The organism is Halobacillus salinarum, assembly GCF_022919095.1.
GTDB classification, from domain to species: Bacteria; Bacillota; Bacilli; order Bacillales; family Halobacillaceae; genus Halobacillus_B; species Halobacillus_B salinarum.
The window spans coordinates 3052865-3107428 of sequence record NZ_CP095073.1 but is presented as its reverse complement, the minus strand read 5'-3'; the positions used below and the strand labels follow the sequence as shown (position 1 = coordinate 3107428).

General features: G+C 39.5%; 75 protein-coding genes and 1 tRNA gene (2 of these 76 only partly in view). 56 read left to right on the top strand and 20 right to left on the bottom strand.

What is annotated here, in order from left to right; all coding sequences use genetic code 11:
• Positions 1-279, bottom strand: partial view of a bis(5'-nucleosyl)-tetraphosphatase PrpE gene (gene prpE / locus MUN89_RS16040; protein WP_244708777.1) — the start only. It extends 456 nt beyond the left edge of the window; the window shows 279 of its 735 coding nt (coding positions 1-279); it begins with the start codon at positions 277-279; the stop codon falls past the left edge of the window.
• Positions 280-590: 311 nt separating this feature from the next.
• On the opposite strand from prpE, the gene mgtE reads away from it, so the two are divergent.
• The 3 genes from mgtE (at position 591) to fabI (ending at position 4723) form a co-directional block, all read left to right on the top strand.
• Positions 591-1955 (top strand): magnesium transporter, encoded by a 1365-nt coding sequence (gene mgtE, locus MUN89_RS16035; RefSeq protein WP_244708776.1) that lies wholly within the window; start codon positions 591-593, stop codon positions 1953-1955.
• A 16-nt stretch (positions 1956-1971) separates the two neighbouring features.
• Positions 1972-3825: a cation:proton antiporter domain-containing protein gene (locus tag MUN89_RS16030; RefSeq protein ID WP_244708775.1), complete on the top strand. Its 1854-nt coding sequence runs from the start codon at positions 1972-1974 to the stop codon at positions 3823-3825.
• A gap of 121 nt (positions 3826-3946) precedes the next feature.
• Positions 3947-4723, top strand: coding sequence for an enoyl-ACP reductase FabI (fabI, locus tag MUN89_RS16025; protein ID WP_244708774.1), 777 nt, complete (start codon positions 3947-3949; stop codon positions 4721-4723).
• A gap of 18 nt (positions 4724-4741) precedes the next feature.
• On the opposite strand, the gene MUN89_RS16020 is transcribed toward fabI, so the two are convergent.
• Positions 4742-5791 (bottom strand): EAL domain-containing protein, encoded by a 1050-nt coding sequence (locus MUN89_RS16020; protein ID WP_244708773.1) that lies wholly within the window; start codon positions 5789-5791, stop codon positions 4742-4744.
• Positions 5792-5978: 187 nt separating this feature from the next.
• Between MUN89_RS16020 and MUN89_RS16015 the strand changes: the two genes are divergently transcribed.
• Positions 5979-6485, top strand: coding sequence for a CotO family spore coat protein (locus MUN89_RS16015; protein ID WP_244708772.1), 507 nt, complete (start codon positions 5979-5981; stop codon positions 6483-6485).
• 47 nt (positions 6486-6532) lie between these two features.
• Here the strand turns inward: MUN89_RS16015 and MUN89_RS16010 are convergent, their stop codons facing one another.
• Complete coding sequence (locus MUN89_RS16010) at positions 6533-7030, bottom strand: CotY/CotZ family spore coat protein (protein WP_244713869.1); 498 nt, start codon at positions 7028-7030, stop codon at positions 6533-6535.
• Between the two features lie 190 nt (positions 7031-7220).
• Between MUN89_RS16010 and MUN89_RS16005 the strand changes: the two genes are divergently transcribed.
• The 5 genes from MUN89_RS16005 (at position 7221) to MUN89_RS15985 (ending at position 9344) form a co-directional block, all read left to right on the top strand.
• Positions 7221-7448, top strand: coding sequence for a hypothetical protein (locus MUN89_RS16005; protein WP_244708771.1), 228 nt, complete (start codon positions 7221-7223; stop codon positions 7446-7448).
• A gap of 63 nt (positions 7449-7511) precedes the next feature.
• Complete coding sequence (locus MUN89_RS16000) at positions 7512-7844, top strand: DUF1360 domain-containing protein (RefSeq protein ID WP_244708770.1); 333 nt, start codon at positions 7512-7514, stop codon at positions 7842-7844.
• Positions 7841-8050: a hypothetical protein gene (locus MUN89_RS15995; RefSeq protein ID WP_244708769.1), complete on the top strand. Its 210-nt coding sequence runs from the start codon at positions 7841-7843 to the stop codon at positions 8048-8050. The genes MUN89_RS16000 and MUN89_RS15995 overlap by 4 nt, the downstream gene beginning before the upstream one ends.
• A gap of 60 nt (positions 8051-8110) precedes the next feature.
• A complete protein-coding gene (locus MUN89_RS15990) occupies positions 8111-8407 on the top strand; it encodes a hypothetical protein (protein WP_244708768.1) in 297 nt (98 codons plus the stop codon).
• Positions 8408-8432: 25 nt separating this feature from the next.
• A complete protein-coding gene (locus MUN89_RS15985; RefSeq protein ID WP_244708767.1) occupies positions 8433-9344 on the top strand; it encodes an MBL fold metallo-hydrolase in 912 nt (303 codons plus the stop codon).
• Here MUN89_RS15985 and MUN89_RS15980 read toward each other — a convergent pair.
• The 4 genes from MUN89_RS15980 to MUN89_RS15965 form a co-directional block, all read right to left on the bottom strand.
• Positions 9324-9998 carry a DUF421 domain-containing protein gene (locus MUN89_RS15980; protein WP_244708766.1) on the bottom strand — a complete coding sequence of 225 codons (675 nt, stop codon included), beginning with the start codon at positions 9996-9998 and terminating at the stop codon, positions 9324-9326. The genes MUN89_RS15985 and MUN89_RS15980 overlap by 21 nt on opposite strands.
• Before the next feature lie 90 nt (positions 9999-10088).
• Complete coding sequence (locus MUN89_RS15975) at positions 10089-10514, bottom strand: GNAT family N-acetyltransferase (RefSeq protein WP_244708765.1); 426 nt, start codon at positions 10512-10514, stop codon at positions 10089-10091.
• A 1-nt stretch (position 10515) separates the two neighbouring features.
• On the bottom strand, positions 10516-11037 hold the full coding sequence (locus MUN89_RS15970) for a YjcG family protein (RefSeq protein ID WP_244708764.1): 522 nt from the start codon (positions 11035-11037) through the stop codon (positions 10516-10518).
• 42 nt (positions 11038-11079) lie between these two features.
• Positions 11080-11805: an alpha/beta hydrolase gene (locus MUN89_RS15965; RefSeq protein ID WP_244708763.1), complete on the bottom strand. Its 726-nt coding sequence runs from the start codon at positions 11803-11805 to the stop codon at positions 11080-11082.
• A gap of 256 nt (positions 11806-12061) precedes the next feature.
• Here MUN89_RS15965 and MUN89_RS15960 point away from each other — a divergent pair.
• A tRNA-Val gene (locus tag MUN89_RS15960) sits at positions 12062-12134 on the top strand.
• A gap of 97 nt (positions 12135-12231) precedes the next feature.
• On the opposite strand, the gene MUN89_RS15955 is transcribed toward MUN89_RS15960, so the two are convergent.
• Both MUN89_RS15955 and MUN89_RS15950 read right to left on the bottom strand, forming a co-directional pair.
• The gene (locus MUN89_RS15955) at positions 12232-13371 is read right to left on the bottom strand and encodes a tyrosine-type recombinase/integrase (RefSeq protein ID WP_244708762.1); all 1140 of its coding nucleotides are present in this window, start codon (positions 13369-13371) and stop codon (positions 12232-12234) included.
• Positions 13372-13440: 69 nt separating this feature from the next.
• The gene (locus MUN89_RS15950; protein ID WP_244708761.1) at positions 13441-13938 is read right to left on the bottom strand and encodes an ImmA/IrrE family metallo-endopeptidase; all 498 of its coding nucleotides are present in this window, start codon (positions 13936-13938) and stop codon (positions 13441-13443) included.
• Between the two features lie 166 nt (positions 13939-14104).
• On the opposite strand from MUN89_RS15950, the gene MUN89_RS15945 reads away from it, so the two are divergent.
• The 4 genes from MUN89_RS15945 to MUN89_RS15930 all read left to right on the top strand — a co-directional run bounded on the left by MUN89_RS15945 (position 14105) and on the right by MUN89_RS15930 (position 18103).
• Positions 14105-15466: a carboxypeptidase-like regulatory domain-containing protein gene (locus MUN89_RS15945; protein WP_244708760.1), complete on the top strand. Its 1362-nt coding sequence runs from the start codon at positions 14105-14107 to the stop codon at positions 15464-15466.
• A gap of 16 nt (positions 15467-15482) precedes the next feature.
• Positions 15483-16367 carry a hypothetical protein gene (locus MUN89_RS15940; RefSeq protein WP_244708759.1) on the top strand — a complete coding sequence of 295 codons (885 nt, stop codon included), beginning with the start codon at positions 15483-15485 and terminating at the stop codon, positions 16365-16367.
• A 331-nt stretch (positions 16368-16698) separates the two neighbouring features.
• Positions 16699-17751, top strand: coding sequence for a GNAT family N-acetyltransferase (locus MUN89_RS15935; RefSeq protein WP_244708758.1), 1053 nt, complete (start codon positions 16699-16701; stop codon positions 17749-17751).
• A complete protein-coding gene (locus MUN89_RS15930; RefSeq protein ID WP_244708757.1) occupies positions 17729-18103 on the top strand; it encodes an ASCH domain-containing protein in 375 nt (124 codons plus the stop codon). The genes MUN89_RS15935 and MUN89_RS15930 overlap by 23 nt, the downstream gene beginning before the upstream one ends.
• Positions 18104-18122: 19 nt before the next feature.
• Here MUN89_RS15930 and MUN89_RS15925 read toward each other — a convergent pair whose 3' ends face one another.
• Entirely contained in the window at positions 18123-18662 is a 540-nt protein-coding gene (locus MUN89_RS15925; RefSeq protein WP_244708756.1) for an ATP-binding protein, read from the bottom strand.
• A 954-nt stretch (positions 18663-19616) separates the two neighbouring features.
• Between MUN89_RS15925 and MUN89_RS15920 the strand changes: the two genes are divergently transcribed.
• Together MUN89_RS15920 and MUN89_RS15915 are read left to right on the top strand one after the other, a co-directional pair.
• On the top strand, positions 19617-20207 hold the full coding sequence (locus tag MUN89_RS15920) for a restriction endonuclease (RefSeq protein WP_244708755.1): 591 nt from the start codon (positions 19617-19619) through the stop codon (positions 20205-20207).
• Between the two features lie 145 nt (positions 20208-20352).
• Positions 20353-20646 carry a hypothetical protein gene (locus tag MUN89_RS15915; RefSeq protein ID WP_244708754.1) on the top strand — a complete coding sequence of 98 codons (294 nt, stop codon included), beginning with the start codon at positions 20353-20355 and terminating at the stop codon, positions 20644-20646.
• Positions 20647-20992: 346 nt separating this feature from the next.
• Here MUN89_RS15915 and kwaB read toward each other — a convergent pair whose 3' ends face one another.
• The 6 genes from kwaB to MUN89_RS15885 all read right to left on the bottom strand — a co-directional run bounded on the left by kwaB (position 20993) and on the right by MUN89_RS15885 (position 25296).
• Positions 20993-21952 carry an anti-phage protein KwaB gene (gene kwaB, locus MUN89_RS15910; RefSeq protein ID WP_244708753.1) on the bottom strand — a complete coding sequence of 320 codons (960 nt, stop codon included), beginning with the start codon at positions 21950-21952 and terminating at the stop codon, positions 20993-20995.
• On the bottom strand, positions 21945-22601 hold the full coding sequence (gene kwaA / locus MUN89_RS15905; RefSeq protein ID WP_244708752.1) for an anti-phage protein KwaA: 657 nt from the start codon (positions 22599-22601) through the stop codon (positions 21945-21947). Before kwaA ends, kwaB begins: the two co-directional genes overlap by 8 nt.
• An 8-nt stretch (positions 22602-22609) precedes the next feature.
• Positions 22610-23128 carry an HAD family hydrolase gene (locus tag MUN89_RS15900; RefSeq protein ID WP_244708751.1) on the bottom strand — a complete coding sequence of 173 codons (519 nt, stop codon included), beginning with the start codon at positions 23126-23128 and terminating at the stop codon, positions 22610-22612.
• A gap of 17 nt (positions 23129-23145) precedes the next feature.
• Complete coding sequence (locus MUN89_RS15895; protein ID WP_244708750.1) at positions 23146-24255, bottom strand: DNA-processing protein DprA; 1110 nt, start codon at positions 24253-24255, stop codon at positions 23146-23148.
• A 12-nt stretch (positions 24256-24267) separates the two neighbouring features.
• Positions 24268-24804: a ComF family protein gene (locus tag MUN89_RS15890; protein ID WP_244708749.1), complete on the bottom strand. Its 537-nt coding sequence runs from the start codon at positions 24802-24804 to the stop codon at positions 24268-24270.
• Positions 24805-24891: 87 nt separating this feature from the next.
• Complete coding sequence (locus MUN89_RS15885) at positions 24892-25296, bottom strand: helix-turn-helix domain-containing protein (RefSeq protein ID WP_244708748.1); 405 nt, start codon at positions 25294-25296, stop codon at positions 24892-24894.
• Positions 25297-25458: 162 nt separating this feature from the next.
• Here MUN89_RS15885 and MUN89_RS15880 point away from each other — a divergent pair, with 162 nt between their 5' ends.
• The gene (locus MUN89_RS15880; RefSeq protein ID WP_244708747.1) at positions 25459-25713 is read left to right on the top strand and encodes a helix-turn-helix domain-containing protein; all 255 of its coding nucleotides are present in this window, start codon (positions 25459-25461) and stop codon (positions 25711-25713) included.
• A complete protein-coding gene (locus tag MUN89_RS15875) occupies positions 25714-25857 on the top strand; it encodes a hypothetical protein (protein WP_244708746.1) in 144 nt (47 codons plus the stop codon).
• On the opposite strand, the gene MUN89_RS15870 is transcribed toward MUN89_RS15875, so the two are convergent.
• Positions 25841-26110, bottom strand: a complete 270-nt coding sequence (locus MUN89_RS15870; protein WP_244708745.1) for a hypothetical protein — start codon at positions 26108-26110, stop codon at positions 25841-25843. The genes MUN89_RS15875 and MUN89_RS15870 overlap by 17 nt on opposite strands.
• A 69-nt stretch (positions 26111-26179) precedes the next feature.
• On the opposite strand from MUN89_RS15870, the gene MUN89_RS15865 reads away from it, so the two are divergent.
• From MUN89_RS15865 to MUN89_RS15805, 13 genes are all read left to right on the top strand, one after another.
• Positions 26180-26374, top strand: coding sequence for a helix-turn-helix domain-containing protein (locus tag MUN89_RS15865; RefSeq protein WP_244708744.1), 195 nt, complete (start codon positions 26180-26182; stop codon positions 26372-26374).
• Between the two features lie 67 nt (positions 26375-26441).
• Positions 26442-26963 (top strand): XRE family transcriptional regulator, encoded by a 522-nt coding sequence (locus MUN89_RS15860; protein ID WP_396266037.1) that lies wholly within the window; start codon positions 26442-26444, stop codon positions 26961-26963.
• Positions 26960-27262, top strand: a complete 303-nt coding sequence (locus tag MUN89_RS15855; protein WP_244708742.1) for a hypothetical protein — start codon at positions 26960-26962, stop codon at positions 27260-27262. Before MUN89_RS15860 ends, MUN89_RS15855 begins: the two co-directional genes overlap by 4 nt.
• Positions 27263-27355: 93 nt before the next feature.
• Positions 27356-27613, top strand: coding sequence for an AbrB/MazE/SpoVT family DNA-binding domain-containing protein (locus tag MUN89_RS15850; RefSeq protein WP_244708741.1), 258 nt, complete (start codon positions 27356-27358; stop codon positions 27611-27613).
• A gap of 270 nt (positions 27614-27883) precedes the next feature.
• Positions 27884-28096, top strand: a complete 213-nt coding sequence (locus MUN89_RS15845; RefSeq protein ID WP_244708740.1) for a YqaI family protein — start codon at positions 27884-27886, stop codon at positions 28094-28096.
• A gap of 78 nt (positions 28097-28174) precedes the next feature.
• Positions 28175-29128, top strand: a complete 954-nt coding sequence (locus MUN89_RS15840; protein ID WP_244713866.1) for a YqaJ viral recombinase family nuclease — start codon at positions 28175-28177, stop codon at positions 29126-29128.
• The gene (gene recT / locus MUN89_RS15835; RefSeq protein WP_244708739.1) at positions 29128-29979 is read left to right on the top strand and encodes a recombination protein RecT; all 852 of its coding nucleotides are present in this window, start codon (positions 29128-29130) and stop codon (positions 29977-29979) included. The genes MUN89_RS15840 and recT overlap by 1 nt, the downstream gene beginning before the upstream one ends.
• Before the next feature lie 181 nt (positions 29980-30160).
• Positions 30161-31042 carry a helix-turn-helix domain-containing protein gene (locus MUN89_RS15830; RefSeq protein ID WP_244708738.1) on the top strand — a complete coding sequence of 294 codons (882 nt, stop codon included), beginning with the start codon at positions 30161-30163 and terminating at the stop codon, positions 31040-31042.
• Positions 30933-31895: a DnaA ATPase domain-containing protein gene (locus tag MUN89_RS15825; protein WP_318036091.1), complete on the top strand. Its 963-nt coding sequence runs from the start codon at positions 30933-30935 to the stop codon at positions 31893-31895. The genes MUN89_RS15830 and MUN89_RS15825 overlap by 110 nt, the downstream gene beginning before the upstream one ends.
• A gap of 1 nt (position 31896) precedes the next feature.
• Positions 31897-32067 carry a hypothetical protein gene (locus MUN89_RS15820; RefSeq protein ID WP_244708737.1) on the top strand — a complete coding sequence of 57 codons (171 nt, stop codon included), beginning with the start codon at positions 31897-31899 and terminating at the stop codon, positions 32065-32067.
• Positions 32064-32315, top strand: a complete 252-nt coding sequence (locus MUN89_RS15815; RefSeq protein WP_244708736.1) for a hypothetical protein — start codon at positions 32064-32066, stop codon at positions 32313-32315. The genes MUN89_RS15820 and MUN89_RS15815 overlap by 4 nt, the downstream gene beginning before the upstream one ends.
• Positions 32312-32524, top strand: coding sequence for a hypothetical protein (locus MUN89_RS15810; RefSeq protein WP_244708735.1), 213 nt, complete (start codon positions 32312-32314; stop codon positions 32522-32524). The genes MUN89_RS15815 and MUN89_RS15810 overlap by 4 nt, the downstream gene beginning before the upstream one ends.
• Complete coding sequence (locus tag MUN89_RS15805; RefSeq protein ID WP_244708734.1) at positions 32517-32933, top strand: RusA family crossover junction endodeoxyribonuclease; 417 nt, start codon at positions 32517-32519, stop codon at positions 32931-32933. The genes MUN89_RS15810 and MUN89_RS15805 overlap by 8 nt, the downstream gene beginning before the upstream one ends.
• Before the next feature lie 28 nt (positions 32934-32961).
• On the opposite strand, the gene MUN89_RS15800 is transcribed toward MUN89_RS15805, so the two are convergent.
• The gene (locus MUN89_RS15800; protein ID WP_244708733.1) at positions 32962-33192 is read right to left on the bottom strand and encodes a hypothetical protein; all 231 of its coding nucleotides are present in this window, start codon (positions 33190-33192) and stop codon (positions 32962-32964) included.
• Between the two features lie 346 nt (positions 33193-33538).
• Here MUN89_RS15800 and MUN89_RS15795 point away from each other — a divergent pair, with 346 nt between their 5' ends.
• Complete coding sequence (locus MUN89_RS15795) at positions 33539-33772, top strand: hypothetical protein (RefSeq protein WP_244708732.1); 234 nt, start codon at positions 33539-33541, stop codon at positions 33770-33772.
• 314 nt (positions 33773-34086) lie between these two features.
• Here the strand turns inward: MUN89_RS15795 and MUN89_RS15790 are convergent, their stop codons facing one another.
• Positions 34087-34176, bottom strand: coding sequence for a YjcZ family sporulation protein (locus tag MUN89_RS15790; protein WP_244708731.1), 90 nt, complete (start codon positions 34174-34176; stop codon positions 34087-34089).
• A gap of 147 nt (positions 34177-34323) precedes the next feature.
• On the opposite strand from MUN89_RS15790, the gene MUN89_RS15785 reads away from it, so the two are divergent.
• From MUN89_RS15785 to MUN89_RS15730, 12 genes are all read left to right on the top strand, one after another.
• Positions 34324-34530, top strand: a complete 207-nt coding sequence (locus MUN89_RS15785) for an XtrA/YqaO family protein (RefSeq protein WP_244708730.1) — start codon at positions 34324-34326, stop codon at positions 34528-34530.
• Positions 34531-34542: 12 nt separating this feature from the next.
• Positions 34543-35265 carry a hypothetical protein gene (locus MUN89_RS15780; RefSeq protein ID WP_244708729.1) on the top strand — a complete coding sequence of 241 codons (723 nt, stop codon included), beginning with the start codon at positions 34543-34545 and terminating at the stop codon, positions 35263-35265.
• Positions 35266-35353: 88 nt separating this feature from the next.
• Positions 35354-35872 carry a sigma-70 family RNA polymerase sigma factor gene (locus MUN89_RS15775; protein ID WP_244708728.1) on the top strand — a complete coding sequence of 173 codons (519 nt, stop codon included), beginning with the start codon at positions 35354-35356 and terminating at the stop codon, positions 35870-35872.
• A 45-nt stretch (positions 35873-35917) separates the two neighbouring features.
• Positions 35918-36133 carry a hypothetical protein gene (locus MUN89_RS15770; protein WP_244708727.1) on the top strand — a complete coding sequence of 72 codons (216 nt, stop codon included), beginning with the start codon at positions 35918-35920 and terminating at the stop codon, positions 36131-36133.
• Between the two features lie 385 nt (positions 36134-36518).
• Positions 36519-36779 carry a hypothetical protein gene (locus MUN89_RS15765; RefSeq protein ID WP_244708726.1) on the top strand — a complete coding sequence of 87 codons (261 nt, stop codon included), beginning with the start codon at positions 36519-36521 and terminating at the stop codon, positions 36777-36779.
• 113 nt (positions 36780-36892) lie between these two features.
• Positions 36893-37171, top strand: a complete 279-nt coding sequence (locus MUN89_RS15760; protein ID WP_244708725.1) for a hypothetical protein — start codon at positions 36893-36895, stop codon at positions 37169-37171.
• Between the two features lie 73 nt (positions 37172-37244).
• The gene (locus MUN89_RS15755) at positions 37245-38537 is read left to right on the top strand and encodes a site-specific DNA-methyltransferase (protein ID WP_244708724.1); all 1293 of its coding nucleotides are present in this window, start codon (positions 37245-37247) and stop codon (positions 38535-38537) included.
• A 135-nt stretch (positions 38538-38672) separates the two neighbouring features.
• Entirely contained in the window at positions 38673-38915 is a 243-nt protein-coding gene (locus MUN89_RS15750; RefSeq protein ID WP_244713860.1) for a hypothetical protein, read from the top strand.
• A gap of 47 nt (positions 38916-38962) precedes the next feature.
• Positions 38963-39814 (top strand): phage terminase small subunit, encoded by an 852-nt coding sequence (terS, locus tag MUN89_RS15745; protein ID WP_244708723.1) that lies wholly within the window; start codon positions 38963-38965, stop codon positions 39812-39814.
• Positions 39786-41189 (top strand): phage terminase large subunit, encoded by a 1404-nt coding sequence (gene terL / locus MUN89_RS15740; RefSeq protein ID WP_244708722.1) that lies wholly within the window; start codon positions 39786-39788, stop codon positions 41187-41189. The genes terS and terL overlap by 29 nt, the downstream gene beginning before the upstream one ends.
• A 22-nt stretch (positions 41190-41211) precedes the next feature.
• Positions 41212-42648: a phage portal protein gene (locus tag MUN89_RS15735; RefSeq protein WP_244708721.1), complete on the top strand. Its 1437-nt coding sequence runs from the start codon at positions 41212-41214 to the stop codon at positions 42646-42648.
• A 6-nt stretch (positions 42649-42654) separates the two neighbouring features.
• Positions 42655-43527 carry a phage head morphogenesis protein gene (locus tag MUN89_RS15730; protein ID WP_244708720.1) on the top strand — a complete coding sequence of 291 codons (873 nt, stop codon included), beginning with the start codon at positions 42655-42657 and terminating at the stop codon, positions 43525-43527.
• A 36-nt stretch (positions 43528-43563) separates the two neighbouring features.
• Here MUN89_RS15730 and MUN89_RS15725 read toward each other — a convergent pair whose 3' ends face one another.
• Positions 43564-43932: a hypothetical protein gene (locus MUN89_RS15725; RefSeq protein ID WP_244708719.1), complete on the bottom strand. Its 369-nt coding sequence runs from the start codon at positions 43930-43932 to the stop codon at positions 43564-43566.
• Between the two features lie 174 nt (positions 43933-44106).
• On the opposite strand from MUN89_RS15725, the gene MUN89_RS15720 reads away from it, so the two are divergent.
• From MUN89_RS15720 to MUN89_RS15665, 12 genes are all read left to right on the top strand, one after another.
• A complete protein-coding gene (locus MUN89_RS15720) occupies positions 44107-45642 on the top strand; it encodes an XkdF-like putative serine protease domain-containing protein (protein WP_244708718.1) in 1536 nt (511 codons plus the stop codon).
• Positions 45643-45715: 73 nt separating this feature from the next.
• The gene (locus MUN89_RS15715) at positions 45716-46639 is read left to right on the top strand and encodes a phage major capsid protein (RefSeq protein ID WP_244708717.1); all 924 of its coding nucleotides are present in this window, start codon (positions 45716-45718) and stop codon (positions 46637-46639) included.
• A gap of 26 nt (positions 46640-46665) precedes the next feature.
• Positions 46666-47043 carry a hypothetical protein gene (locus MUN89_RS15710; protein WP_244708716.1) on the top strand — a complete coding sequence of 126 codons (378 nt, stop codon included), beginning with the start codon at positions 46666-46668 and terminating at the stop codon, positions 47041-47043.
• Positions 47044-47061: 18 nt separating this feature from the next.
• Positions 47062-47490, top strand: a complete 429-nt coding sequence (locus MUN89_RS15705; protein ID WP_244708715.1) for an RNA-binding protein — start codon at positions 47062-47064, stop codon at positions 47488-47490.
• A 13-nt stretch (positions 47491-47503) separates the two neighbouring features.
• The gene (locus MUN89_RS15700; RefSeq protein WP_244708714.1) at positions 47504-47926 is read left to right on the top strand and encodes an HK97 gp10 family phage protein; all 423 of its coding nucleotides are present in this window, start codon (positions 47504-47506) and stop codon (positions 47924-47926) included.
• Complete coding sequence (locus MUN89_RS15695) at positions 47923-48369, top strand: hypothetical protein (protein WP_244708713.1); 447 nt, start codon at positions 47923-47925, stop codon at positions 48367-48369. Before MUN89_RS15700 ends, MUN89_RS15695 begins: the two co-directional genes overlap by 4 nt.
• A gap of 6 nt (positions 48370-48375) precedes the next feature.
• Complete coding sequence (locus MUN89_RS15690; RefSeq protein WP_244708712.1) at positions 48376-48582, top strand: hypothetical protein; 207 nt, start codon at positions 48376-48378, stop codon at positions 48580-48582.
• A 19-nt stretch (positions 48583-48601) separates the two neighbouring features.
• Positions 48602-49552, top strand: a complete 951-nt coding sequence (locus MUN89_RS15685) for a phage tail tube protein (RefSeq protein ID WP_244708711.1) — start codon at positions 48602-48604, stop codon at positions 49550-49552.
• A 65-nt stretch (positions 49553-49617) separates the two neighbouring features.
• Complete coding sequence (locus tag MUN89_RS15680; protein WP_244708710.1) at positions 49618-50049, top strand: hypothetical protein; 432 nt, start codon at positions 49618-49620, stop codon at positions 50047-50049.
• A gap of 199 nt (positions 50050-50248) precedes the next feature.
• Positions 50249-52771: a phage tail tape measure protein gene (locus MUN89_RS15675; RefSeq protein WP_244708709.1), complete on the top strand. Its 2523-nt coding sequence runs from the start codon at positions 50249-50251 to the stop codon at positions 52769-52771.
• Between the two features lie 4 nt (positions 52772-52775).
• Positions 52776-54209: a distal tail protein Dit gene (locus MUN89_RS15670; RefSeq protein ID WP_244708708.1), complete on the top strand. Its 1434-nt coding sequence runs from the start codon at positions 52776-52778 to the stop codon at positions 54207-54209.
• A protein-coding gene (locus tag MUN89_RS15665) for a phage tail spike protein (RefSeq protein WP_244708707.1) crosses the window boundary here: on the top strand, positions 54206-54564 show its start. The gene runs 2890 nt beyond the window's last position; only the first 359 of its 3249 coding nucleotides appear in the window; it begins with the start codon at positions 54206-54208; its stop codon lies beyond the right edge, outside the window. The genes MUN89_RS15670 and MUN89_RS15665 overlap by 4 nt, the downstream gene beginning before the upstream one ends.

The window sequence follows — 54564 nt, the reverse complement described above, 5'->3', positions numbered from 1 at the left end:
TGTTTCACGTACAGGATTTCCTAGGAAATAACGATAGAGCTTGTCACAATGGTTACCAGGAACAAACCTAGCCCGTTTCGTTTTCACTACCAGCTGGTAAACGATTCGAATGCAATGGATGGAGTCGGGACCTCGATCTGTAATATCTCCTAAGAATACGGGTGTTCTTCCTTCTGGATGTACAGGTAGACCATTCTTCCAATAATATCCCAATTCAGAAAAAAGCTGTTTCAGCTCTGTTAAACAACCATGAACGTCACCGATAATATCTACTTTCATATTGTATCCTCCCTATTAAAAAAGTGAAGATTTCCTCAGCATCTCCACATAAGTTCATCGTTATGCAAATAAGGGTTCGTTTTCTGAAAAAGAAGTAAAACAAGCTCCTATCACCTACAGGGTGGTTATTCCCAATCGGAACATTCATCTGTTAAACTACTTTTATAATTGTTAGTGTACATGAAAATGCTTCTTTTATTAATGAGAACTCCTTTTTAGAGAAAATGAAACTGCTATGATTGACAAAGCACGTTCTCGACAGTAAGATTAAACGGTCAAAAAAGCCACGTCTGGACTAGGAGGGAAGGCTTATGGAACATTTAGATGATCTAGAACGCCAAGAAATGTGGAAAGCCATTCAAGATGCTCTATTAAACGATCATATTGACCAATTCCGGGCAGAGTTCCTTGAGTTGCATCCATATGACCAAGCCCGAATATTTGAAGAAATGGATCAAGAAGTCCGGCTCCAGATCTACACATACCTTTCTCCTGAGGAAATTGCCGAAGTCATGGAGCACATCGATTATGAAGATATAGAACCCTTCTTTGCAGAAATGGATCCCCGCTTTGCAGCACAAGTCTTTGCAGAGATGTCAACGGATGATGCCGTAGATATCCTAAACGAACTGGATAAAGAAAAAGTGGCGAGTTTCCTAACCATAATGGATGACGAAGCGGCTGAGGAAATTAAAGACCTCCTTCATTATGAAGAAAAAACTGGTGGGTCGATTATGACCACCGAATTCGTGGTCGTCAAAGCCGGGATGAAAATTAGAGAAGCTATGCTTCACTTAAGAAAAGAAGCACCGGATGCTGAGACCATTTATTATACGTATGTCATCAATGAAGATAAACAACTTGTCGGCGTTATTTCATTAAGGGATTTAATTATTTCTGAAGAAGAGTGGTTGATCTCTGATGTAATGAATGAACGAGTGGTTTCCGTTTCTGTAGGGGAAGACCAGGAAGAAATTGCCCGGATGATGCGGGATTATGATTTCCTTGCTTTACCGGTCGTGGATTTTCAAGATCATTTATTAGGAATTATTACAGTTGATGATATTATGGATGTTATGGAAGAAGAAGCAAGTGATGACTACTCGAAGTTAGCAGGGATCTCTGATGTAGAAAGTACGGACGAGAATGCTTTCCAATCTGCTAAAAAAAGACTGCCATGGCTGATTATCCTCCTATTTCTCGGAAGCTTCACCGCAAGTTTAATCGGCCGTTTTGAAGAAACACTGGATAAAGTTGCGATTCTAGCCATTTTTATTCCCCTAATTGCAGGAATGGCAGGGAATACAGGGACACAGGCTTTGGCTGTCGCTGTCCGTGGAATTGCCACTGGAGATATAGATAAACAAGGCAAATGGAAGATGATACTTAAAGAAGCCGGTACAGGACTGATTACAGGGATTTCATGCGGCCTGCTTATTACTATTATCGTCTATTTGTGGCAAAGCAACTTTTACTTAGGTCTGCTTGTCGGTTTATCTGTGGCGCTGACTCTCGTTGTGGCTACATTAGCAGGATCACTTGTGCCTATTATTATGCACCGTTTTAACATAGATCCTGCCGTAGCATCAGGTCCATTTATTACAACGATAAACGATATCATATCCATATTGATTTACTTTGGTATGGCTACTGCTTTTATGAACCTATTGATTTGAAGAAAGGAGGTTAACCATGGAGCATGGAGCTTCAGTTACCTCACTCGTTATCGTAATCATTGCTGCATTTCTTACCCCAATCCTGCTTCACCGTTTGAAGCTTACGATTATTCCGGTGGTCGTTGCTGAAATTATCGTCGGGTTAATCATAGGCAAAAGCGGCTTCAATATAGTTGATGAAAGCAGCTGGCTTGAAATCCTTTCTACACTGGGATTTATCTTTTTAATGTTTTTAAGCGGTTTAGAGATCGATTTTTCCATCTTTGGCCGGAAAACAAATAAAGAAAAGCGGAATAGGGATTCTTTTCAACCAGTAAGAGTGGCATTAGTCATATTTTGCGGTATTTTTGTTTTATCCCTTGGCCTGTCCTACCTATTTGTGCTGGCAGGTTTTATAGAAAGTGCATTCTTAATGACTCTGATTATTTCAACGATCTCGCTGGGAGTCGTTGTTCCTACATTAAAGGATGCACAAATGATGAAAACGACCATTGGGCAGACGATCCTTCTAGTTGCCGTTATCGCCGATCTAGCCACGATGATTCTTTTGGCCATATTCGTTTCTCTTTACGGTGAGGATGGTGGGAATACATGGCTGCTGCTGATTTTATTTGCAGCTGGAATTCTGCTTTACTTTGTTGGGAAGCAATTCCGCCATCAATCCTTTCTTGAAACGATGGCAAAAGGGACCATTCATATTGATACTCGTGCTGTGTTTACGCTAATTATCGTTTTAGTGGCGCTGTCTGAAACCGTTGGGGCGGAAAATATTCTCGGAGCCTTTCTTGCAGGGACACTTGTATCTCTATTATCCCCTGACCACGAAATGGTAAAAAAACTCGACAGCTTTGGGTATGGATTTCTTATTCCTATCTTTTTCGTCATGGTAGGTGTGGATATCGATTTATGGAGTTTGTTTACTGAGAGAAAAGTATGGGTTCTCATTCCATTATTGTTTTTCGCTTTGTTAATTTCCAAAGTGGTTCCGGCATTACTGCTGAGAAAGTGGTTTGATATGCGGACAGTGATGAGTACAGGCGTGATTCTCACGTCCACATTATCATTAGTGATTGCTGCGGCGACAATCGGAGAACGGGAAGGAATGATTGACAAGCAGATGGAAGGGGCGCTTATTTTAGTTGCTGTCCTCACTTGTGTCATTGCCCCCATTGTTTTTAAGAAGCTGTATGGAAGGTTTGAAGAAGAGGATCATAAACAAGTGATTTCTTTTATAGGATCAAACCAGATGACTCTGCCTGTCGTTCGAGAGCTTGACCTGACTCAATTTGAAACGCATTTATATCACACAAAAAGAGATACGGTTGATGAAAAGATCAGCCGTTCATGTTTTGATATTAAGCAGTTGAATGGATATCAGCTGGAAGAAATGAAATTTATGGGCGTGTTTGATGTGGATATTCTGGTAGCTTCTACAGGAGATGAAACAGAAAATGCAAAGATTGCTAAATTTGCTAAACAGGAAGGCGTACCTCATATCATTGCTCGAGTGGAATCGTCTTCTGTTGATAAAGAACTGAAGGAACTCGACATCCGGGTGTTTTCCGTCCTTATGTCTTCAAAGGCCCTTTTGAAAGCGATGATTGAAGCTCCTGATGTGGTGGATATATTCACTCAACAGGAAAGCGCCCTCTATCAAATAAATATGAACAATACCCTATATGATGGTGTTTATGTAAAGGACTTCCCGTTCACTGGTGACGTGATCATGGTCCGTATCTTTCGGGGGAAAGATTCCATAGTTCCCCACGGAGACACGCAGCTTCATTTTAATGACCACTTAATTGTCACGGGTTCACCTGAATATGTTGAAGAGCTGAAACTGCAGCTGGAGTACTGTGAATGGCATTAAAGCCCCTGACTGCGTTCGTTTAAATCATGCTCGGACGGGAATTGAGTTTTAAATGAAACTTGGTTAAAATAGCATCAGGTACTAATAACAAATCCTAACTATGGAACAGGGAGGGCATGGAATGAATCTTTCTTTAGAAGGACGTACGTATGTAGTCATGGGAGTAGCCAACAAGCGCAGCATCGCCTGGGGGATAGCCAGATCTCTTCATGAAGCAGGAGCAAAACTAATCTTTACTTATGCAAATGAACGATTTGGCAAGTCGGTAAAAGAACTAGCCGACACACTCGAAGGTACAGAGTCATTGTTTTATGAATGTGATGTTACGGATGATGAAGCCATTATTCAGACCTTTGAGTCCATTCAGCAGGACGTAGGAACCATTCATGGGATTGCCCATTGTATCGCCTTTGCGAACAGGGAGGAGCTGAATGGAGAGTTTTTAAATACAAGCCGCGACGGCTTTTTAACGGCTCATAACATCAGTTCTTATTCCTTAACGGCTGTGGCACGCGCTGCAAAACCGCTTATGACTGAAGGAGGAAGCATCGTAACAATGACTTACCTCGGCGGTGAACAGGTCGTTGAAAACTACAATATCATGGGAGTAGCTAAAGCAAGCCTTGATGCAAGTATGAAATATTTAGCTAGTAATTTAGGCAAGGATAATATTCGTGTGAATGCAATTTCTGCAGGTCCTATCCGAACCCTTTCTGCAAAAGGGGTTTCAGGTTTTAACAAAGTATTTGAAGAAATTGACCGCCGCTCTCCTCTTAAGCGTCCAGTTACTCAAGAAGAGGTTGGAGATACAGCGTATTACTTAATGAGTGATTTATCTCGGGGAGTTACAGGTGAAATCATACATGTAGATGGTGGTTTTAATATAGTCGCCTATTAATTGAAAAGCCCTCTGTTTCTAAGAGTGAAACAGAGGGCTTTTGTATTTGTATTTCCGCCATTCAAGGAGCTTCTCCCAAACCGGCTGTTCCCATTCGCCCAGCGACAAAAGCAAACTGCCCGCAAATCGGATGATATCAAGAAGTGGAATCACCGCTCTCACATTGATTGTATCTACTAAAGCAAAGCTCTGGTTGAATTGTCCTTCGTATTCTGTCATCCAGTGGACGACATCGTGAAGCGTCGTCCTTTCGTTAATGGTTAAAGAGAATCGTATTTTATGCTTGCTTTGCATGTTATGTATGAGTGAAAAAGAGAGTTTAGGAGGGGGAAAAGCAGGTTTTGCTATAAAATAGCCCTGTATGTATTGTACACCCATAGAAGTCAGCTGATTAAACTCTTTTTCTGTTTCTACTCCTTCTGCAATTAAAAGAGAATCCATCTTATAGGAAATATGCTGCAATCCCTCAAGCATATACTGTTTTTCTGGGAGCTGATTGATATTTGTGACGAGAGACCGGTCGACTTTTAAAAAATCCGGTTTTAATTCTGAAATTAATTGAAGGGATGAATAGCCTGAGCCTACATCGTCAATCGCAATCTGAAATCCCTGGTCACGGTAATGATTAAGAAGCATCCGGAATCCTTTAAGATCTTTAGCAGCCGATTGTTCCGTAATTTCGAAAACAACTTGCGCCGGTGAGATCTTTGATTTCTTTAGTACGGAATGAGTAAACCCTGGTGTAAAGGATTCATCATGAATAACAGCCGGGGTTAAATTGACCCAAAGCTTTTGGTTTGAATGCAGATAAGGCTCTATCCAATCAATTGCAAGCTCTCTAGTCAACTTTTCAAGTCGAAAGATCTGATTGGCTTCCACAGCACACTGAAACAGTTGTTCCGAATTTTTTATATTCTCGTTACTAGGAATACGAGTTAATGCTTCGTAGCCTTGAATGGTGTGGGTCGGGACATGGACAATTGGCTGAAAGTGAATCGAAAATTGTTTTTGCATCAGCCATTGCATTAGTTGATGGTGGGTTTGGTTTATAGGTGGCTTTGCAGACACAAGATGACACTCCTAATTCGTGATCTTACCTTTAACTTTATCGAATAAATGCTTTCTTTCCTACAGGATCTTCGTTAAATTTGCGTAAATCCTGTAGAAAAACCAGTTTTTGTAACGAAAATGAACATGCTGCAATAAATGGGCATATACATAAAATGATGACCGAATTAGAAAAGGAGAGATCGTTATGGTAAACCGTAAACGGTTGGCAAAACCTCCGATGCTCTACATTACCCAGCCGACGTTTAAACCTGCAGAGGTTTCTATGCAAACAAGCTTCAGAGGAACAAGAAAAGGGAACAACCCAACAGGAGATAAGTCTGCTTCCTCCAGTTTGGAAAATGAAATTCGCAGTCGCAGCCGTGGGGACGTAGAAAATAATGAAACAGCCGTGGCTGTCCAAAACGAGATCGTGAAGAAAGAGGAAAAAAGCGAGACAAAAGAAAATATTACGCCTCGTGAAAGGAGACAGAGGTTTCGAGATATGAGTCTCGAAGAAAAAGTGGACTATTTCTTCCAATTGCCTCCGCAAGTACCTAAGATGAAGTGTGAAGTGATCACAGATGAAGAGCAGTACAGAGGTTACATTCAGAAATACGAAGATGGCATCGTGTACATGAAAGTTTTTCAACGGCCTTTTCAAAAAGAGGTCCCATTTATCGATATTCAGGATATACGATTAATTGGGTTTTAGACATAAATAAAACCGCGCTGCATGAGCGCGGTTTTTTTAACTGCTTATTATAAAGCGGCAACTGCTGGCAGGCATGTAACATGGCAGAAGCAGTTCAAGTCAACTGTAATGCAAATGCCTGAAGCTCTTAAATTATTGCAATTTTGTTCAGCTGGAGATTCAGGATCAAAACGTTTGTGACATCCGTTATCTTCTGCGGAGTCTGCGTTATTTTCAAGCAGACGTTCTGAGAACAATAACTCAAGAATTGCACAACCATCATCATCTACAGATTTGACGCGGAAGAAAAAGCTTCCTTTAACATTGCAATAGTCATCGAATTTTCTTGATCCAAACCCTTTGAAAGGTTTGCAAGTTCCTTTGCAGTAAAGGATGACTGGGACTGTGTCAAGTCCAGTTCCTCCTCCAGTATCGCCCAATAGGTCTGCAATTGACTGTTCGCAACTTGTCATACAATCTGTGAGAACATCGTTTTGAGCATCTACGATATCTCTTAAAATATCGATTACACAACTTCCTGAATCGTAATTTTTACCACAGCTCATTGAATTTTCCCCTTCCCTTACGTATTGACGTAATGTCTTTATTAGAATATGTCTCTGGGTATAGACGGTGTGGGCATTTGGCTTAATTCTTAAAATCACAGAGTTTTTCTCCTATCTTGGGCGTATGACTATACTGAATAAGGCGAATCACCATAGATTAACAGTGACTTTTAATAAGGAGATGAATCGAATGTCTGAAAAACATGAACAAAAAAGGGTTATCCATGTCAAAGACCTTGTTATAAAAGCAGATAACGTGGTTATCGAGCCGCAGCGTCATCATGACAATCAAGATCGTGTCGACCCTTTCTTCGGTGGTCCGCGCCGTAGAAATGAAGAGGCTCAGGAAAATAACGTACGTGCTGAGAACGAAAATGAATCCAACAATGATCATCGTGGAGGATTTTCCTGGATCTAAGCATAAAGGGGCCGCTACGTTTAAGTAGTGGTCCTTTTTTTACATAAAGGAGGAGGAATAATTATGAATTTAAGCTGGCTTGAACTATTCATCTTTGCGTTAGCTAGTTTCAGGATTACCCGTTTAATTGTAGAAGACACAATTATGGAATGGCTGAGAAAACCATTTATGGTGACAACCGTGCATATAAATGACCAAGGAGAAGAGGAACAATGGATCGAGCCTAATGGCTGGATAGGGGAAGGTCTGAGCTGTTTTTGGTGCGTTGGGGTATGGGCGTCTGCTTTTGTAATCATCATGTACATTTTTGTCCCATATGGCTGGCTGTTGGTATTGCTGTTCGCGATTGCCGGGATGCAAGCGTTGATCTATGGATGGAGTCAACGGTATTTATGAGTAAGCCAAAACCACTCCACCAAATCTTAAAGGAGATTCACGAGGAAACAAGCAAGTTTAATGGAATCATAAAACAGCCGGAGAAAAAGTTAAACGGCTGGGAAAATGATTTTAACGCCTGGGAGAAGCAATTCACTAAACGAATGGGTGAATTAGATAAATTCATTTCAAAACAAATGGGAAATATCGAGAAATTTTTTGAATAAGAGGAGCTAGGTTTGTTTCCCATCATTAAGGGTATGGTAGAAAAAAGAGGAGGAGAGACCATGGGATATATTCTGCCAATTACACATTTTCAATATAATGATTACCAGCAGAGAAACGTTCGTAAGGAAAGATCTCCTTTTGAATTGAACCAAGTATTTAAAGCAACACTGGACAGTAAGTTAACAGATCAATACAAAAAACGGGAAGAAGATCGCAAACAATTTCAAGAGCTGTCCCCGGCACTATACACTCCTCATCATGTGCATATGGCAAGTCAAAAACAACAGCCGGAACAGAAAGAACAGGTTTTTTCACGGTTAACAGGAAAAGGCAGAAACTTTAGCGAAAGTATTTAAGAAAGAGCTAAAGGGAGTTATTCTTATGTCTTTTCAGAAGATAAATGAACATTGCTATGTTTATTATGGAACAGTCAATATTGGTTACATCACTAAGGGAGATACCGGTATGCTCATCGATGCCGGTATCGATCAGTCATCCATAAAAAAGGTGCTTAAAGAACTTCGCAGCCGGGAACTTCCTTTAACGCACCTTTTTATTACCCATGCCCATACGGATCATTATGGGGGAGCAGCCTATTTGCAAGAACAATTTCCGTTACATACCATTGCCCCTGTATTTGAAGAAGCAATTTTGGCCAATCCTTCCATTGAGCCTTTGTATTTATTTGGCGGAAACGATCCGCTGCCTGAGCTGAACAATAAGTTTCTGCAAGGGAGGCCTGTAAGAATAGACGAAGTAGTTTCAGAAGAGAAAATAGAGGCAGGAAATCTAAGCTTTGAGGCATTATTACTTCCCGGCCACAGTTACCATCAACTGGCAGTACGGTATCAAAAGATCCTTTTTGCAGCGGATGCTTATTTTGGAGTGAAAGTACTTCGCAAACATAAAATTCCCTACGTCACTGATGTACAATCAGCAAAAAACAGCCTGAAGCGGCTGCAGTCCTTGGAGTGTGAAGGTGCCGTTCCCGGTCATGGAAAATATGAAGAGGACTTCAAAAGCACGGTACAGGCAAATTTAGATTATCACGATCAATTGTTGGCTTGGCTGCACATGTATATAACAGAGCAGCAAGGCGGGGCAACGCATGAGCAGATTGTGGCTGCCATGTGTACAGCATTTGAGGTAAAAGCCGACCAGCTCTCGCAGTGGCTGTTATATCGAACAGCTGTCACCGCTTACGTACTGGCTTTATTGCAGGAGAACGTAATTACTGACCAGATTGATCAATTTCACTGGGTTTTTTACCCGTTAGAAAGGGAGAACAAATAACTGCTCTCCTTCTTTGTACTCGGCATAAAGAACTTTTTTTACGTCTGTAATTTCCTGAAATTGCAGCTGCTGCTTCAGCCAATCTTCATCAAATCCCGCTTCTTCCAGGTTGTCCCACAACACTTCTCCATCGCTGATCATTGTCATTGGAAGCGGAGAAGACTTAAGAGGAATGTTGAGATCCTCTTTGGTGGCGTTCTGCTGGGCAGGTTTTTTCATCACTGAAATGGTTCCGTCCGTCTCTAAAACCGCATATTCAACATCCTGAACCGAGAATACACTTTTGGACCGCAATAAATGCTGGAGCTGATTGATGTCTAAATTGCTATTTTTCAATTCATCTCTCATCAATCTGCCTTTATGAATGACAAGAGAAGGGCGCCCTTCCAGAATCCCCCGCGTTCCTTTGTATTTGTTAGTAATGAACTCAGTCGAGTAAATAAGTATTCCCCAGAGAATGACCGCGAAGCCTATCTTGGGGATTCCAACTTTATCATCATAAAGAGCATTTCCGACAAGCTCACCAAGAACAAGCGCGGAAATAAAGTCAAAGGCCGTGATTTGAGTAATCTGCGTTTTACCAAGGACCTTCGTCAAGAGAAAAAGAGCAGCAAACCCAAAGATCGTTTCAACGCATATTCTTGCATATTCCATAGTTTCTCATTCCCCGTTTCCTAAGCTGTTAGCCATTGTGGTCAAGAACTATGGAAAATATACAAAAACACCTGCTCTATTCAGCAGGTGTTAAGTCATCGTTTTAAGCATGGCTACATGGGGAATACCAGCATCCATAAAAGGTTCTGATACCGTCTTGTAGTCCAGAGACTTATAAAAACTTTCTGCATGCGTCTGCGCGTTTAGCTTTACGAGCGAATAGTTTTGGTTATGAATAACCTCTTCCATAAATTGAATCATCTGCTTCCCATATGAAAGTCCCCGCTTTTCCACAAGCACACAGATTCTTTCAAGCTTGCCATAATCACCTGCAAAACGAATTCTAGCAGCTGCAACCGGCCGGCCATTTTCGTAGCCTACCAGGTGCACAGCATCTTTATCATATTCATCATGTTCCAAATCTTCCGGAACTTTTTGCTCCTCAATAAAAACGAGACGCCTAACAAGAAAGGCGTCTGTCTTTTGGTCAGGTTGTTCAGCAACGAAAATCTTCACTCTATTGCTCCTCTTGACCAAGCCGGAAGGTTTCATATACGCTCCAAGCTCCGTTTTCAAGCTGGTACAGCAATTGAAAGCGATCGATGGTATCGTGAAGATCGAATTTCAGCATGCTTAAGCTTCCGTGTACGTCGGAAAATTCCTCATCTGAAAGCTTTTGGGCAATGGTGATGTGAGGCACAAAGGAAAATTCTTTAGCACCTGGCAGATTCTCTGAATGAAGCTTTTCGTTTAAGCTTGCAATTTCCTCAGAATTTTCTACCTTTAAATAGATAGTGTTGGTTACTGGGGAAAAAGTGCTCGCTTTATAAATAGCGATAGAAAAGGGGTCGGTATCTTTGGCAATTCTTTTTAATTCAGGAATGATTTTATTTTCAATCTCTTCTTCATCCGCTTCAAAGGCTTCCTTCATTGTGATATGTGGCGGAATAAGCGCATAATGGGGGTCATATCGTTTTCTGTAAGAATTCGCTTCATCTTGAATTTTTTTGGATGGAAATATTGCTATTCCGTATCTCATTTGCGTGGTCCCTCCTGAATGTATTCTTATCATTCTAGTTCATTACTTCCCAAACATAGTGAGCAGTGCACGTTTGAAATCCTGTTGCCACGGTTTCCAAGTATGCCCGCCGTCGAGCTCATAATACGTGTAAGACACAGGCTTTTGATCGAGCACTTCTTTTAAATGACGATTAGGCTCTAAGAAATTTTTACTTTCGCCGGCTGTTGTCTCTACATCTGTTTCCTCAATTCCGATCGTGTGGTAGATCGTAAGTGAAGATAAGTCTTTGGCAGAGTCCACAATTTCAAGCACGTGCTCATCGACATAGGGGCTTTGCATAATCACATTTCCAAATAAATTTGGAAATTTAACCGCTGTCATTAAAGCGAGTGTGCCTGCTAGGGAATCGCCAACCAGCGTACGACCGCTTCCTACGTGATAACCCGGCAGGTGTTCATCAAGAAAAGGAACAACCTCGCGGATAAGAAAATTCACATAGTCTCCCTGCTTGCTGCCATCTGGATGGTACTTGTCTTGACGATCATACTTATCATTATAATGAATCCCTACAAAAATCGTATTCTCTATTTCTTGATCAGCGTGCAGTCGATCACTTAATGTGGCGGCACGACCCATTTGAAAATAGTCATTCCCATCCTGCATAATACAGAAATGGTACTTATATAATGGAGAGAAATGATTGGGGGTGTAAACTTTCAGCACCATCGCTTCATTTAAGTATTCGCTGTTAATCGTATAATCAGTCATTGTTCCATCTCTACCCAAATTCGACCACCTTCCTGCAGGTACGGGGTTTTTTTGAAATACCCGTGATAAAATCAATATAAACTTAACATATCTATTTTATCATATAATTGTCAAAAAAGTAGCACAGATATCTGGAGGAATTGACAAAATATTTCGGTAAGATACGTTTATAAAAACCCCCACGAAAAAAATCAAATCATCCGTTGACAATTATCGAAAATCATTGTATATTATTACTTGTCCTATTCAAACCCATGAATCGATACATATTCGTGATTCCGTAGCTCAGCTGGGAGAGCGCCACCTTGACAGGGTGGAGGTCGTTGGTTCGAGCCCAATCGGAATCATCCATACAAAGTGCCGGAATGGCGCGGTTTCTCATCCACGGAGAGGCCGCGTCATTTCTTTTATTTTAAAGGAAAGTGGACCGATCGTGGACCAAATTTAATTTTTACTTTCCTTCCGGCTGTAAAAAACTTCATCCATTTTACTAGCTGCTTCTTGGTCTGCTGATCTTAAAGCATGGCCATACGTATTCATCGTGATTCGTATATCTGAATGTCCCAATCTCTCAGAAATAATTTTTGCGTGAATACCTTGATTAATTAACGTAGTCGCAGAAGTATGTCTTAAATCATGTAATCGAATGAATCGTACATCTGCCTTTTCAATAAACCTTCTCCACCAAGTGGTGGGAGTGGTGGGGTAAAAGTGCCTGCCATTTTCATTACAAAATACAAACTCATGATTTTTTTCTTCCCAAAGATCTCCTGCTTTTAATTTTTCTTTTTTCCAAAGTAGGTAGTAATCCTTTAATTCAATGACTACCGAGCTAGGCAGAGAAATTATTCTGTTAGATGTATTTGATTTTGGTTCCTTGATTACTGGCCGACCTTTAATCCCTCTTGAAACTACTTGTTCAATTTCAAGTGTTTGGTCCTCAAAATTGATATGTTTCCACTCTAGCCCCAATAGTTCTCCCCGTCTCATAGCACAGGCAAGCGCTAAGGATAAAAAGAGTCTCCAATGGGGAGGCTGTGTTTTGGCTATTTCAAACAATTGTTGTACTTCGTGTGGTTCATAGACATTTACTTTACGTTTTTTCGAATCTTTTGGCCGTTGTACTGAAGAAACAGGATTCTTTAATATAAGCTCCCAATCAGACGCTCTTTGAAGAACATTTCTAACCACGCGATACACGTACTGAATAGAGCCTGGGGATAAAGTAGTTTTGTTTTCTAATTCGTGTATAAAGTTTAAGACATGAATAGGTTTGATACGGTCTAAGTGATAATCGCTGAAATAGGGGAGGATATGGTTTTTTAGATGTCCCTTATATACATCTAAGGTTTGTTCGGCTAAATTTTTCCTGGCGTATTTCTCTTCCCAGTCTTTAATAAAATCTTTGAATATAATCTTTCCTGGTGTCACGTATTGTCCAGCTTCGACTTCCATTTTAAATTTTACTAGTTCTTCCTCTAAATGATTTTGTAATTTTCTTTTGGTCTTTAGAAGAGATTCATCTACTTTAATTGTCTTCCTTTTTCGCTTCCGTCTACCTTTGCCGTCATATCCTAATTCCACTGTTAATAAATAGGAATTTTCGCCTCGCTTCTGATAACTACTCATGTGCGCCACCTCCTAACATTTATATTAATGAAGCACTTTTCCGAATTTGGTACAATCTGAACGCCTACTAATCTGATACAGACGTTCTTCGCACAATTCATAGGAAATCTTAAAATCTAAAGCCCATCGATCAATGAGTTCAGGGTCATTGATGTCGTACCGCCGAATCATATGATAGGGAAGAGCTGCATATAAAGTGAAATGTCTGGCATCGCGTTCCTGCAGCTCCCGAAAAGCTTCAGGCATCATTGACTGCTTTCCCACATGACGAATTGCGTGACAGAGTTCATGAAAAAATTGTTCTCGTTGGTGTACTTGAGAAGACTTTGAATTAAGAACAATCTCCTTATAACGACCAAACCTCGCATAGTGAGGGTCTTTGGGCCGATAGTTTATGAAAATCTCATGCTGCATCGCTATTTTTCTTATTTTGAGATCCACTGGATAATGAAATTGGTGCTTTATGTACCAGTTAGATACCCAATCTTCTAGGTCTGTTGTTGTGTAGTGAGGGAAATTCATACTATTCACCGTCCTTAGAGAACAGTATAAGAACATTTGTTCGTAATTTGCAATCGATATTGCTTATTATAGGTAATTAATACCAAAATAATTGGAATAACTTAAAATTTTTGGAAATTATTCGATATTAGAGTCGTGTATAAATTATTTCAAAAGGAGAGGTTTTATGAAAAAGGTTAGTTTTTTAGTACTAGTATTAATCGCATTTCTTGCTTTTACTGCTGGTAACAATGTAAGTGCTCTTGGAGAAGGATCAATTTCTCTAAAAGGAGAGTTAGGAAAACAGGATAGCCTTCAACAGAATCAAGGGAAGCTGAGTTTGCTAGACAATGAAAGTAAACCGGTAATAAAAAAAGACCTAAAAGGTAATGAGTCTCAAGTCAATAAGAAAAATCTAAAATCATTGCAACAAAGTGTGAGTACTCAAGCTGAGAACGATTCACCTAATACTGCGGGTCTTATTGAAATAGGTAATGTCTACACAGATTACATAACCGAAGAAGGACAGGCGAAATGGTTTGCTTTTCAAAATGATAGTCCAGGCAAACTTACTGTGATCATGCAAACAGTCCAATCAGCAGATGTAAATTATGATTTACACTTGTTTAAACTTAATGAAGAGACTATGACTTTAGAGGAAGAAACAATTTCAAGTTACGGACCACAAAAAAATGAACAGATAAGTAAAATAAGCGAAGGGGGAACCTATTATATCGCTGTTAATTCCACTAGTGGTTTTAATGCTGATTCTCCTTTTGCTTTATTAGTCCAAAAATCTACATCATATGATCAATCAGAGCCAGATGATAATATTTGGCAAGCACCAGCTTTTCAAAATAATATTTATACTCAACAGACAATTGACAATGGTTACGACATGGATTGGGTAATCTTACAGGTAGATGAAGATAAAACTCTTACCGTCAATTTGAATAACCCTGGTTCCTCAGATTATCAATTAGATTTCTTTGACACTTCATTAAATCCACTTGCAGGTCTGGATGACAATACTAATTACTCTATAAACTTTACTGCAGGAACTTATTTATTAAGAGTACAATCCACTTCTACGAGTTTTGATGCTAACCAGCCTTATACATTGGATATTAAGGAACAAGCTCAAGCAACTGACGTAGTAATTACTAATGTTGACACTGACGACAATGTGGAAGGTTATCTTGATTACGGATATGGAGATAAATACAGAATAGAACATTTCATGAATATCTCTGGACAACTTTTTGATGCTGAAGGAATCGCTGTTCCAAATGCAAATGTAGAAGTTAGTTTCACAACGGTGTTAAATGAACTTGTCTACCATAAATCAGGAACAACAGATAGTAACGGAAATTTCACTATAAAATTCCCTAAAATTCAAGAAGCTGTAGGTGAGTACGGATATAATAACTCAGTCAGTTATCATTACTTTGATATTATACCGTTAGAGGTTTTTTCTAATGGAAATAGATTGAACTCTAATGAGGACACTCTTTATCATTTCGCATACTCTGTTTATCGACCACACTAAAACGGAGGGATCCAAGATGACGAATCCAATAGGTTCTTTAAGTCACAAAGTGCTCGATTTAAGTCAAGTTAGACAATATCAAGCAAATCAATTAAATACAAACATAAACAATGCGAATACTATCAAATTGGATCGACTGACTTTGTCAGATGCTGTGGGAGATATAGAGAAAAGTAGTAACCAACAAAAGCTTGAAGTGTCCATTGTAAAAGAAAAAAGTGAAATAGAATTCGAAGACTTCTTCCAGAGAATCATTGAAGGTAGTAATGAGCTATCAAAAGAAGAAAAGAAGAATGTTTCTACAATTATACAAGATACGATTAAAAAAAATGAAAACTACTTTGATAGTGGATGGACAAGTAACACCGCAAGTATGTATCATATTCAGACTAAAGAAAAGCTCCAATTGATTTCAGGAAAGTTACTTCCTCAATCAATGAAAGAGGAAATGGGGAGAGCTATAGAAAAATACACCGATCATAAATTGGAGCAAACTGTTAACGTTTCATTAGAAACCTACCAAAGAATTTATGAAAAATACAAAAATGATGACGGGCCAATGGGGAGATTTGCAGACCAATTAAATGGGGCCATTCAAGAAATTGAAGAAGGGAGCCATATTACTCAAAGAGAACAAATGCAATATGAATCTCTATATTCAAAGCTTAATGATTTGGATGCTGCTTCTTTCCGTCAATCCTACGAGCGGGTAATGGCAGGGTATGCAGAGATCCAACAACAGCAGCTTGGCGCACATTGGAATAATACAAGCCGAACCCAAACGGAAATGAATATTCGACGTTTGCGAGATGACTGGAATAACTTCGTTAATAACATGTCTTCCTTAGAAGGGTATCAAGTATATTCACATTCAAGCTCAATATTGGATAATAAAGTTTAAAAAGTAACGTAACGAGAAAAGGTCGTTAAAAGCACTGGTATTTATGCCAGTGCTTTTAATTTTAACGATGAAATTGAAGTTTGTAGGTTGACTTTGAATTGAGACTTTAATACCAGAATTAGTTTAAAATTGGATTTGTTTATGCAGCAAGAAAGGATTAGTGTATCTCCATAATGGGAAAATCCTATTTAAAGTGAATGTTACAGGAACGTTTGTTCTTGTAATTAGAATTATTTTTGATATGTTTGTAGAAAGGAATTTTGCAAAAAACATAGAATAGTAATATTTATGGGTTTATTACCAAAATTACTCAATTTAGGAGGTATTTATAATGGAAGATTACTACCTGAAATATGACTATTTTAAGAATATTAATTTGGAGGATTCCTTTTTCGATTCTTTGAAAGGAGATTACGAAGGTTTTGAAGACTGGTTTCAAAGAAAGGAGAATAAAAAAGCTTACTTCTATGAAGATGAAAAGGGAATCCAGGCTTTTTTATATTTAAAAGAAGAAAATGAAGAGCTTTCCGATGTAGAGCCAGTAATGCCGCAAAAAAAACGGATTAAAATAGGTACATTAAAAATTAATAGTCATGGAACTAAATTAGGTGAAAGGCTAGTCAAAAAAGCGCTGGATTATGCTAGCAAGAAAAATATTTTTGAGCTATATGTCACAGTCTTTCCAAAGCATGCTCCACTTATAAAATTGTTGGAAAAGTATGGTTTTGAACAAGCAGGTAATAAAAATGGAGAATTAGTGCTCATTAAAAACTTACAAAAAATAGTTGGTGATGTTTTTAAGGACTATCCGCTTGTCAAAACAGAAGGAAATTCGTTATATTTATTAAGTATATTTCCTAAATTTCATACTTTACTATTTCCAGATTCAATCTTAGACAACGAGACTTACGATGTTCTAAATGATGTTTCATTTACTAATAGTATAAGAAAAATTTACATATCTTACGCACCGTTATCAAAAGAAATAAAACCTGGCGATGTTATTCTGATTTACAGAACAAAAGATAAAAAAGAAAAAGCACCTGCTGAATACAGGTCTGTAGCGACTTCTTTGTGTGTAGTTAGTGATATCAAAAAGAAGAGTGATTTTAAAAGTTACCAAGAATTTGAGGAATACTGTTTAAAGTATAGTGTATTCGATGAAAAAGATTTACCGGGGTTGTTCAAAAAGAATAATATGGTCGTTATAGATATGACTTATAATTTAGCGCTTGAAAAGCGAGTAATCAGAAGGGATTTAATAGAAGAGTGTGGCATAGATCGTAATCGAAATCAAAGATGGAGTATACTTAAATTAAATAGGGAACAGTTAGATAATGTCATAGAATTAGGTGGTATAAATGAGAGTTTTGTTATCAATTAAACCAGAGTTTGTGGAAAAAATATTTAATGGAGAGAAAAAATACGAATACCGTAAATGTATTTTTAAAAAAAACGACATAGACACTATAGTTGTTTATAGTACTAAGCCGGAAGGTAAAATTGTAGGCGAGCTTAAAATTGAATCAATCCTAAAGGATAAGATAGATGACCTATGGGAAGAAACTAAGGATTTTGCGGGAATAGATTATGAGTATTATAAACAATACTTTGAAACTAAAGAAGAGGGATATGCCATAAAAATCAAAGACATAATTAAATATGAAGAACCAATTTCCCCATTTCTAAGTGATGAGAACTTTAAAGCTCCTCAGTCATTTATGTATGTAAGTTAATAATAGGACACAGTTAATTTTAACTGTGTCCTATTATTCCATCAACAAAGTTTATGATCTTTTGGGTTTGGTTTGAACTTGCGTTGTATACTAATATTGGTATATCCAACTCTTGAGAGATTTCTGTAGCATATTTCTTTTCTTCTTCTTGCAGCCAATGGAGTGTGCTTACATTATACGAAGCTTTATCTCGTTCCAATAATCTTTGCTGTATTTTATACAATTCGTCCTCAAGAACTATTATCCCTTTTAAATGTAGATGAATAAAGGTTTCTTCAGGAATACGAAGGGGTTCTTTATTTTCACCTAATAAACAAAAGTGACCATCTAGAATGAGTTGTTGGGACGACAACTTTGAAATAGCATTAAGTAGAAAGTCTTGATTATTGTGACTATCATTTTCTGAAATGATTTTTTCATCTGCTAAGATTCCTTTTCGCTCCATTTTTATTAAGGAGCTTGATGAATAATGATTAATATTTATCTTTTTTTGGATTTCTTTAGATGTCCATCCTTTACCCACCCCGTGAATGCCACCAATAAAAACAATATCTTTCAACTTTATTCCTCCATTTTTCAGCTACCTACTATGAAATTAATAATAGTATTGCACCTGTACTAAAAGATTTCCTTTTCTACAATTTAGAAGGTTTGCTTAAAATGCTCATTCATACGGACTCCAGGAGCGACTTTAAAGCTTTTGCGAAAACCGAATCCCAAATGAATTACCTCCTGCTATTAAATAATATTGAGCTTTTTTACCTAACCAAGTAGGAGCAATCATGCCAAACCTACTAATCTATATGATAGACTGGATTATAATAATTTTCCATATAAAGATTATTTTTCATAAATGTAAAAGGGAGAGAATCTGATGAAGTTATTTGCTAATACATAAACAATGAGATTCAGTAGTTGTTGTACAAAAGACGCTAAACGAAATTGATCAGAAGCTTAGTTCCCAATAAAGAGTGATTATGGAGGGAAGATTAGAGGTTCTTATCCTTCCTAATGTGAGCGATTAACAGTTTTATTTGTTACATTACATAGTTTGGAGGTATTAACATGGACAATGCAGCTTTTATTGCAATTTTTTCAAGTTTTATTGGAGCCTTAGTATGTGTGATGGTAGCGGTGAAAAGAAACAAATATAAAAAGTGAAAATTTTTAATTAGCTTAACGATTCTATGGAATCACTTAGGATATAATTCAGCCTAACTGCCATTCAGAGGGTGTGAATTATCCTCTTAGAAAAACACCTACCTAATTCAATTTTTGGTAGGTGTTTTGGTTATTGTTATTATTATTACTCTTTTCATTATCCACTTCTTTTTACTTCCATCATACGGACTCCAGGAGCGACTTTAAAGCTTTTGCGAAAACCGAATCCCAAATGAATTACCTCCTAGATAAAATTTCATATGCAACCTTAATTTTACTAATTTTATAGTATAATTGAAATGGTCCATAAAGATTAAAAAATATGAATTTGAATTAGAAAGGTGGTTATAGAGTGGGAAGAAAAACAAAAAATAAGAGAAAAAATGATCAAATTGAAGAAGTGACTAGAATGGCATTAGTAATTATAGCTTTGTCAGTATTTTTACTAACAAAATCTCTAACGATTGCAGGTGTAGTTACAGTTATCAGCGTTGTACTCATGATCATTGTGGTTCTTTACCGTAGGTCAGTAGAAAAACAAAAAATAAAGGCTTCTGGGATTGGGGAAATTGATCGTATGAAAGGTTCCCAGTTTGAGAAGTATCTATCCGTTTTGTTTCAAAATTTAGGATATCAAGCAAAAGTTACTAAGATTAATGGTGATTACGGTGCTGATTTAGTGTTGAAAAAGGACTCAAAAGTTATAGTGGTACAAGCCAAACGATATTCAAAGAATGTAGGGATTAAAGCTGTACAAGAAGTACATAGTTCTCAAAATTATTATAAAGCTCAGGAAGCATGGGTAGTAACCAACAGCGAATACACAGTAGCACCTAAAAAACTTGCTCAAACAAATAATGTGAGGCTTATCGATAGGGTGCAGTTAGTAGGGTTAATGCTTAAAGTAAACAGAAAAAAGGACACTGCAAGTAGAGTTAGTTGAAAATTGTATTTACTGACATTCATAAGGGAATGATGACTTTTCTAGTTCATTCATGGCCTATTTAATGATGGTTAGTGTTGGGATATATTTCATCACTAAAAACATGCCTTAATGCACATACAACGATGTTCAGGAGTTGAGGAGGATGGGAAAATTATTAACGATTTGGAAAGATATCAAAGGAAATGTAGGAATCATTGAATTGGTTGATGGGATTTTTGATCGATCATTTTATCCAGTTGTGTTTTCCTCAAAGGATATGAGCGGATACGAAATTATTGGAAATCGTTGGTACACTACATACACAGGTGCAAGGCAGTTTTTTAGAGCAAAAACAAGTACATATATTGTGAAGGGAAGAATGATAAAGGTAAATCTTGGAGCGTTTATTGAGCGCGAATCTTATAAAGAGAAGTGCTGGATCACAATGTCAAATTAGACTTCCATCAAAACAACTACCACGGCTGCATTAATAGGAATCTTAATAAATGAAATATGGAGGATGAGTAATGAAAGCAATATTATTTGATTTCAATGGAACGTTAGCAATAGGGGTGAAATGGCTGCCTAACTATCAGGCAAAGGAGTTTAGTGGGGAACGCAATCATTCAAACTGTAATTAATTTCACTAGTGTTATTTAACCCCATTCAAGTAAATGAAAGGGAATTAATTATAAATTTTGTTAGAGATGAAACAGGAAATCAAATTAATGATTTCCCGTTTTATATTGCAATAAGCAAATTATTATTGACGTTGAATTTTTCTCGCCTATTTATTGATCATTTTAAAGTGAGTCCTTCGCTAGACTATCATAATATCTTTTGGTTAATTCAGAATGTAAGAAATCATCGTTGAGAAGTTTTACAAATAAATTTTTAGATTTCTTCGAAGTTAGTAAAATTCTGCTACCTTCTTCGTTAAATCGAAATTTTCCATTTAGACTTGGATAATCTTTCACAAATTGTATAATTGTCTCTCCAGGTATGTTTCCCAAAACAGGTGATGAGCTATTAACTTTGGTTAGCTTTCTTGCAAATGAAATATCGTCTTCTACTAATTCAATTAAATCTTCAGGGTTTTCTAAAATTTCATTTCCATTTATTGTTTCAATACATTTTTTTGCTTTCTTTTCAATAATATCGTGGAACCCGAAAAATTTCTCTAGTACCTTAAGTTCGTTAATAAAAAGTGTAGAATCTACTTTGAAAATGTCAAAAGACGGGCTTATTTTTACGATATCTTCATCTAAATTTATAAATCTTGTATTATTTTTAAATCTAAATTTCATAAGGTTAATTCCGTCTTTTCTTATTAAATTAATAGGATAATTTTTCTTGAAAGTTATGATGCTATTCTCTTCATGAACTAACAATATCATAATACTATGCAAGCTCTCTAAGCTGTCATCAGAAAATGAGAAGTTTTTTATTTCATCATTTACTTTCACTTCATTGACAATAGTTAGATCTTCAGGTACTTCCTCTAAATCATATTCATAAATCACGTTATTTCTGTCATCAGAATTTGAAATAGATATTACACTTACTTCATCATCGTTTACTAGATTTTTTTCGAAATTATCAATTATTTGTCTCGTGGTTTCTTTTTGAGCAGACTCTTCCAAGTCGACAAATCTTAGTATCGTATTCTCATTTTCCTTTAAAACAAAGTATATTTCTGCTAGTATGCTTTCTTTGTTTAAAATGAACTTATTTAATATTTTGCTTAAGTCTTTTTTATCCATTTTCGACCCTCACATAATAGATATTATCGTTAATCTCTTTATAACTGACTTTCATACCTCTTTTTAGCTTTTCTCTGGAAATAATAACAAGGTCTTCTCGAGTGTTACTTTCTCCTCCTCTATAAAAAATTCCATCTACTTTATAAATTCGATAACCTAAGAGTGCTAATGAAGGATTTGCGTAAAACAAATCTGTTTTTATGTATATACCACCAATTGTAACGAGAAGTATAATTAAAACAATAACGTACTTAATTTTGCTTAGATCAAATGCTATTAAAGGAACAATATATGTCGAAAGGAAGGTGAGGTGTTCATAATTAATATTTTGAATCTTATGTATCTTAAAAGGAGTTCTATTACTTCCACTTAACTTATATTTGAAGCGACTAGCGAAAATAATCCCTAAAATAAGTAAAAAAAGTGAAGAAACTGGAAGGATGTTCATTTTTAATAATTCGACAATTCCAATAAATTTCCAATCCTTCTTAAAATAGAGAGGAATATCAATTGTTACTATGAAAATTAATAGAAAAAGTAACCAAAGCGAGATAATATATAGTTCTATTTTTTCCCATTCAATTTTTCTGTTTTCTATATGAGATCCTCCTCTATAATCTGTAATTGCATATGAATAGCTCTTAACCAATCACTAAGTTAATTAAAAGAATGCTCTTTATTAATAAATTTTCCAATTTGTTCAAATTCGTCAAATACTTCTTCAGCCCCTCCTTTGAGAAGTGTATTTCGATCTTGGACTCCCCAACTTACTCCAAAAGCCTTAATTCCTGCATTTAAGGATGAAGATAAATCTTTAAGGTCGTCACCAAATGAAATTACTTCATTCGCCTTTAGTTTTAAAGCCTCTAGGCATTTTATCATTGGTTCAGAATGTGGTTTTCTTTTAGTCACGTCATGATAAGCAATTAAGCAATCATAATTAATATGATGAAACTTTAATATTTTATAAGCATATTTACGAGGTGCCATAGTGACTATCCCTATTTTCACCCCTTTTTCTTTACAAAATTCCAGTAAATCATTAGTACCTTTGTATAAATAAGACGAATTCAGACTGCTATAACAGCTATTCCAATCTCTTCTGTCTCTAAAGTTTTTTAACGCAGTGGAATCTACTAGAGTTTCATCTAAATCAAATATTATTCCTTTTAGCAATGAAAAAACCCCTTTTATTACCATTTGTTTTTTATTAAATCAAATACTTCATTTATTGATAGGCCGAGCTTTTTTGCGTAATAACATAAGTCAGATATTGCAACTTCTATAGAATTTTTGTCATAGTCGTCCATAGCTAGATTACTTTGATTAAATAAATCTACTTGTTCGGATTCAGTTTCGTTGTCTATTAATTTCTCTTCTTTTAAGAGTGTGGACATTAAGTTGTCAAGTTTTACATAATCTTCTTTATCATTTAAAACAATTGCACTATTATCAGATATCATTTTGCTTATCCCATTGTAAACTGTAATATTCTCATAACCTTTTTCAGAGGGAACTGGACAAAATAATATTCTCTTCTGTTCTTTTGAAAACTTAATTGTATGTTGAGTACCACCTTTGATATCAGTCTGTACTGGACATACTCCTAAACTCATCCCACTTTGCAATCTATCTCTTTGCACAAAGCTTGCTTTAAATGGTCTTTTACCAGGAGCATATTCAGACACTAGAAGTCCGTTATTAGCCACAATTTCCTCAGCAAGAGCCCGATTTTTTGCCGGATAGACTGAATTTTGATCCACCCCTCCAGGTAATATAGCTATTGTTATACCTTTTGCTTCTAAAGCACCTCTATGGCCAGCAGAGTCAATACCTTCAGCTAACCCACTTACAATCGCATAATTCATTCCTACGAATGCAGAGGCAATTTTTGCGGCTGCATTTCTACCTTTTGAAGTAGCTTTTCTAGTTCCGATTACCGCTATTTTCTTTTGAATATTTAACGCATCTAAATTTCCTCTGCAATACAATATAGCAGGCGGATCTTCAATCTCTCTTAGTTTTAAAGGATATCTACTATCAGTAATTGATATTACTTCAATATTTTGTTCTTTATATTTCTTAATTTCATGATCGCTCTCAAGAATTAGCTTTTTTAAATACTCCTTATCTTGAAGAGAGTTTACTATATTTGTATTTTTAAGAGAAGTTAAAAGGGATTCTTTATTTAAGTTTAATAAGCTATTAAAACTTAAATTAGGATCCAGCTTATATAAATTTATTAATGACTTTGGTCCAAGCCCTTTTATTTTTGTCATAGATAACCACAAACTTGTACTCAAGATAAAACACCTCTAATCTCTCTTGGTTTTCCCTAGAGCTAAAGTAAATACTTGTCTAGCGCCAGCTTGTAGCAATAAATTTTTACAAGCTCTTAAAGAAGTACCTGTTGTTGTAATGTCATCAATAAGTAATACTTCTTTATTTATTATTAATTTATGATTTACTACTTTAATACTATTATAGTGGACCTGTTCATTTCTGGGACCACCAAGTGCTGCTTTTTGGATGGTTTGATGTCGATCCAGACAATTTGTTGCATCCACTCTGTTATTTGATGCTAGTTTTTGTACTAACTTTCTTATACCAGAGTTTTTATTTTCAGAATTTGATGAGGGAACATAGCTTAGAGGTATTCCTTCAATTAGTTTTGGATTGATTTTTTCGTAGAAATAATTAATCCCATTTAATTTTCCTTCTTTGACATCTAAAATCAACCCACTATTTCTATCAAACGATTCATTTAAACTACCATCATTATTTCTATATGGAAAATAATTGTGAACTTTAATTAGAGTATCTTCGCTAAAGTTTTTGTGTAAAAATACCATGATTTATTCTTCCCCCTATAATCATATAGTACCATTATAGGGTAAAAATGGATTAGTTTACAGGTATTTTTACTTGTTATTTTACTATTAATTTCTATTTTCTCCAATTTCCTTAGACTTTTGAACCAGATATTGAAAATAACTCTCCAACTCGCGAATCTGCTCCGGACTCATCGATTTCCACTTCTCAATATCGAAGAACGACAAATCGTCGATTTCGTACTTATCCAAAAGTTTGTTGATTTCTTTTATTGAATCAAATTCCTCTGTAACGATATCATCTTTTGAGTTAAAAGATCTCCCGAACAAGTAATCGATTGAAACTTCGAAGTAATCTGCGATTTTTTTAAGAGTCTCGTAGTCGGGTTGCCTAGAACCCGATTCATACCTAGATAGTTGCACGTTAGATACTCCAAGTGCCTCAGATACCCTCTTTTGCGAAAGGTTGTTATTCTCACGTAATTGTTTAATCCGTTTTCCAATAATATTCAAGGAAGATCTTCCTTCCAAAAGTATTCAATATATCTTTATTTTATCATTCTTACCGAATTGGTAAAAAAATATTTCCGAAACGGTAATTTTATGTTTACTTTTCCAATATGGTAATATATAATATGAATTAAGTTACCGTATTGGTAACAAGGAGGTGATTACGTGTACGACCAAAAGGTTGATTTAGAGAAAATCAAAACGATTAGAAAAAAGAATGGTATTTCGTTGGAAAGGATGTCCAATCTTCTTGGATATAGCAGTCCTAACGGTTACTTTTATCTAGAGTCAGGAAAGAGTAAATTTCCAGCTGAAAAGTTGGCTATAGTCTCCACCGTCCTCGGTGTACCAATTGAAAACCTTTTTTTTAAACAAAAAGTTACCAAAATGGAAACTAATGAATCAGGGGAGGTGATCTAAATGAAAATTAAAGACCTACTTTTCAATAGTTTGGCCGCCAATAAATTGGCGACCAAAAAAAGTCCTGATCATCCTAAATTGGAAAAAAGTTTGCCAAAACAGATTTCATCACAAAGATTAAAGAAACTTACTTCACAAGAGTAAGAAAATCCTTTGGATCGTAGTCATCCGGATCAAATGATTTAAGTAAACAAGCAATGAAAGTTGATTGACGGACGGACTCTACAGCCATCGCGGTTGAATGAGCTCTGGTTAATTCTTCACCAGTTAATCCCTGTTTTTTCAATTCATTGAAATGGTGATTAGATGCTTCACTCAATCTTTCGTCAATCATTCCTTCTATTAGCTGCTTGTCGATTGTTTCGAATAGTTCTTCCGCATCTTTTAAAAATGACATTTTTCTCCCCCTTTCCACTAAATCCATTCGATAGAAGGGGAGCAAAATCCTGTTTAGGAGGTGACCTAAATGAACCGACGTACTATGACTGTCCATGAAGCAGCTGATTACTTAGGCGTATGCAAAGATACTATTTACACCATGGTCCGCACCGATGAAATACCACATTTCAGGATTCGTCGAAGAATCTTCTTTTCACAGGAAACCATCGACGCGTGGATTCGAGATCAAGAATCTCAAGTAGAACAGCATCAAGTGATCTAACTTCATGATATTCCCATTTATTCAATAAAGAAGGTACAAAAAACGGTACAAAAAAGGAGTGTTTCACTTGAAGGAAAGTAGAGTGGCGAGAACGTTGAAAGATACACGAGCAAAAATGGGGAGGTCGCAAGAACAGCTCTCCATGGATTTCTTCCAATCGAGAGAGTCCTTAAGTAAACAAGAAAACGGGGAGCGAAGAGTGCAACCAGGTATTTCAAGGCGATTTATTGAGAAGTATAACGATCCCTGGATTGCTCTAGAGGCTGCCAATGAATACATCGGATGGGGGATTACTCGATTAGATGGGCCAGCGGTGGATAATCATCGTTCCTCCGTGTACTTAAAGCTTGGAGAAGAGATGGAAGAGGCACTGGAAGCTATGAAAAAGGTCAAGCTTATGAATCAGCCTCAATTTATCCAGTCCTTTGAACTGCAGGACATTGAACGCTCGGCCCAAGAGTTTGCAGATGTCATTCACGCTTCCACGATTTACTTGGCAACTCTCTGCCAAACCTACAACCTAAGCTGGCTGGACATTTGGGAGCATCACCAAACGAAATTGAAGTCGAGAGGATATGTGATGGCATGAAGGAAAACTACTTACCACAGCATACAGCCCAAGCCGTTAAAGAAGAAAAATGTTTTTGGAAAATGCTTGAGCGTATGGAAAACCAATTTGTTCAAGGCAATTTTGATGAAGTGACTCGATCAGCTATGGATGCTCTTTCATCCATGAAGCAACTGGAATTTATGAGACATCAAAAGCAGCATCAAGAATTAGCTTCTCATCTCCAGAGACAGGGAGAACTTAATAAAGTTATTATCGATCTCCAAAAGAAAGGCATTCTGAAAGCTCAGGTGAGGTGGCCGAATGAAAAAGGTGGATAAGCTTGATGTGATTTACATCGTTCTTTGGATCCTTAGTCTATCATTCTTATATTTCGCTATGAGCCAAGCTTAAAAAAAGAAAGGAAGTTTTCAATGAAAGCACTAGGCATTATTCGTAAATTAGATGAGTTAGGAAGAGTCGTTATTCCGAAAGAAGTCCGTGATTCCCAAGGGTGGGAAACCAAGCAAGCTATGGAGATGTTTATGGATGGAGAGGCACTCGTGATTAAGCCTTATGGAAAAACAGAAGAGAAGCAGGAAGCTGTGAAAGAACTGGAGATACTCAAAGATCAGGTCAATGAGGAAGCCAAGCAGAAAATAGAGGAAATCATTCAGTTTGTTCAAAAGTAAAAAGCCCCTCTGGCTAGGGACCAGAAGAGCTTATATGTTTAGGGGAAATATATGTTTCATAAATAAACATACCATGCATGTTAGTCGCTAGCAAGGTACCAAAGGAGGAGATAGAAAGGAAGCAAGAAGGGGATATTAGACCGAATAAACACGACAGGTTCAGCCTGTCGTCATGGACAGGAAGGTTTTTACTCGCCGATTCACCCTTACACCCTTTCTTTTTCCTTCCTGTCTGTGACGATGCGCTGGCATCAGAAAGGTGGTGAAAGTATGAATCATCCTGTAACCGACCAATTGCAAGCTACTGGCGTTCCAGTGAATGTTCTGGAGCCAGGTTTCTATGGAACGGATGCTCTTGGAAATGAGGTGTTTGAAGGGGATCCAATTTATGTGGTCAACGATGAGTTTTTCCTTAAGGAAGCGTTAATCTATGAATCTACTCAACTCCTAGAACTCTTAGGAGCAGAAGAAAAAAGGGCATAAAAATGAACCACGCTGCAACGTGGTTCTTAAGAAAGTAGTCTACTACTATTATGCCATGAACATAAAAGGAGGGCAATGATGGGAGTTAAAGCGTTAGTGCTGAAAAGCACAACTAACCTTGAACATGAAGAATGGTTGAAATATCGAAACAAAGGCCTTGGAGGTTCTGATGCAGGAGCCATTGCTGGCTTAAATAAATGGAAGTCTCCAATAGTGGTGTATATGGAAAAGATCGGAGAAGCTCCGGACACCAAACCAACGAATGAGGAAGCAGCCTACTGGGGCAATGTGATGGAGGAAACGGTAGCTAAAGAATTTACGCGGCGCACTGGATTAAAAGTGCGTAAGAGGAACGCTATTCTGCAGCATCCTGAACATGAATGGATGCTTGCCAATGTCGATCGTTTAATTGTCGGTAAGAATGAAGGTCTGGAGTGTAAGACCGCGAGTGAGTATTTAAAAGACGAGTGGGATGGTGAAGAAGTTCCAGGCGCATATTTGCTCCAATGTCAGCACTACATGGCGGTTACCGGTGCAGATGCCTGGTGGATTGCCGTCCTAGTCGGTGGAAACAAATACATCTATAAGAAAATTAAACGAGACGAGGAACTGATCGATTATCTCATCTCTATCGAAAAGGATTTCTGGAATGAGCATGTAGTTAAACAAAAACCTCCAGAAATTGATGGCTCCCGAGCTTCCAATGAACTGATCAAAGCGATGTATCCGGATTCCGATCCTGAATTGGAATTAGAGCTGGATACAAATGCGGAGCAGCTGCTTCAATCGTTGAATCAGATGAAGGATGAAATGGACGAACTAAAGACATTGAAATCGAAATATGAAAATCAGTTGAAGCAGACGTTAGGTGATGCAGAAAAAGGATTCACCAATCAATTTATCGTTACTTGGAAGTCACAGGAGAGAAGAACAGTAGATTCCAAGCGTTTGAAGAAAGAGAAACCCGACATTTATGAAGCTTATTGCAAAGTATCTAAATCACGACCTTTGAAATTTAAGGAGGCGAAATAATGGCAACGAATAACTCTACCAAGCAACAGTTAGCAAATCGAAACAAGAACCAAGCCGAATCCAAACAGCAGTCTCCAGCCAATACGATAGCGGCCTATCTAAAAAAGATGGGTCCTGAAATTGAGAAGGCTCTTCCTCAGCATATGGATGTAGATCGAATGGCTAGAATTGCACTGACGACCATTCGAACCACTCCTAAATTGTTAGAGTGCAAGATTCCTTCCTTAATGGGAGCGGTTATGCAGGCAGCACAGTTAGGACTGGAGCCAGGGCTGATTGGTCATTGCTACATTATTCCTTATGGCAAAGAAGCAACCTTCATAATCGGTTATAAGGGCATGATTGATCTCGCCAGACGTTCCGGTCATATCGAAAGCATCTATGCCCAAGTGGTTTATGAGAATGATGATTTCGAGTATGAATTTGGATTGGATCCTAAGCTTGTCCATAAACCTTCACTGGGAGAACGAGGAGATTTTGTAGCTGCTTATGGCATTGCTAAATACAAAGATGGAGGTTTTCATGTTGAGGTCATGGGTGAAGGAGACATTGAAAAGATTCGTAAACGCTCGAAAGCATCTAACAATGGACCTTGGAAAACCGACTATGAAGAAATGGCTAAAAAGACGGTGATTCGCCGGATGTTCAAATACTTACCGATTAGCATTGAGATTCAGCAGCATGCAAGCCAAGATGAAACGGTTCGGAAGGATATCACCGAGGATGCAGATTCGGTGTATAATCAGGAGTTTATTGATGTGGAAAGTCATGAGGATCCCGAAGAGGAACCAAAAGCAGAGGAAACGTCAAAAGAGTTAACTCCAGAGCAAGCAGCGATGGAACTTGAATAATGAAACGCAGCATTCCTATTCCCTACCACTTCGTGTGGATGGTGGAAAGCCATGAACATCCTGGAAAGTCATTTAAACGTTATGTGGAAGCCTATGTCAGGCACAACTTTCAGGGATGGGAATTGGTGAAAATAAAAGGAATGAAAGGGCTTATCAGAACGAAACACTAGGGGGTGCAACGGTGCCCGATCTGTTTTATTTTCCGATCTATGCTGGCTTGTTAAGCGAAGAACATCGAGAACGAATAGGACCTGCTCTTTGGGAATTTCTTTGGTGTATATCGAAAACCACGAAAGAAGAAGGAACGACGGGCACCGTCCTCGGTGGCAAGCCCATTGGTTACCAGGAAGTTGCCAAGGAACTGGGAGGCAGCAAATCGACCGTCAAACGAAATTTTGAGCGATTAGAGAAAGAAAAATACATCTCCTTAAAACGAACGCCCTATGGACATATCATTTATGTTCATAATTCGAAAAAGTTTTTAAAGAGTGCCAAGAATGACACGGGTGCCGAATATGGCACGGGTGCCAAAAATGATCAGGGGGGTGCCATATTTGGTCGGGGGGGTGCCAAATATGGTCACTCTAATAAAGATAGAGAAGTTGATAAAGAACTAGATATAAATACTACTACTACAACCGCGCGCGACAATTCCTTGGACGGTGACGGGACGCCGGAAACCGTGATGAAAGAAGTATCTCCGTATCAAGTTGAATTGATCAATCATTATTTGCGCCTAAATAGCCAAATGCATCATGACGCGAAGGATGTAGGGGCTGCAAAAGAAATCGAGCAAGCCCAGGTGCCTTTAAAGCAAGCGAAGGAATGGGTTTCTGCGTGCTTTGAAGACTTTAACCGAAGGCGGAAGCATAAACGCCAGCGGATCCATAACCTGGAGTATTGCGTTGGTTTCGTCCTGGACAAGCAATTCGAGGAAAAGGAAGGTGACGCTGATGCAAAGCATTCAAGAGGCTCTCCAAGACCCTCGTTTACAAGAACGGCTGGCAAGAGCGCGGCAGATGTCGAGAGACAGAAAGAAGCTGCAAGGCGAGCCTGGGGTTGAGTTTGAGTGTCAGGATTGCAAGGACACAGGTTCCCTTGTGGAGATGGTGTACGACGAAAAAGATGCTTTCAACCGTGGGGCAAAGCCTATATATCGTCCCTGCCATTGCCAGGAGAGAAAGCATCTAAAAAACCGATTTAAAAACGCGCTGATCCCTGAAGAGTTTGAACATGCTCGTTTTGGTAACTATCAGCAAGATGCTGAGGTGCAGCAGACGCTCTTCCAAGCCATTCAGAAGTACTTACAACAACTTCAACAGATTATCGATGACAAGCAGGAAATAAACAGCCTAGGATTTATGGCCATTTATGGCGAGAGCCTAATCCGAGAAATGAGCGGAGAGGATCGTTATAGCTTTAAACAAAAGCACAATAATTTTGGATTAGGAAAAACACACCTGCAGATGGCAGCAGCTAAGTGGATCATCAATAAGATCCTTGTGCGAGATGAAATTGCTCCTGGCCAGAAGTCCAAATTTGATCGAGGATGCCGTGTCCTCTGTGTATCGGATGTGACGTTCATGGATGATTTAATCCAAGCCAAGATGATGAGAGACGAGGGGAAAACCCTTCGTGACCTTCTCCATGGAGCGTTTAGTGTGGATGTGCTGATTTGGGACGACTTAGGAAAAGCCAAGTGGTCGGAAAGCAAAGAAGGGCTCTACTACCAAATTATTAATGAGCGCTATAGGCATAAGAAGCCCATCATCTTTAGCTCTAACGAAGACCAGGGGACCTTAAGCGATAAGATTGGCTATGCAGCTGCCAGCAGACTTTTTGGAATGACCGGTGGAACGGATCACTTTCTCTACGAAGTCGAAGGGGAAGATTTCAGGTTAAGAAAGGAGCGATAATATGTGCCAAACATGCCACGGGAGAGGCGTCTATTATGCCCAAACAACTACTGCAGTCCATGTGCTCCCTTGTCCAAATGAAACCTGCAGAAAGATCGCTCAGGAAGAATCAGCAAAGCATATCAAGAGGATTAAAAACGCCTTGGATAACCAGAAAGAAGCAGCTGTATGAATACGACTACAAATCAAATCCCCATGCTTCCAAAAACGAGCGATCATGAATTTCTTCTGGAAGACCTGGAGCTGACTTTTAACAAGCGTCAACTGCAGCATATACGAAGAGCCTGGAACTGGGGCATCGGACTCGAGAAGATAGCAAGCAGATACAAACGGGATCCGGATGAAGTCTTTTTAGCTCTATTTCACCTGGCTCGAAAAGGACAAATTCATCGATCTTTTGGAAGGAGGTATATCCCATGAGAAATGCTACTCAGTCATTGGAACTCACCCCCACCAAGCTGTCGAAAGGGGTGAAGGAAAGGAAGAATTATTTAGTTCATAAGCTCTGGACAATGGGTTATACGCAAGACCGAGTAGGTAAACCCACAGAGAATATGACACTGACAGAATTGGAACAGATCCACATCAACTTACAATGTCAAAAAGCCAGGGAGGAAGCTCATGATTGAATTTACCGTTTTAGGGGAGCCGGTCGCTCAAGGGAGGCCGAGAGCTGGCAAGACACGTAAGGGGAAAACCGTTCTTTACGATCCTCAGAAATCAAGAGACTTTAAACAGTACGTTGGACTTGTTGCTTCTCAACACGCGCCTTCTGAACTGTTAGAAGGACCGTTGAATGTGAAAGTGAAAGTTTATAAGCCGATGCTCAAGAGGTTCTCAAAGAAGCGCACACAAGAAGCTGAGTCGGGATTATACCGACCATTAACCAAGCCTGATGTTGATAATTACGCAAAGGGGATTAAAGATGCTCTCAATAAAGTGATTTGGAACGATGACAGTCAAGTGGTGGAATTCACTATTAGTAAATGGTATAGCTCGAAACCACGCATTGAAGTTGAGGTAAGTGAGTTGGAATGAGGTTGAAAGTTGAAGAGGGAGGGGTAGATCAAACACCCCAGTTTTGAAAGTATTCAAAAAAGCCCATATTCATAGGTATAGCCCATATGTATGCACCTATAAGTGCGACACCGACCAGTAAAAAATTAAAGATTTGTTTAGGTAACCAACTAAACATAATAGAATAAACCAAACAAGCAGCACTCATTGTAGCTATCAGTACAATAATGGGTCCAACAAACATCATCGAATTAAAATCAATACCCTCAAAAATGTTCATAAAATCTTCCTCTCTATAAGTTAATAGTTAAATATTACTACGATTTAGTTCTTTTTGCTAATGTATTTTAAGGAACAACGAATTTATGAGATAGAAGAAAAATAGGAGGTTTTAGATTGAACCAAATGACATTCTTCGACTCCGTAGAAATTGAGGTACCTAAAGGAGTGAAATCACCCCTGGAGTGTAATAAGAAGTTAAACTCTCAGGCTTACGTAGCCAATAAAAGGCTCTTTTCTGAATATGTAAAGATGATCCAGAGACACTATGGTTGTTCATGGTTTGAAGCAAGAAAAAAAATCTTTGAGGTTAGAGACAAATAACAAAGAGGGAGGAGAGGATTTTGATGACTACCGTTACTGGACGAACCTTACCTGAAGTCGTGAATCGCTGCAGGGAGATTGAAGAGAGAGGTTTTGAATGCATCTCTCCGATCAAGAAGCTCTATAAAACAAAGAAATTATACGCTCATGAATCGAATACAAGGGCTCATTTGTCCAAAGATATTTTTGTGGGGATGGATGACGTTGTTTTATTTAAAGCGGTTTACAGGGATAAGAGCATTCCTGCAAATGAATAAAAGCAATCCAGTGGTAGGTCTGAATTGCTTTTGAGAAGTATGGTGTTATAAAGGGTGGAAATGATTTTAGTGAAATCACCTTATTCTACAAGGTATGACATCACTTCAGAAAGAGTGATTAGAAAAAGCCGGAAAGATTCCGGCTGAATAGAGGAGGAGTACTAGTTCCCTCTGCGTGAGTATGCGAATGGTGATTAAGACTAGTCTCGTGTACATTATGGCTACTATTAAGAACAGCTATACACTAGTGAAAAAATAAACGTCAAGGCTTCAACCCTGACGAAATGTAACACCAATTTATTCACTATAAAATCTTAATACCAAGCAGCGCCAACAATAACAAGCAAAATAAACAGTACAACGATCAGCGCGAAGCCACCGCCATAACCGCCACCGTAACCCATGAGCTCACCTCCAAAATGACAGATACGTTATTGTATGAATGTGTGAAGTGAAAAGGATGGGCAGTAAAGAAAAAAGACATAAAGAAAGCCAAGAGCTAGGCCCTCGGCTGAATCTGACAATTCAATTATAACATGGGGGTCTGCTCGATGCGTGCTAAAGACATAAGTATTGATACTGATAAGCTTTCGATTCCTGAACAAGCAATTGAGAAAGGAAAAGTAAAAGTGATTGTATTAGATGGAGTCCAGGGTAAGGCTAAAGTAACAGAAGCGGTAGAGCATGGATCGACAATTATAGAGACTGCTAAAGGAAAAACTGCTAAAATTAGGTATGAAGAAGGAGAATTATTTTGAGGAGTGGTTATTTTGGAACAGTTTTTGGATTTTGTTAAGCAATATAATTGGATAGGAGTACTTGTTTCTGTACTAATTTTCGTAAGAAAAATGTATCCAATTACTAGTTTGACAGCTGATGTTGTAGAGGAAAAATTATTTTCGAAGGAAAAAAGAATTGTGTTAGATATTACAAAATTTCTAGTACAATCAATTTATTGGGCTTTTGTCTTACTAAGCATAAATCTTTTTTTAGAAGGAACAATGTTAGGGGATATTAATACTCTCTGGGGGGCTATTTTTAGCATTTTTGGTGGAATACTTTTCTTTTATTTCTTTTTTGATGTGGAATTAAATTGGAACAGTTCAAAAAAGTTAATTGTACCTTTATTCATTTTTTATATAATCTTGTTAGTATTAGTTGGTTCAAAATTCATTGATATGGCTGAAACCACGTTTAAAGATCCTATATCATTATTTTTTGGTAAAGCAACGCTCGCTTTTATAATGGGTTTATTTGCAACAAGACTTTTTAAACCAGCATTATTAGCTATACAATGGTTTGAGAATAAAGTTATTGTCTCTTATAAAGAAAAGACTGAAGAAGATTGTAATGTTTGGTTTGTTTTTCATCCAATTAATAAAGATCACATTTTGGTGGGTGATTCAGAGAGTTTAAATGAATGCAAAAAGAAAAAAATAATATTAAAAGATAAGATCATAGATAAACAATTAATAATTGAAAAAATTAGATAAGTCCAAGATAGGAAAGCCTGAGGACACAGATCAGAGCAAAAGCTCTTGATTTGTGTCCTTTTTTATTTGCTATGAAAGGATGAAATTCATGCTGGATCTCTTGTACGAATATAAACAAACACTACGTAATACTAAAAGGCAGCTGCAAGAGCTAATTGGAATTCCGGAAGAACAAAAAACGATGCAGCAAATATCAGATATAAAAACCTATCGGAATATTACTAATGATCTTAAGTATGTTACCGAATGGTTAGAGAATGGACGCACTCCTGGAGCGAAGAGAGGTTATGACCGCAGGGAAGCTTATAAGAGACTAAGTTATACGAACAATGAAGTTCTAGATTTTCTTAATTATCATGTTGCAGATCAGGCTGCGGAAGATAGTGACCCAATAAATGATTGGGATAAAGAGAGGATTGACGATGCTCTATCTGAGCTTACTACTACTGAGAAAGACGTTTTCTTAATGCATGTGGCTGAACTTTTTTCTTTTGAAGAAATTGCTGCATTAATGAATGTTAAGAAAGGAACTGTGCAAAAACACTATGAACGAGGATTGAAAAAGATTAGAAAAAGAGCAGTTGATAGTTTACTTTGTTTACCTTAAATGTAAAATAATGTAGTATAATGGACATAGTAAGGGGGAGCAAAATTGAACAAAAATGAAATTTATGAAGCATTACCGTTAGAAGTTTTGGCTATGTTTTATTTTAACGTAAGATTTAAAGCAGAAGTGGAGGGTAGGATAGAAGACTTGGATGAGGCAATGATATTAATTGAGGAAGTAGCAAAAGAGAGAAATTTACTTCCTGAAGAGCTATACATAAATGGAAAAATTTATTTTGAAGAAGCACTAGGCCATTCGTAGTTGTAGTTTATCCCTTTTTATAATTTGGATAGAATTGACTATAAAAAGGATGAAACTAATTGTATTGGCAGGGTGTATTAAAAGTTAAGGTATTCTTTAGCACTATTATTATTATGGTTACGATCATTTTTTTCGTCTTTAAAGAGGAAAGAAAATAACACTTAGAATTTTTAGTTGCTGTCTAAGAAGTAGATAATAAGCTTTTCTACATCAACACTTAAAAACAAGGGAGTTTATTCTGTATCGCAGAATAAACTTTTTTATTTTGTCTATCGATTATATAACTTTTTTGTCAAACAGGAAATATTTTCTTTTTTGTAGGGTTCAATGTATAATTCTTAAAGAGAGTTTGTCGAATAATGAACAATAGAGGTGTAATTTGTAAATGAGAAATTTTTCGACGTTTACTTTGGATTCTTTTAAATTCGAAATCAGTGGGACATACAGTGTCCGTAAAGATGGATCGATCGTATTGGAAACGAATAAGAAGGTGATCAAAGATTCATTGAAAGGCTACGTTGCTCACGGCCATTTTGTAAATAAAGTTGAAATTCATAATCCGGATTTAGACTCTATAGAAAAATATAATGGTCCGTTTGAATTGGCAATACCTTTCAGTTTAGTCGTTTTGAAAAGGAAGAAATGATAAGAGTAAAATTATAAGTACATTAGCCCTTAATTTGTAAGGTTACTAACAAAAAAAGTAGGGTATGGGTTAATAGGATGTCGAATTTGGTCGAAAAACAGGAGGAGATATTAGTGGATGGACACCTCCAAGTACTTGAACAATTGTTGACCACGGCCTTTCTGTTAACACATACCAATTGGATTGATTTCCAACACTTTCAAGATGGCCTTCCTATTCAGTTAGAAAAACACGATGGGGATTTGCAATTAATAAAGAATTCCAGATTAGATGAGTATATCCAGAAGAATTGTCAATTTTCTAATTGGAATCATTTTATTTGTTATCTGTTAGAAGAACATTCGGTAAGAAAGTTAGGCTACTCATTAATAGATTATGGTAAACACTCCTAATAAGGAGTGTTTTTTTGTCTTACGAATGCCACCTATACACACATAGATGTTAATAAAAATGAGGTGCTTGTGTGTGAACATCCAATCCATAAAAACGGCAAACATAAATCCTTCCGTTTATAATCCTAGACGGGATTTAAATTCAAAAGATGAAGAATATCAGAAATTAAAGAAATCTATTCAGGAGTTTGGTTACGTTGATCCATTAGTCTGGAATAAACAAACAGGAAATTTAGTAGGTGGCCACCAGAGATTTAAAATCCTGTTGGAGGACGACCCGGAAGAAATTCAAGTTTCAGTCGTGGATCTTCCTCTCGAAAAAGAGAAGACTTTGAACATTGCCCTTAATAAAATTGAAGGTGGATGGGACGAAGAGAAGCTTCAGGTTCTTCTTCAAGAGTTGGATGATTCAGAGATGAATGTGGAAATTACAGGCTTTGACGGGGAGGAACTTGAGGAAATCTTAGCAAGTGTTCCCGAAGATACGGAGAGTACCGTCGAAGAAGATAGTTTTGATTTTCATGGAAAGATTGAAGAACTTAAAAACACCGAAGCTGAAACTCAGGATGGAGACGTTTGGCAGCTCGGCAGGCATTTCCTCGTTTGTGGAGATGCGACGAAGAGGGAAGACGTTTTGAAATTACTTGGAGAAAGAAAAGCCAACCTTATTGTCACGGACCCTCCCTATAATGTTGCTGTAAAAAGTGATGCTAAAGAATTAAAGGGAAGTGGCCATGGTTCCATCATGAACGATGATATGGACGAGGACCTGTTTGAAGGCTTTCTCAGTTCGGTTTTTCGAGAGTATGCGAATATTATGGATGACAAAGCAGCTATTTATGTCTTTCACCCTTCATCCTACCAACGCGAATTTGAAGATGCCATGAACCAACATGATATAGAAGTGCGATCCCAATGTATTTGGGTAAAGAACGCACCTACCTTTGGATGGGCTCAGTATCGCTATAAGCATGAGCCTATTTTTTATGCTTTCAAAAAAGGAAACTCGCCTTATTGGTACGGGGATCGGAAACAAACGACAGTTTGGAAAGCGGGGTTACCTGTTGAAGAACCTGAACCTGAATCAGTTTGGGAAGTTTCTCGAGGGGATGTTTCAAAATATGTGCATCCAACGCAAAAACCATTGGAACTCATTTCTATTCCATTGAAAAACAGCAGCAAGAAAGGTGATTTTGTAGTAGATTTCTTTGGAGGTAGCGGATCCACCTTACTAGCTTGTGAACAGCTGGGAAGAGATTGTGGTTTACTAGAACTGGATCCTTATTTTTGTGATGCAATTAAGAAGAGGTATGAGGAATACACAGGGATTACACCAAAGTTACTGAATCCACGTAATGAGGAATAATAAAAAGGAGGGTGTGAGTAGCACCCTCCTTTGAAAGGGGTTGCCAGAGCAACCTGGCAGAGAGCGTGTTCGTACCGTGGCCACGGTTGAGTGAAGGACACGCTCTCACTTCTATTCTAATGGAAGGCTAGGTGGCTGGCAATGAAAAACACGAACAAAAGTTCGATTGACGAAAAAGAATCATTAAAAATCCAATATGAGTTAAAGCAAATTGAAGATATAGAAGAATCCAAAGATAAATATCGAAAGATCGTCAATGCTGGGATTACGAGATGGGTGCGTGACTTTCAAGGCGGACACATCAAGATTGAATCCGTGGAGGATTTGAAGAAACTAATTGAATTAGACCTCCAATTGCAAAAAGACGATGAATACTGAAACAAACACAAATCCTATGGAAGCCATCGGAGGTGGGTGATGATGTAATGCCTCGACCACGTGACCCCAGGAGGGATAAGGCAAAGAAGCAATGGCTGAAAAGGGAAGGAAATATAAAACTTGTTGATCTTGCTGAACAGTTTGACGTTTCCAGTAGCACGATAAGGAAATGGAAAGCAACAGATCAATGGGAGAAAGAATTGAAAGGGAGCGCTCCTAAACCGAAAAAGAGCGCTCCTAAACCACGCGGAGCCCCTCCTGGGAATCAGAATGCTAAAGGGAACCCGGGAGGCGCGGCTCCTTATCAAAATAAAAATGCGGTAACGACAGGTGAATATGAAACCATTTTTGAGGACGTTCTTTCAGATGAGGAACGTTCTCTTTTTCATGGGATCGATACATCCCCCTTATTGCAGCTGGAGGAGAATATCCGCATTCTTTCCATCCGAGAAAGGCGCATGTTGCAACGGATCAAAGACGCGATGAATGGATTAACTCAGAAAGAGAAAAGAGTGCTCCAGGAGCTACAATCCGTGAAAGAACCAATGGAAGTCTATGATGATAAATCCGGTGAAACCAAGATCGTTACACGAAACAAGCAGGAGCTAGTAGTTACCGAGATTGCCGAGAAAGAGTATCGGAAAATCGATGACATCTTAAAGATCGAGGATGCTCTCACACGTGTCCAAGGACAAAAAATGCGGACCATCAAATTGAAACACGAGATTGAAACTCAATTTAATCACCGGAAGCTGCTTGATGAGGAGAAGTTGGTCATCGAGAAAGCAAAAGCTAAGGTATCCCCTAGTGTTGGCCAAAAAGAAAATCCTTTAGATTTAAGTGGGTTGAGCATGGAGGAGTTGAGAGAGCTTGCTAAACTTAACAAACCATCAACGTGACTCCATTGTTGAAGCAGCCCAAAATGAATTGGCCAAGCGCTCTTTTAAGGATTATGTCGTTCGAGTCCATCGAGGAAATTACCGGCATTTCCGTCATACTGAATATATTTCCGAAAGACTGGAACCCATTGCTCATGGACAGCAAAAGCATTTAATTATTGAATTGCCTCCACGGCATGGGAAATCCATGACAGTGACCGAGTCTTTTCCTTCATATTTTCTATCGAAGAATCCGGATAAACGAGTGATCGCTGCTTCTTATTCCGACTCATTAGCTCGTAAGTTTGGGCGCTTAAATCGTGAAAAGGTTAATGAATATGGCCCAGGATTATTTGGTATCTCCTTGTCGTCTATCAATGCGGCTCAGAATAATTGGGGCATTCATGGCCATACCGGCGGAATGATCGCCACTGGGATTGGGGGTTCCATCACCGGGGAAGGGGCAGACCTTCTCGTTATTGATGATCCGTTCAAAAACAAGGAAGAAGCAGACTCCCAGACCATGAGAGACAAGGTTTGGGGCGAATGGGAAGCGACCCTATCCACGCGTCTTCATAAAGGTGGATCTGTCATTGTCATCATGACTCGGTGGCATGAAGATGATTTAGTTGGGCGGCTGCTGGAACAAAGTCCTTATGACTGGGAAGGAATTCGGATGCCGGCTATAGCCGAAGACGAAGATGATCTGTTGCAACGGGAAATAGGAGAACCGCTCTGTCCTGAACTTGGATTCGACGAGGAGTGGGCAGATAACAAAAAAATTGAAGTCGGCAGCCAGACCTGGACGGCTTTGTATCAACAACGGCCTTCGCCAGCTGGAGGAGCTATTATTAAACGTGGCTGGTTTCAATATTACTCTAGGGCCCCGGGTCACTTCGACGAAATCATTCAATCGTGGGATATGACCTTCAAGGATAGTAAGGCTTCTGACTACGTGGTTGGACAAGTGTGGGGAAAGAAAGGGGCCGACCGTTATTTATTAGACCAGGTGAGAGGACGCCTAAGTTTTAATGAAACTATCAAGGCGGTAATCAGCCTTTCCGCAAAGTGGCCAAAGGCAAGGGCTAAGTTGATTGAGGATAAAGCCAATGGACCTGCCGTTATCTCTTCTTTAAAGAAAAGAATTACAGGACTGATACCGATTGAGCCTAATGGAAGTAAAGAAGCCAGGGCTTATGCTGTTTCCCCACAAATCGAAGCTGGGAATGTTTATATTCCGGATCCATCTGTGGCCCCATGGGTGCATGATTTTGTTGAAGAATGTGTATCTTTTCCGAATGGAAAACATGATGACCAGGTGGATAGCATGACTCAGGCACTCAATCGATTCGAACGATACAAAGCCAAACCAAAAGTAAAAGCGAGAAGTTATTAATGACAGCTGGAGGTGATGAAAGATGGCCAAAACGCATGCCTATGTGCTGGATGATGGGGAAGTGGTTTCTCAAAAGTATATGGACCGATATGCGATCAAACAGGATAGTGATGGGGGCTCAAAAAAGATTCCCAGTGACCGCTTTAAAACGGCGTACGGGGAATATGGTTTGATCCAACCCCTTTATAATCCTGAAGCCCTGGCAGAGCTCTTAGAAATGAATACCCACCATTATCGTTCGGTAAAGACAAAGGCAAGAGATATAGCAGGCTTAGGGTGGTATTTAGAAGCAGCGGATGAAGTGGAAAATCCTAGCGAGGAGCAGAGGAAAGTAGCGAATGATTTTCTCAAGAACCCGAATCCCTTATTAACGTTATCGGAAATTAACGACCAAGTGATGGTCGATTTTGAAGCCACTGGGGATGGATATCATGAAGTAATTAGGAATAAAGATCAGGAATTAGTTGGAATCGAACATATTCCTTCTCATACGATGCGGCGCCATAAAGATATGGACCGTTACGTGCAAATCCGGGGATCGGAGCGTGTATGGTTCAAACGGTTTGGTTTAGAGCAAGACGTTCATTATCAAACCGGCGAGTATTTTAAGCTTGGTGAACTGGATGAAAGCGAGCGGGCTAATGAAGTTCTTCATATCCGAAATTACACTAGCCGGTCCGATTACTATGGCATACCCGATATCATGCCGGCATTAGGAGCGGTATTGGGGGATCGTGAACGCCAGGAGTACAATATCTCCTTTTTTGATAACCATGCGATTCCTGCTTATGCCGTTACGGTGAGCGGAGCGGAATTAGATGAAGATACCGAGAAACAAATCCAGAAGTTCTTCCAGCAGGATGTGAAAAAGTCCAATCACTCCACGCTTGTGTTAACGGCAAAGAAAGCCGAAGGAGATATGAGCGAGGAGCCAATTGAATTCAATTTCCAAGCGCTAAGTACAGACACCAAAGAAGCGAGCTTCCGTATGTTCCGCCAGGATAATCGAGATGAGGTTTTATCGGCTCATGGAGTTCCACCTTATCGTGCTGGAATAACGGTAGAAGGACAGCTGGGAGGATCCAGTGCCAGCGAAGCTACCGAGATTTATAAACAATCAATCGTAAAGCCCAAACAGGAGTTACTCGAAAACCGTATCAATCGATTCCTGCTGCAGGAAGGGTTAGGAGTCACCGATTGGGTGTTTCGCTTTAAACAGATTGATACGAGAGATGTAGATAAAGAGATTAACCGACTAGATAAATTGTTTAGCATGGGAGCGTACAGTCCTAATATGGTCCTCATGGATATGGGGAAAGAGCCTCTCGAGGATCCCAACATGGATCGCCATTTCGTCAATGGTAGGCCGTTAGATGCGAGCAACGAAGAAGTGCAAGCGATCATGCGATCGATGAAAGACTTACATGAAAAGCTGATTAAGACGGCAACCAAAGGGTGATGAGGGATGGATAAGAAAACAGCTGAACGTATGAATCTCCAAGTGATGAAGTTCATGAGCAGTTACGGATTCTATCCAGCCATGAAGGATCGTGAAGAAGAGATTCTCTCGATTGAAGACCGGTTAAGCAATCGGTTGTTTCGCGCGCAGGTGGGATTAGAATCGTCTTTCATCCAAGCATTGAGGGAGAAAGGTTATCTGCCGGGCAATCCAGCAGAACAAAAAGCTCTTATTGATCTCATCATGGAAGCTCCCTTTGAGCAGATGAGTGAAATCATCTCTGAGGAAGGTTTAGTGAGTGCGGCAACAGGAAGGCAATTAACCGCTGATGACATTGCCGAGCAAGGCGTTGAAATTGCTTTAAGTGAATTCAGTGATCAAGCAACCGAAGAATTAAAGAATCGAATCTATACTTTTTCTAAAGATACTTTCGAACGGATCAAAGGAGACTTTGCTGGAACACTAGCAGCTGGTTTTGAAGAGGGGGTAGGCATTGATGAAGCAGCTCGTTCCCTGAGAGCAGATTTTAGCCACCTTAGAGACTATCGCTTGCGAACGATTGCTAGAACCGAAGTCCAAGGGGCGCAGAATGAAGGCATTGAGAGAACCATGCAAGATTATGATGTGCAATACAAGCAATGGTTAACGGTAGGCGATCGTAGAGTAAGAGGAAGAGATTCCAGTGATCGCTATGACCATGTTTCCTTACATGGCGAAGTGGTGAGAAGGGATGAACGATTCTCCAACGGATTAATGCGGCCATTAGATCGCAGTGGCCCCATTGGGGAATGGATTAATTGTCGTTGTCGTATGCGTCCGTATTTACCTAAGAAGAATGAAACGATTCTTACCACGCCTTATTATCCAATGAGTGCTTAATTGGTTACACGAAAATAAGCAGGCCATTGGAATGACCTACTTATCGATATTACTTTCTATATAGTCTGCGTAAAAATTATCAGTGCTTTCTAATCCGGTTTGAAATAACCCCTTATCGGTATTGGCATACTTTGCTGTCATGACAGCTGGATCATTTCGATCTTCTCCATTTGTTATGTAAATACGAACGGAATCAGACTCCGTATATTTATGGGAGATATCACGAACGATTTCCTTGAGTTTTTCTTCTTCAGTGGCGTCAGTGCTAACGGTTAAATGTTCTGTTCCGTTACTTTCTAAATTCTCGTTCGTGATTTCATACTCAGGAACTGATCCAGAGTTTGCACTACATGCTGCTAGTATAAAGATTCCTAAAAATAGGATGATACTTAAAACTTTTTTCATGAGTAGACCTCCTTATTAATGAAAACTCTTCCACATTTTAATGGGAGTCGAAAAAGCTGTAAAGTTTACTCAGTTAAAAGTTGTACCAACAAAAAACAAATTCCTATGGGGAGGTGTTGGGAGTGGTTTAGCAATAGAGGAAACTCAATAATTCTTAGGAAAGGAGAGAGACTCATGCCTGAATTGACAGCGCCTCTCGTCTTTAAGAACGAGGAAAAGAGGATTGTCCATGGACCCGTTCTTATTCCAGAAGAGGAAGATACGGACGGAGACGTCGTAAGTGCAGAGAAGATCGAGGAAGTAGCCCATCAATTTGTTGAAGAGTACGGCAATATCGACCTGCAGCACTCGCTGAACAATGTGGGAAAAGTTATCGAATCTTACATTGTTCCTGTTGATTTACACATTAATCAAGAAAAAGTTGTACCAAAAGGAAGTTGGATGTTAGGAGTCCGAGTCACAAATGATGCTTCCTGGGAAGCGGTGAAAGATGGACGATTGGGAGGATTTTCGATTATGGCCATTGAAAAAGCGAGTCTTAAATCGAAACGGTCAGAAAAGAATGCAGCTCAGAAACGGACAACGCTAGCCGATTTAGAAGAAGGCGAAGGATGGGTGGTCAATGCCGTTTCTCTTGTCGATGAGCCGGCTGTCCCAAAAGCTAAATATATCGCAGTGAAAAGTAAGTCATCTGATAAAGAATCCTCTAACGCTTCATCCAAGAAAAACGTGCAGAAAGAAGAGGTTGGCGAGATTACAGATGAGGTCGTGGCCAAAGCGATAAATGGCTCATTGGAACAAAGGGAACGGTTAGTCCGAAGGCAAGTGTACGCTACCTTTGATTCAGACACTACGGAATCGTATGTGCATTCCACCCTTCAAGACTCCGTGATTATCCGGTTAGAGGATTACTTGCTAGAAGAAGTGAAATTGATCCAACTGGGTTATGAAATGGATGACCAAGGAAATGTCACTTTTACGGGAGAGCCAAGGGAAGTAAGGATCGAAGAAAACGTGGTTCCTGTTGAGGAATCGGGTCCAAGCGCAGCTGTTTTATCTCAATCTGGAGAAGCGGAAGAGAGCCAGACTTTATCTTTCAAAAATGAGGCTCAGGAGCAGGACGACCGAAAGAACCAGTCCGAGGGGATCATGCAGAAAATCATGAAATTCTTTAAGCCTGCAGAAAAAGCAGGCCGAACAATTAATGAAGAAAATTATCGCAAGCTTCTGGAAGCTCAAGAGGTGATTAACGACCTTATTGCCAGTGCTCAGTCGGAGCGTTCTCATAAATCTAAACAAGAAGGTGAATTAGATATGAAAGAATCTGAAGTACAGGAAATGATTAAAAAATCTGTCGAGCCTGTTAACGATAAAATCAACGAACTGCTGAACACCTTAAAAGGTTCTCAAGGTGATCATTCTTCTCAAGAAGAGGATGACCAGCAAGAATCAAGTGAAATAGCAGCTGACAGTCAAACAGAAGAGGCAGAGCCAGGATCGGAGGATGATGAAGGAGAAGAGACCTCCACCAAATCAAGCGCAGACACACCCACTGATGAAGAATGGGATAAAGTAATGAAAGAACTTGAAAAAGCCAAGCAGCATCAACCTTTCTCAAGACGGCTGGCCGGACAAGATAACCAATCTGAAAAATCACAAGAAACGCAGAATGATCGAAACGCCTTTGGTTTTAAACGTAAGGCTGAATAAAGCTATCGCTGAGAAAGAAGCGGTGGCTTTTTTATATGCATAATTATTTTTATTTACACAGGAGGTTTTTCCATTGGATACCAATCAAGACATGCTCGCAAAAGTACAAAATGCCATGAAGGCTATGCAACGTTCTGATTTAGGCTCATCAATTTTAGCAAGAGAGAAACGACAGCGCTTTGTGCGGACCGTATCTGCATCTACGAAACTCTTAGACCGTGCCCGTCGAATAAATATGCAGAGTCATACCCACGATATTGACCGCGTAGGATTTGCTGCACGTATTTTAAGAGCGGCGACAGAAGCCGATGAACCGAATGGAGAGTCTAGCCCAAATACGGATACGAACACTCTCGAATCTGTGGAAGCGATTGCCATTGCTGGACTTACAGATTCTACACTCGAAGATAACATCGAGGAAGAAGATTTTGAGAATACGCTTATTGACCTTATTGCCGATCGGGCAGGACTCGATCTTGAGGAACTATTTATTCAAGGGGATAAGTCTAGTTCAGATCCATTCCTGGCATTAACGGATGGCTGGTTGAAGAAAGCAGCTAATGAAGTGGACGGAACAAGTGACGCAGACTTTGCTTCCGATGATGTGGAATCTATGTTCGACTCCATGATTCACGCTGTTCCGAAGAAATATCTTCGGAATCGTGAAGATTGGAAGTTCTATGCTCATTGGGATATAGAGGACGCCTACCGAAATGTCTTGCGTAACCGAGGTACAGGCTTAGGTGATTCTGCACAGACAACTGCTCAAGGACTTGCCTACAAGGGAATCGGGGTCGAGGATTCTTCGAATATGCCTGCAGGTACAGTTCTACTTGCTCCAAGCTCAAACCTTGTTTATGGGATGTATCGCGACATTCGTATTGAGCCCGATCGTCAGGCGAAGAAACGACTTACAGATTTCGTCACTACGATGCGAGTCGACTGCCATTATGAAGATGAAAATGCTGCAGTGGTCGGTCGTGGATTCAGCGGATAATTCAGAACAAGGAGGAGGGAGCATCAATGAAAGATATTAAAGTCATAAATAAAGGAAAAAAAACCCGGTTCCGATTAGGTGTCGGGTTTTCTCCTAAAGAACCGGTGGAACTGACGGTCAGCAATCGAGAGTATTTAACGGTGAAAGCTGTGAAGGATTTTCAAGTAGAGGTTATTAACCCTGACTCGGATAAAGGTTCGGATATCTCGAGCACTAAGACGAGTGACAATCCGCAGAATCATACTGAAGAAGACTTTAATTTGTCTGACCTAACGGTTGATGAAGTGATTAAAGCCGTGCAGGAAGGCAAGCTCGATATAGATCAAGCGATAGCCGATGAGATGGAAGGAAAAAATCGGAGCACGTTATTAGACGAGCTAGAAGGAATGAAGGCTGAAGCGTAACGTTAAGGAGGCAGCATCATGCCTTTGTTTGAAGGTAATAATGTAACGGAAATCGTCACCGCTGATGATATTAAGAAGCTTACCGGCATTTCCACGAATGATTTTAGATTTCCAAATGAGGATGACCAGGAGAAAGCTTTAGATGATTTATTAAATCGGTGGATTAAGCAGATTGCGTCTCATATTCGTACGCGGTTAGGACATCCTGTCTTTCCAGAAGATGAAGAATATGAAGCGATGCAGGATATTGTTACCCGTACCGTAGCGAAGTTGGTTGCGACGGCCCAACAACAGCGGTCCAGTCCAATCATTCAGATTAATGATTTTGCGGTATCGGTGATTAATACAGCTGAAGTGACTAAGGACATAAATAAAGAGCTAAAGCCCTTCCAGGAGCGAAGGGTTTCGGTTTTTTCTTCTTTAGACGATTTCCATGCAGACGCTTAAGAGGTGTTAAAACGTGAGGGCTGAGATTGATTTTAATGAATTACGGCAGCTGGTTCCTAAGATTCGTCGTGCTTTAAATACTTCCACAAGCTTACTTGGTCAAGAGGTATGGGGTAACCTCATGGAGTTTTCCCCACAAAATCATGGCCGTTTAGCAGGGTCATGGCACCTGCAGCAACAAGGTGAACGATTATTCATCGTAGGAACTTCCGTAGAATATGCGGCTGTTCAAAACGATGGATCCGATCCTTACATGATTTATCCAAGACAAGCAGAAGTCTTACGTTTTGTGGTCGGTGGCCAAGTGATTTACGCGAAAGAAGTGATGCATCCAGGGATCACTGGCACGCATTACATCGAGGGATCCATCGCAAAAGCTGAATCTCGTATTGAAGAATTTGTTTACACTGCTTTATCAAGAGAGGGCTTATCATGATGAAATCAAGTGAAGGTATTGCAGCAATTTATCAGCAAGCAAGAGAAACCTTGCTAGACACGATTGAAAATCACGAAGATCTAACCGAAATTCAAGATGTAATTTTTGGCCAGAAAATGAAAATCGGAAACATGCAGCTCCCGGCTGTTTGGGTTACTCCATCTCCCTATACACCAAAAATAATAGGTGGACATCGAACGCAGCATGATATGCCTTTTGACATTGTAGTTTTGGTGAAAGAATTCGAACCAGAGAAAGGCTTAAAAAAGGCGCAGGAGATTGTTCTATCAATTTATGATGTGCTGATGAAAGACCGAACCCAAGGCGGGAGTGTTTCCGATACTCTTCCAACTAGAGTCGATCCAACCTATGAAGCTGGCAATTCCACGCAGGTGTATTGGTCATCCATTCAAATGACATTTCGAATTCAGAAAAAGGAGTAATGCAGGATGTCACAACTACCAAAGAATATAGGAAAAGGCGAAGGCGGTAATGGTTTAGCGAAGCTGGAGGAATTCTTAAAGGGCAACGTGGATGACCTCAACATGTTACGTGATGAATTACAAGCGTTGCTTCAAAAACTCGATAATGATTCAGGCACCGCCAATGATTATGAATCGTCCTTAGCTCCCAGTGAATTAAAATCTAAGAAGTAAAACAGGAGGTGAGTCATTCATGGCGATTACACGTTATTTACAGATTGGTGAGGAAGCCAATTATGGAGAAGAAGCCAGCACCTATGCAGAAACACTTGATCCAGAAACGGTCGATATTGATTCCGAAGATGACGATAAACTGATTTACGAAGGGATGAGCGGCTTAGATCGTCTTGCCCAAGTCGGGGTGTATTCGACGTCAGGGTCCATTACCCTTCCGGTTGATGATTTAGCGAGCGGTTGGTTCTGGAAATGGGCACTAGGAGGTTATAACGTCACAGGAGATGGATCCACTCCCTATACACATGAGTTTACTCCGAAGCGTGGCTCGACCATGACCTCGTTTTCTGCGAAAGTAGGCAAGGATATCTTTGCTCATATTTTCTTAGGAAACGTGATCGAAAGTATCGAACTTGAAGTCGAAAACGAATGGGCACTCATGACAGTCAATACATTAGGAGCGAAAGATAAGCATGGAACCTTGGAAGAACAAACGTTCACTGAAGGCAATGTTTTTACGGCTCCCATGGTTACTCTTGATCGGGATGGAAGCGACGTTTCCCCTGATGTAAGCTCCTTATCTTTAAGTGTGGAAACAGGGGCAAATGTTGAGGATTCTCAAGGTGTTGGCTCACGCTTCCCAACAAAAGCATTTATGGGATCCATGGTTGTCAATTTAGACCTAACCTTGGATTTTGAAAATACAGATCAACTTACCCAATTTTGGGGTGGAGATACTGAACCGAGTACAGATACAATTTCCGAATTTGGTTACACCCTTCATATCGGAGAAAACTATGATATCTCTTTTCCACGTATGATTTATACTTCTTCCAATCAAGGGGTAGAAGGAAGAGATGCTATTCAGCAAGAACTGACGGCACGTGCTTTATTTGATCCAACCAATCAGGAGGGGCCGATCCTTGTGAGTCTCACGAATGATAAAGCTGAATATAGCACAGGCGCATAACGAACAGGGGAAGACCAAGTGACGGAACTTGGTCTTTTTTGGTATTCAGAACAGGAGGAATTGCATTGGCTAAAAAGTTAACTGCAGGTGTACTGCAAGGAAAAAGTTATACAGAAACAATGAAGGACCTTGAATTTAATGGAGAAATGTTTGAGCTGGAAATCCGTGCTTTGGACAACGAAGAAGCGACAAAGGTTCAAACTCCTTCTAATGAAGGGGTGTACGTCAAAATGAAGCCTGGATTAAAAGGAAAAATGACCAGGAATGTGGATCTGAACATGAAAGAGAACTTCCGAGGGCAGCAGGAATCGAACTATCTTGCGGTGGCTTACGGAACGACGGACGAATCAATCACTTACGAGGTGGTTAAATCCGAGTTCCCACGAAAGTTGGTCAAGGAAATCGCGGAGCGAGTGAAACAGATCTCAGGCATTTCTAATCCTGAGGAAGTCAAAGGATTTAGCGAAGGTGAGGATACGCCCAGCGACGAGGGATGAGAGCCGTAACTTCTATTTTCTTGTAAAGGAATGCGGCATTTCACCGCTGGATATTCCGAAGATGTCCCCTTTGCAGGAACAAATCCTCATCCATCAGAAAAACGAGCTTGATGCCGAGCAAAAGAAGGAACAGGAACGCCAACAAAGACGCATACATGCGCAGCGTTCCTCACGAGGTAGGCGTAGGAGATGATGAAACATGGCTCGAAACAATGTTGAAATAGCAGTTCGAGGGATCGACGATGCATCTGGCACTTTTCAGGATGTGAGTCGAGCCGCTAACCGAGCGATGAGCCAAGTGGAATCTTCGGTTCAATCCATTCCTGATGTAGATATCGATACCTCTCAAGCTCAAAGTCAATTAAATGACTTACAAAGCACCGCGCAAGAAACGGAGAATGCTTTAGGAGATATTGATTTAGGAGCCATCGCAGGAGGAGCAGCCACAGGAGCCGCAACTGGGTTCATGGCAGATATCGAGGGATCAGCTGCTGATTTGCAAGCGCAACTGGGAACCACAAGAGAAGAAGCAGAAAAATTAAGAGGGATCGGTGTAGATGTTTTCTCCAATAACTTTGCTGGAAGTGTAGGAGAAGCTACAAGCGCTGTGGGACGTTTAAACCAGCTGACAGGAGCACAGGGAAAAGCTCTTCAAGGCATGACCCAGGATGTTTTTAAAGTCGCTGATGCTTACGACCAAGACTTTAATGAAGTGATCAATGCTGCCCGTGCCAACTCTCAAAGTATGGATATTTCTTTTTCAAAAGCCCTTAATAATATCGCAGCAGGATACCAGCAAATTGATAAAGGCGCAGAAGATTGGCTGGATACTGTAAACGAATATTCTCCTTCTTTTCAGAGGATCGGTGCCGATGGCCAAGAAATGATTGCAATCATCCAAGCGGGGATGAAAGCTGGTGTCAAAGATACGGATAAGATGGCTGATGCGGTTAACGAGTTTGGGATCAAACTCCAAGAACCTGATAATAAAGCTCTATTAAAAGTCGCTGAAACCATGACGGATACAGATAAGGAAGCACAAAAACTTATTGACACTTGGCAAAGTGACTTTGCTAAAGGTGGAGACGCAGCTGCTAAAGTCACGCAAGATGTTGTTTCTCACCTGAATGATATGGATAATCAAGCACGTAATCAGGCAGGAGTGGGGTTGTTTGGCTCCATGTGGGAAGATACGAGCGGTAAAGTCGGAGAAGCGTTGGACTTAGCCAATCAGAAAGTCATTGATTCTGATAAGGCTATTGACCATTTAGGTGCCAAATATGACACAGCTTCGAGTAAGTTAGAAAGTTTTGGTCGTTCTATTTTAGGAAAAGTGGCTGGACCCCTAGAGAATATGGGACCGACGTTGAATGTAGCAGCCCAGGGCTTCTCAGCCGTCGGTACAGGAATGCTTGCCATGAAAGGTTTGGGAATTACCGGCCTGTTTGCGAAATTAGGGCCAGCCATAGCAACGGCCGCAAGTGCTACATGGGGTTTTACAACCGCATTACTGGCGAATCCGATTACGTGGATCGTCGCAGGAATAGCAGCGTTAATCGCTGTTATTATTTTGCTATGGAAAAACTGGGATACCGTCAGTGCTTTCCTCGTGAAAAGCTGGCAATGGATAAAGAGTACGGCGATAACCGTATTTACGGCCATTGGCCAGTTCTTATCGAATACCTGGGCGGTCATATGGACAACGATTAAGGCAGTTTGGAATAAAGCGCTGACCTATTTATCAGGAATTTGGACAGCCATTAAGGTGATTGCAACCAATACTTTTAATTCAATGGTCAGCTTTTTCGTCGGTGTATGGAATGACATTTGGATGAAGATCATGAACGTATGGAATAGCGTGGTAACTTTTTTAACTTCGCTATGGAATAAGATTAATGCGATTGCGACGGGTGTTTTTAGAGGCATAGAGTCATTCTTATCCGCCATTTGGAATGGTATTTGGTCAACAGTTAGAAGTGTATGGACAACCATTTCTAACTTTGTAAGTTCCATATGGAACAATATTTGGAAAATCGCAATAACGGTATTTCAAGGATTAGAATCCTCTTTAAGTTCCGCATGGGATTCCATATGGGGCACGGTTCGGAATGTATGGACCAGTATCAAGTCTTTCATGACAGGATTATGGAATGGCTTAAGCTCATCGGCTTCCAGCATCTTCAATGGTATCGGTCGTATGATCGCTGGAGTGTGGAATAGCGTATCAAGTACAACCAGTCGTATTTGGAATGGGATAGTCGGATCCATAAAAGGGGCCATAAACACCGTCGTTGACGCTATTAATGGGATGTTGAATTCCATTAGTGGCATAAGCATTTCCATTCCAACTATTCCGGATTGGGTCCCTGGCATTGGCGGGATGGGAGGCGGTTCATTGTCCTTTCCGAATCTGCCGAACATTCCTCATCTAGCGACTGGTGGGGTCGTCAAAAAACCGACGATTGCCCAAGTCGGTGACGCAGGGAGAGGGAATCCTGAGATCGTTGCTCCACAAAAAATGATCCGAGGCATTATTGCGGATGAATTGGAACGGTTACTAGGTGGCTTCATATCTAATGGAGGAACGACCTCTCAACAACCAAGACAACCGTTACAGCTATTCTTGCGGTTAGGCATGAATGATTTTGAGGCGTTTGTTGAAGACATTACAGAAACGCAAGAGAAACAGGACTTTGATTTGAGAAGGTTTAATGGAGGGTGATGGAATGATTTTTAATCAAACAGATATGTCCTCCATCCTCGATGTGACAGGTATTCGAGGGAGGGGGCTGACACAATATGAGCTAGAAACGCTAGAGATAGAAGGGGCCAACGGTGCTCTTATTGAAGATGTGAAGATTCCAGCCAAAAACCTCGAAGTCGATGTCGTGATCGCTGGCGATAGTCCTGAGGAATTACGAAAAAACATCGACGAAATCAATAAAGTTTTATCGGTAGATGGTCCGAAGGGGATCGTCTTTCCTGATGAACCTGGCTACACCTATTACGGGATGCCTGAACAGTCGAAAGAAGATGAACAAATCGTAGCTACGAGTGAATCCACAATTGTCTTTTTTCGAGAAGACCCTTTTAAATATAGTGATGAAATCCCTGTCGATATCGAGGATAATTCCGCAGTAAACATCGTCTATGACGGATCATATCCAACCGATCCTATTTTCGAGTTTGTGGCTCAGGAAGATATTACTTTCATTCAGATAGCGACTGATGAAAAAGAGTTTATGATGATCGGTCGAGACCAAACCCCTGATGAAGTCACGTATGATCCAGATCCTATTGTTCTTCATGATGTGATGGATGATCTAGGGCTGTGGACAACGGATAACCTTGTTTCAGTAGATGGGGGAGAACTGACCGGACATTTCATTTCCGATGGAAAACTCTTTACGGTTGAAAATTATGGAAACGGTAGTGAGTGGCATGGTCCAGCTTTACGAAGAGATTTAGATAACCCTGTTCAGGATTTCAGAGTAGAAGTCATTTTTACTCTCAAAGCTTCTAGCCCTGAGGAAATTGGAAGAACGGAGCTTTATTTAATCGGTACAAATGGAAAGGTGCTAGGAAAACTAGCCATGAAAGAGATTTATGCCACTATTGATGATGGAATTGGCGAGGTAAGAATCGGTGACTTAGATAACGGAGATATGCTCGTCAAAGGAGAAGGGTATCAAAGGCGCAGTTATAACCAATTCCACGGAAAGCTTTGGCTGCGTCGAGATGGGAATAAGCTGAAAGCGCAAATCGGGGAAATCTTAGACGATGGGACACCAGCCAACCGCATGAATAGTCCTGAAATTGAGATTACCGACGATGCTTTTCTCGTTGAATTAAATGCTCTCCAAATCCACATTGCCAAAACGGGCGGTTATCCTGAAGTCGATCGAGCTTTTATTCATGATATCAAGGTGCATAAACTTGTGGCCGAAGCGACAAATAAAGTGCCTGTGATCGCAAAGAAAGACGATGTGATCCGCATTGACCACGAGAACAGTACGATCACCATTAATGGAGAAAATCAAAAGCGGTTAAAGAATTTTGCTGCAGATTTTTTCTCATTTCATCCAGGGGATAACAATCTTTATATTTTTCCAGCAAGTTCTTTATCAACAATGGTGAGATATAAGGAGAAACGATTATGACGATACCAATTCATATTCTTGACAGCCAAAATGATGAGATCGTTCATGTGCTTAACAACAAGAAGGGCAAAGAGCAGAAGTTTTGGGATGCCATTCACGAATACGGCATGGATACAGACAAGCTTAACTTCATGGCTAAGTATGATGAAGGAGAATACTTAACCAGCCGTTACCGTTGTCTCATTCCATCCGAAGAAGGCCCCTGGTATCATGAGTTCTTAATCGATGAAAATCGAAAGTTTCGAGGAAATAAGAGTGTTAAGACCACCGCCTCCTATCTGGATATAAGAAAAGGAAATATAATTAAGCCGCAGACCTTGAGCGAGTATAATCCATCTCAAGGTGTTGATTTTGC

Bases quoted from the DNA above. Each gene is read 5' to 3' on its own strand.
- MUN89_RS15990 (WP_244708768.1), top strand. From the start codon at position 8,111: ATGGGATATATTCTGCCAATTACACATTTTCAATATAATGATTACCAG.
- recT (WP_244708739.1), top strand. From the start codon at position 29,128: ATGGCAACGAATAACTCTACCAAGCAACAGTTAGCAAATCGAAACAAG.
- MUN89_RS15940 (WP_244708759.1), top strand. From the start codon at position 15,483: ATGACGAATCCAATAGGTTCTTTAAGTCACAAAGTGCTCGATTTAAGT.
- MUN89_RS15735 (WP_244708721.1), top strand. From the start codon at position 41,212: ATGGCCAAAACGCATGCCTATGTGCTGGATGATGGGGAAGTGGTTTCT.
- MUN89_RS15935 (WP_244708758.1), top strand. From the start codon at position 16,699: ATGGAAGATTACTACCTGAAATATGACTATTTTAAGAATATTAATTTG.
- MUN89_RS15840 (WP_244713866.1), top strand. From the start codon at position 28,175: ATGGGAGTTAAAGCGTTAGTGCTGAAAAGCACAACTAACCTTGAACAT.
- MUN89_RS15865 (WP_244708744.1), top strand. From the start codon at position 26,180: ATGAACCGACGTACTATGACTGTCCATGAAGCAGCTGATTACTTAGGC.
- terS (WP_244708723.1), top strand. From the start codon at position 38,963: ATGCCTCGACCACGTGACCCCAGGAGGGATAAGGCAAAGAAGCAATGG.
- MUN89_RS15980 (WP_244708766.1), bottom strand. From the start codon at position 9,998: ATGGAATATGCAAGAATATGCGTTGAAACGATCTTTGGGTTTGCTGCT.
- MUN89_RS15800 (WP_244708733.1), bottom strand. From the start codon at position 33,192: ATGAACATTTTTGAGGGTATTGATTTTAATTCGATGATGTTTGTTGGA.
- MUN89_RS15690 (WP_244708712.1), top strand. From the start codon at position 48,376: ATGTCACAACTACCAAAGAATATAGGAAAAGGCGAAGGCGGTAATGGT.
- MUN89_RS15805 (WP_244708734.1), top strand. From the start codon at position 32,517: ATGATTGAATTTACCGTTTTAGGGGAGCCGGTCGCTCAAGGGAGGCCG.
- MUN89_RS15685 (WP_244708711.1), top strand. From the start codon at position 48,602: ATGGCGATTACACGTTATTTACAGATTGGTGAGGAAGCCAATTATGGA.
- mgtE (WP_244708776.1), top strand. From the start codon at position 591: ATGGAACATTTAGATGATCTAGAACGCCAAGAAATGTGGAAAGCCATT.
- MUN89_RS15845 (WP_244708740.1), top strand. From the start codon at position 27,884: ATGAATCATCCTGTAACCGACCAATTGCAAGCTACTGGCGTTCCAGTG.
- fabI (WP_244708774.1), top strand. From the start codon at position 3,947: ATGAATCTTTCTTTAGAAGGACGTACGTATGTAGTCATGGGAGTAGCC.
- MUN89_RS15810 (WP_244708735.1), top strand. From the start codon at position 32,312: ATGAGAAATGCTACTCAGTCATTGGAACTCACCCCCACCAAGCTGTCG.
- MUN89_RS15790 (WP_244708731.1), bottom strand. From the start codon at position 34,176: ATGGGTTACGGTGGCGGTTATGGCGGTGGCTTCGCGCTGATCGTTGTA.
- MUN89_RS15720 (WP_244708718.1), top strand. From the start codon at position 44,107: ATGCCTGAATTGACAGCGCCTCTCGTCTTTAAGAACGAGGAAAAGAGG.
- MUN89_RS15730 (WP_244708720.1), top strand. From the start codon at position 42,655: ATGGATAAGAAAACAGCTGAACGTATGAATCTCCAAGTGATGAAGTTC.
- MUN89_RS15870 (WP_244708745.1), bottom strand. From the start codon at position 26,110: ATGTCATTTTTAAAAGATGCGGAAGAACTATTCGAAACAATCGACAAG.
- MUN89_RS15795 (WP_244708732.1), top strand. From the start codon at position 33,539: ATGACTACCGTTACTGGACGAACCTTACCTGAAGTCGTGAATCGCTGC.
- MUN89_RS15875 (WP_244708746.1), top strand. From the start codon at position 25,714: ATGAAAATTAAAGACCTACTTTTCAATAGTTTGGCCGCCAATAAATTG.
- MUN89_RS15950 (WP_244708761.1), bottom strand. From the start codon at position 13,938: ATGAATTTCCCTCACTACACAACAACAGACCTAGAAGATTGGGTATCT.
- MUN89_RS15945 (WP_244708760.1), top strand. From the start codon at position 14,105: ATGAAAAAGGTTAGTTTTTTAGTACTAGTATTAATCGCATTTCTTGCT.
- MUN89_RS15970 (WP_244708764.1), bottom strand. From the start codon at position 11,037: ATGAGATACGGAATAGCAATATTTCCATCCAAAAAAATTCAAGATGAA.
- MUN89_RS15985 (WP_244708767.1), top strand. From the start codon at position 8,433: ATGTCTTTTCAGAAGATAAATGAACATTGCTATGTTTATTATGGAACA.
- MUN89_RS15915 (WP_244708754.1), top strand. From the start codon at position 20,353: ATGGGAAAATTATTAACGATTTGGAAAGATATCAAAGGAAATGTAGGA.
- kwaB (WP_244708753.1), bottom strand. From the start codon at position 21,952: ATGGATAAAAAAGACTTAAGCAAAATATTAAATAAGTTCATTTTAAAC.
- MUN89_RS15815 (WP_244708736.1), top strand. From the start codon at position 32,064: ATGAATACGACTACAAATCAAATCCCCATGCTTCCAAAAACGAGCGAT.
- MUN89_RS15775 (WP_244708728.1), top strand. From the start codon at position 35,354: ATGCTGGATCTCTTGTACGAATATAAACAAACACTACGTAATACTAAA.
- MUN89_RS15855 (WP_244708742.1), top strand. From the start codon at position 26,960: ATGAAGGAAAACTACTTACCACAGCATACAGCCCAAGCCGTTAAAGAA.
- MUN89_RS16005 (WP_244708771.1), top strand. From the start codon at position 7,221: ATGTCTGAAAAACATGAACAAAAAAGGGTTATCCATGTCAAAGACCTT.
- MUN89_RS15670 (WP_244708708.1), top strand. From the start codon at position 52,776: ATGATTTTTAATCAAACAGATATGTCCTCCATCCTCGATGTGACAGGT.
- MUN89_RS15820 (WP_244708737.1), top strand. From the start codon at position 31,897: ATGTGCCAAACATGCCACGGGAGAGGCGTCTATTATGCCCAAACAACT.
- MUN89_RS15930 (WP_244708757.1), top strand. From the start codon at position 17,729: ATGAGAGTTTTGTTATCAATTAAACCAGAGTTTGTGGAAAAAATATTT.
- MUN89_RS15765 (WP_244708726.1), top strand. From the start codon at position 36,519: ATGAGAAATTTTTCGACGTTTACTTTGGATTCTTTTAAATTCGAAATC.
- MUN89_RS15850 (WP_244708741.1), top strand. From the start codon at position 27,356: ATGAAAGCACTAGGCATTATTCGTAAATTAGATGAGTTAGGAAGAGTC.
- MUN89_RS16015 (WP_244708772.1), top strand. From the start codon at position 5,979: ATGGTAAACCGTAAACGGTTGGCAAAACCTCCGATGCTCTACATTACC.
- MUN89_RS16030 (WP_244708775.1), top strand. From the start codon at position 1,972: ATGGAGCATGGAGCTTCAGTTACCTCACTCGTTATCGTAATCATTGCT.
- MUN89_RS15675 (WP_244708709.1), top strand. From the start codon at position 50,249: ATGGCTCGAAACAATGTTGAAATAGCAGTTCGAGGGATCGACGATGCA.
- MUN89_RS15890 (WP_244708749.1), bottom strand. From the start codon at position 24,804: ATGGTATTTTTACACAAAAACTTTAGCGAAGATACTCTAATTAAAGTT.
- MUN89_RS15995 (WP_244708769.1), top strand. From the start codon at position 7,841: ATGAGTAAGCCAAAACCACTCCACCAAATCTTAAAGGAGATTCACGAG.
- MUN89_RS15710 (WP_244708716.1), top strand. From the start codon at position 46,666: ATGAAAGATATTAAAGTCATAAATAAAGGAAAAAAAACCCGGTTCCGA.
- MUN89_RS15825 (WP_318036091.1), top strand. From the start codon at position 30,933: ATGCAAAGCATTCAAGAGGCTCTCCAAGACCCTCGTTTACAAGAACGG.
- MUN89_RS15695 (WP_244708713.1), top strand. From the start codon at position 47,923: ATGATGAAATCAAGTGAAGGTATTGCAGCAATTTATCAGCAAGCAAGA.
- MUN89_RS15725 (WP_244708719.1), bottom strand. From the start codon at position 43,932: ATGAAAAAAGTTTTAAGTATCATCCTATTTTTAGGAATCTTTATACTA.
- MUN89_RS16000 (WP_244708770.1), top strand. From the start codon at position 7,512: ATGAATTTAAGCTGGCTTGAACTATTCATCTTTGCGTTAGCTAGTTTC.
- MUN89_RS15705 (WP_244708715.1), top strand. From the start codon at position 47,062: ATGCCTTTGTTTGAAGGTAATAATGTAACGGAAATCGTCACCGCTGAT.
- MUN89_RS16010 (WP_244713869.1), bottom strand. From the start codon at position 7,030: ATGAGCTGTGGTAAAAATTACGATTCAGGAAGTTGTGTAATCGATATT.
- MUN89_RS15785 (WP_244708730.1), top strand. From the start codon at position 34,324: ATGCGTGCTAAAGACATAAGTATTGATACTGATAAGCTTTCGATTCCT.